The 57,671-nt window shown below is 70.0% G+C and carries 46 protein-coding genes and 1 tRNA gene (2 of these 47 running past the window's edge); 23 read left to right on the forward strand and 24 right to left on the reverse strand.

Going from position 1 to position 57,671, the window contains the following annotated elements:
- On the reverse strand, window positions 1–1,218 hold the 5' portion of the coding sequence (gene pdxR / locus NE236_RS17085; RefSeq protein ID WP_252842976.1) for a MocR-like pyridoxine biosynthesis transcription factor PdxR. The gene continues 183 nt to the left of window position 1, outside the view; 1,218 of the gene's 1,401 nt are visible here — the first part of the coding sequence; its start codon is at window positions 1,216–1,218; its stop codon lies off the left edge, out of view.
- Between the two features lie 47 nt (window positions 1,219–1,265).
- Here pdxR and NE236_RS17090 point away from each other — a divergent pair, with 47 nt between their 5' ends.
- Both NE236_RS17090 and NE236_RS17095 read left to right on the forward strand, forming a co-directional pair.
- The gene (locus tag NE236_RS17090) at window positions 1,266–2,459 is read left to right on the forward strand and encodes an MFS transporter (protein ID WP_252842978.1); all 1,194 of its coding nucleotides are present in this window, start codon (window positions 1,266–1,268) and stop codon (window positions 2,457–2,459) included.
- A gap of 254 nt (window positions 2,460–2,713) precedes the next feature.
- A complete protein-coding gene (locus tag NE236_RS17095) occupies window positions 2,714–3,289 on the forward strand; it encodes a hypothetical protein (RefSeq protein WP_252842979.1) in 576 nt (191 codons plus the stop codon).
- Here NE236_RS17095 and NE236_RS17100 read toward each other — a convergent pair.
- Entirely contained in the window at window positions 3,286–4,443 is a 1,158-nt protein-coding gene (locus tag NE236_RS17100; protein WP_252842980.1) for a cystathionine gamma-synthase, read from the reverse strand. The two genes, NE236_RS17095 and NE236_RS17100, sit on opposite strands and share 4 nt — an antisense overlap.
- A gap of 179 nt (window positions 4,444–4,622) precedes the next feature.
- Between NE236_RS17100 and NE236_RS17105 the strand changes: the two genes are divergently transcribed.
- Window positions 4,623–6,785: an MMPL family transporter gene (locus NE236_RS17105; RefSeq protein WP_252842981.1), complete on the forward strand. Its 2,163-nt coding sequence runs from the start codon at window positions 4,623–4,625 to the stop codon at window positions 6,783–6,785.
- Between the two features lie 417 nt (window positions 6,786–7,202).
- Window positions 7,203–8,501 (forward strand): HNH endonuclease signature motif containing protein, encoded by a 1,299-nt coding sequence (locus NE236_RS17110; protein ID WP_252842982.1) that lies wholly within the window; start codon window positions 7,203–7,205, stop codon window positions 8,499–8,501.
- Between the two features lie 172 nt (window positions 8,502–8,673).
- Here NE236_RS17110 and NE236_RS17115 read toward each other — a convergent pair whose 3' ends face one another.
- A complete protein-coding gene (locus NE236_RS17115) occupies window positions 8,674–10,044 on the reverse strand; it encodes a cystathionine beta-synthase (RefSeq protein ID WP_252842983.1) in 1,371 nt (456 codons plus the stop codon).
- A 227-nt stretch (window positions 10,045–10,271) separates the two neighbouring features.
- On the opposite strand from NE236_RS17115, the gene NE236_RS17120 reads away from it, so the two are divergent.
- The 4 genes from NE236_RS17120 (at window position 10,272) to NE236_RS17135 (ending at window position 14,108) form a co-directional block, all read left to right on the forward strand.
- On the forward strand, window positions 10,272–11,588 hold the full coding sequence (locus NE236_RS17120) for an outer membrane protein assembly factor BamB family protein (RefSeq protein WP_252842984.1): 1,317 nt from the start codon (window positions 10,272–10,274) through the stop codon (window positions 11,586–11,588).
- 338 nt (window positions 11,589–11,926) lie between these two features.
- Window positions 11,927–13,147, forward strand: a complete 1,221-nt coding sequence (locus NE236_RS17125; protein WP_252842985.1) for an acetyl-CoA C-acetyltransferase — start codon at window positions 11,927–11,929, stop codon at window positions 13,145–13,147.
- A gap of 316 nt (window positions 13,148–13,463) precedes the next feature.
- Window positions 13,464–13,691, forward strand: coding sequence for a DUF4287 domain-containing protein (locus tag NE236_RS17130; RefSeq protein ID WP_252777695.1), 228 nt, complete (start codon window positions 13,464–13,466; stop codon window positions 13,689–13,691).
- Window positions 13,692–13,697: 6 nt separating this feature from the next.
- Window positions 13,698–14,108, forward strand: a complete 411-nt coding sequence (locus tag NE236_RS17135) for a PPOX class F420-dependent oxidoreductase (protein ID WP_252842986.1) — start codon at window positions 13,698–13,700, stop codon at window positions 14,106–14,108.
- A gap of 109 nt (window positions 14,109–14,217) precedes the next feature.
- Here the strand turns inward: NE236_RS17135 and NE236_RS17140 are convergent, their stop codons facing one another.
- The 9 genes from NE236_RS17140 to eno form a co-directional block, all read right to left on the reverse strand.
- Window positions 14,218–15,003 (reverse strand): Bax inhibitor-1/YccA family protein, encoded by a 786-nt coding sequence (locus NE236_RS17140; RefSeq protein WP_252842987.1) that lies wholly within the window; start codon window positions 15,001–15,003, stop codon window positions 14,218–14,220.
- Between the two features lie 651 nt (window positions 15,004–15,654).
- A tRNA-Leu gene (locus tag NE236_RS17145) sits at window positions 15,655–15,729 on the reverse strand.
- Between the two features lie 99 nt (window positions 15,730–15,828).
- On the reverse strand, window positions 15,829–17,184 hold the full coding sequence (locus NE236_RS17150; protein WP_252842988.1) for an NAD(P)/FAD-dependent oxidoreductase: 1,356 nt from the start codon (window positions 17,182–17,184) through the stop codon (window positions 15,829–15,831).
- Between the two features lie 492 nt (window positions 17,185–17,676).
- The gene (locus NE236_RS17155) at window positions 17,677–18,489 is read right to left on the reverse strand and encodes a uracil-DNA glycosylase (protein WP_252842989.1); all 813 of its coding nucleotides are present in this window, start codon (window positions 18,487–18,489) and stop codon (window positions 17,677–17,679) included.
- 4 nt (window positions 18,490–18,493) lie between these two features.
- On the reverse strand, window positions 18,494–19,561 hold the full coding sequence (locus NE236_RS17160) for a Ppx/GppA phosphatase family protein (RefSeq protein WP_252842990.1): 1,068 nt from the start codon (window positions 19,559–19,561) through the stop codon (window positions 18,494–18,496).
- Window positions 19,558–19,686: a hypothetical protein gene (locus tag NE236_RS43590; RefSeq protein ID WP_289850504.1), complete on the reverse strand. Its 129-nt coding sequence runs from the start codon at window positions 19,684–19,686 to the stop codon at window positions 19,558–19,560. The genes NE236_RS17160 and NE236_RS43590 overlap by 4 nt, the downstream gene beginning before the upstream one ends.
- Window positions 19,683–20,240: a DUF501 domain-containing protein gene (locus NE236_RS17165; protein ID WP_252842991.1), complete on the reverse strand. Its 558-nt coding sequence runs from the start codon at window positions 20,238–20,240 to the stop codon at window positions 19,683–19,685. Before NE236_RS17165 ends, NE236_RS43590 begins: the two co-directional genes overlap by 4 nt.
- Window positions 20,241–20,422: 182 nt before the next feature.
- The gene (locus tag NE236_RS17170; RefSeq protein ID WP_252842993.1) at window positions 20,423–20,845 is read right to left on the reverse strand and encodes an FtsB family cell division protein; all 423 of its coding nucleotides are present in this window, start codon (window positions 20,843–20,845) and stop codon (window positions 20,423–20,425) included.
- Window positions 20,846–20,857: 12 nt separating this feature from the next.
- A complete protein-coding gene (gene eno, locus NE236_RS17175; protein ID WP_252842994.1) occupies window positions 20,858–22,138 on the reverse strand; it encodes a phosphopyruvate hydratase in 1,281 nt (426 codons plus the stop codon).
- Window positions 22,139–22,509: 371 nt separating this feature from the next.
- Between eno and NE236_RS17180 the strand changes: the two genes are divergently transcribed.
- The 4 genes from NE236_RS17180 (at window position 22,510) to NE236_RS44515 (ending at window position 27,184) form a co-directional block, all read left to right on the forward strand.
- Window positions 22,510–23,547 (forward strand): ABC transporter substrate-binding protein, encoded by a 1,038-nt coding sequence (locus NE236_RS17180; RefSeq protein ID WP_252842996.1) that lies wholly within the window; start codon window positions 22,510–22,512, stop codon window positions 23,545–23,547.
- Between the two features lie 26 nt (window positions 23,548–23,573).
- A complete protein-coding gene (locus NE236_RS17185; protein WP_252842997.1) occupies window positions 23,574–24,353 on the forward strand; it encodes an ABC transporter ATP-binding protein in 780 nt (259 codons plus the stop codon).
- On the forward strand, window positions 24,343–25,254 hold the full coding sequence (locus NE236_RS17190) for an ABC transporter permease (RefSeq protein WP_372494365.1): 912 nt from the start codon (window positions 24,343–24,345) through the stop codon (window positions 25,252–25,254). Before NE236_RS17185 ends, NE236_RS17190 begins: the two co-directional genes overlap by 11 nt.
- Before the next feature lie 196 nt (window positions 25,255–25,450).
- Entirely contained in the window at window positions 25,451–27,184 is a 1,734-nt protein-coding gene (locus NE236_RS44515) for an alpha/beta hydrolase-fold protein (protein WP_252842998.1), read from the forward strand.
- Window positions 27,185–27,265: 81 nt separating this feature from the next.
- Here NE236_RS44515 and NE236_RS17200 read toward each other — a convergent pair whose 3' ends face one another.
- The 6 genes from NE236_RS17200 to mfd all read right to left on the reverse strand — a co-directional run bounded on the left by NE236_RS17200 (window position 27,266) and on the right by mfd (window position 39,204).
- On the reverse strand, window positions 27,266–28,786 hold the full coding sequence (locus NE236_RS17200; protein ID WP_252842999.1) for an MFS transporter: 1,521 nt from the start codon (window positions 28,784–28,786) through the stop codon (window positions 27,266–27,268).
- A gap of 252 nt (window positions 28,787–29,038) precedes the next feature.
- Entirely contained in the window at window positions 29,039–31,438 is a 2,400-nt protein-coding gene (locus NE236_RS17205; protein ID WP_252843001.1) for a penicillin-binding protein, read from the reverse strand.
- Between the two features lie 209 nt (window positions 31,439–31,647).
- The gene (locus NE236_RS17210) at window positions 31,648–33,855 is read right to left on the reverse strand and encodes a transglycosylase domain-containing protein (RefSeq protein ID WP_252843002.1); all 2,208 of its coding nucleotides are present in this window, start codon (window positions 33,853–33,855) and stop codon (window positions 31,648–31,650) included.
- 81 nt (window positions 33,856–33,936) lie between these two features.
- Complete coding sequence (locus NE236_RS17215; RefSeq protein WP_252843003.1) at window positions 33,937–34,866, reverse strand: nucleoside triphosphate pyrophosphohydrolase; 930 nt, start codon at window positions 34,864–34,866, stop codon at window positions 33,937–33,939.
- Window positions 34,854–35,537, reverse strand: a complete 684-nt coding sequence (locus NE236_RS17220) for a hypothetical protein (protein WP_252843004.1) — start codon at window positions 35,535–35,537, stop codon at window positions 34,854–34,856. The genes NE236_RS17215 and NE236_RS17220 overlap by 13 nt, the downstream gene beginning before the upstream one ends.
- 79 nt (window positions 35,538–35,616) lie before the next feature.
- Window positions 35,617–39,204, reverse strand: coding sequence for a transcription-repair coupling factor (gene mfd, locus NE236_RS17225; RefSeq protein WP_252843005.1), 3,588 nt, complete (start codon window positions 39,202–39,204; stop codon window positions 35,617–35,619).
- Between the two features lie 236 nt (window positions 39,205–39,440).
- Here mfd and NE236_RS17230 point away from each other — a divergent pair, with 236 nt between their 5' ends.
- From NE236_RS17230 to NE236_RS17265, 8 genes are all read left to right on the forward strand, one after another.
- Window positions 39,441–40,145, forward strand: a complete 705-nt coding sequence (locus NE236_RS17230) for a class I SAM-dependent methyltransferase (protein WP_252843006.1) — start codon at window positions 39,441–39,443, stop codon at window positions 40,143–40,145.
- Window positions 40,146–40,206: 61 nt separating this feature from the next.
- Window positions 40,207–41,763: an adenylyl-sulfate kinase gene (gene cysC / locus NE236_RS44520; protein WP_252843007.1), complete on the forward strand. Its 1,557-nt coding sequence runs from the start codon at window positions 40,207–40,209 to the stop codon at window positions 41,761–41,763.
- A gap of 104 nt (window positions 41,764–41,867) precedes the next feature.
- Window positions 41,868–42,863, forward strand: a complete 996-nt coding sequence (locus NE236_RS17240; protein ID WP_252843008.1) for a sulfite exporter TauE/SafE family protein — start codon at window positions 41,868–41,870, stop codon at window positions 42,861–42,863.
- Window positions 42,864–43,078: 215 nt separating this feature from the next.
- A complete protein-coding gene (locus NE236_RS17245; protein WP_252843009.1) occupies window positions 43,079–44,290 on the forward strand; it encodes a sensor histidine kinase in 1,212 nt (403 codons plus the stop codon).
- Window positions 44,287–44,970 (forward strand): response regulator transcription factor, encoded by a 684-nt coding sequence (locus tag NE236_RS17250; protein WP_252843010.1) that lies wholly within the window; start codon window positions 44,287–44,289, stop codon window positions 44,968–44,970. The genes NE236_RS17245 and NE236_RS17250 overlap by 4 nt, the downstream gene beginning before the upstream one ends.
- Before the next feature lie 205 nt (window positions 44,971–45,175).
- Entirely contained in the window at window positions 45,176–45,760 is a 585-nt protein-coding gene (locus NE236_RS17255) for a hypothetical protein (protein WP_252843011.1), read from the forward strand.
- Between the two features lie 129 nt (window positions 45,761–45,889).
- Window positions 45,890–46,432 (forward strand): hypothetical protein, encoded by a 543-nt coding sequence (locus NE236_RS17260; protein WP_252843013.1) that lies wholly within the window; start codon window positions 45,890–45,892, stop codon window positions 46,430–46,432.
- A gap of 197 nt (window positions 46,433–46,629) precedes the next feature.
- On the forward strand, window positions 46,630–46,950 hold the full coding sequence (locus tag NE236_RS17265; protein WP_252843014.1) for a hypothetical protein: 321 nt from the start codon (window positions 46,630–46,632) through the stop codon (window positions 46,948–46,950).
- A gap of 39 nt (window positions 46,951–46,989) precedes the next feature.
- On the opposite strand, the gene NE236_RS17270 is transcribed toward NE236_RS17265, so the two are convergent.
- Complete coding sequence (locus tag NE236_RS17270; RefSeq protein WP_252843015.1) at window positions 46,990–47,856, reverse strand: beta-1,6-N-acetylglucosaminyltransferase; 867 nt, start codon at window positions 47,854–47,856, stop codon at window positions 46,990–46,992.
- A 175-nt stretch (window positions 47,857–48,031) separates the two neighbouring features.
- On the opposite strand from NE236_RS17270, the gene NE236_RS17275 reads away from it, so the two are divergent.
- The 3 genes from NE236_RS17275 to NE236_RS17285 are packed head-to-tail and all read left to right on the forward strand — an operon-like array spanning window position 48,032 to window position 50,237.
- Complete coding sequence (locus NE236_RS17275) at window positions 48,032–49,255, forward strand: hypothetical protein (protein WP_252843017.1); 1,224 nt, start codon at window positions 48,032–48,034, stop codon at window positions 49,253–49,255.
- Entirely contained in the window at window positions 49,252–49,701 is a 450-nt protein-coding gene (gene pssD, locus NE236_RS17280; RefSeq protein WP_252843018.1) for a PssD/Cps14F family polysaccharide biosynthesis glycosyltransferase, read from the forward strand. The genes NE236_RS17275 and pssD overlap by 4 nt, the downstream gene beginning before the upstream one ends.
- On the forward strand, window positions 49,698–50,237 hold the full coding sequence (locus NE236_RS17285; RefSeq protein ID WP_252843019.1) for a glycosyltransferase: 540 nt from the start codon (window positions 49,698–49,700) through the stop codon (window positions 50,235–50,237). The genes pssD and NE236_RS17285 overlap by 4 nt, the downstream gene beginning before the upstream one ends.
- Before the next feature lie 281 nt (window positions 50,238–50,518).
- Here NE236_RS17285 and NE236_RS17290 read toward each other — a convergent pair whose 3' ends face one another.
- The 5 genes from NE236_RS17290 to NE236_RS17310 all read right to left on the reverse strand — a co-directional run.
- Window positions 50,519–51,622 carry a glycoside hydrolase family 26 protein gene (locus NE236_RS17290; RefSeq protein WP_252843020.1) on the reverse strand — a complete coding sequence of 368 codons (1,104 nt, stop codon included), beginning with the start codon at window positions 51,620–51,622 and terminating at the stop codon, window positions 50,519–50,521.
- Window positions 51,623–51,733: 111 nt separating this feature from the next.
- Window positions 51,734–53,794, reverse strand: a complete 2,061-nt coding sequence (locus NE236_RS17295) for a fibrinogen-like YCDxxxxGGGW domain-containing protein (protein WP_252843021.1) — start codon at window positions 53,792–53,794, stop codon at window positions 51,734–51,736.
- Window positions 53,795–54,017: 223 nt separating this feature from the next.
- Window positions 54,018–54,920 (reverse strand): sulfotransferase, encoded by a 903-nt coding sequence (locus tag NE236_RS17300; RefSeq protein ID WP_252843023.1) that lies wholly within the window; start codon window positions 54,918–54,920, stop codon window positions 54,018–54,020.
- A 1-nt stretch (window position 54,921) separates the two neighbouring features.
- Window positions 54,922–56,643 carry a lipopolysaccharide biosynthesis protein gene (locus tag NE236_RS17305; protein WP_252843024.1) on the reverse strand — a complete coding sequence of 574 codons (1,722 nt, stop codon included), beginning with the start codon at window positions 56,641–56,643 and terminating at the stop codon, window positions 54,922–54,924.
- Window positions 56,640–57,671 carry the 3' portion of an O-antigen ligase family protein gene (locus NE236_RS17310; protein WP_252843025.1) on the reverse strand. It continues 420 nt past the right edge of the window, so the window shows 1,032 of its 1,452 coding nt (coding positions 421–1,452); its start codon lies off the right edge, out of view — the gene reads right to left on this strand; it ends in the stop codon at window positions 56,640–56,642. The genes NE236_RS17305 and NE236_RS17310 overlap by 4 nt, the downstream gene beginning before the upstream one ends.

Raw genomic sequence — 57,671 nt, forward strand, 5'->3', positions numbered from 1 at the left:
GTCGAGGTGCGCCACCGCGTGGAAACCGGCGGCGAGCCCGGTCACCCGGACACTCGGAGCATGCTCGGCGAGCGCCTCCACCAGCGCCGTCCGTCGTGCCGCGTAGACGGCGCGCATCCGGCGCAGATGCCGGTCATAGCGGCCCGACTCGATCATCCGCGCGAGAGCGTACTGATCGAGCGTGGGAGATCCCCGGTCGTCCAGGTTCTTGTCCTCCGCCATCCGCCGGGCGAGCGCGGGTGGGCAGAGCAGCCAGCCGATCCGCAACGCCGGCACGAGCGATTTGCTGACGGTGCCGATGGCGATCACCCGGTCGGTAGCGAGCCCCTGCAACGCGCCGACCGGCTCCCGGTCGTAGCGGAACTCCGCGTCGTAGTCGTCCTCGATGACGACGGCGTCGCGGCGCACCGCCCACTCGATCAACGCCAACCGCCGCTCGGGCGCGAGGACGACCCCGGTCGGCCACTGGTGCGCGGGCGTGACGACGACCGCACGAGCCTCGGTCGCGGCGAGCGCTGCGACGTCGAGCCCCTGCTCGTCGACCGGCACGGGTATCGCCGACAGGCCAGCACGGGCCGCGGCGGAGGTCACCGTTTCGGGCGAGCCGGGGTCCTCGTACGCGACGGCACGGACGCCTGCGCGGGCCAGCGCGCGCAAGGCGATGTTGAGCCCCTGCGCGTAGCCGGAGCAGATCACGATGCTCTCCGGGTCCGCCGACGCGGCGCGTACCCGCCGTACGTAACCGGCCAGGACCTCACGGAACACCGCACTGCCGCGGGGGTCACCGTAGTCGAGCGCTGATCTCGGCAGTGTCCGTACGGCCTCGCGCATCGCCCACGACCAGTCGGAGCGCGGAAAGCCGCCGAGGTCGGGCACCGCCCACCGGAAGTCCGCCAGCAGGCGCGGACGCCGATCAGGCGGCGGCGCGGGCGCCGACACGGCGCACGCACCCGCCGCGACCCGGGTGGCGGAACCGATGCGCGCCACCAGATACCCCTCGGCCTGAAGCTGGGCGTAGCACTCCTGTACCAGCCCCCGGGAGAGCCCGAGGCCGGAGGCGAGCGCCCGGGACGACGGCAGTCGTTCGCCGACCCGCACCCGTCCTGATCGGATCGCGTCGCGGATCCGGCGTTCCAGTTGGCACCGGAGGGGTTCTCCGCTGTCCCGATTGACGGCGAACAGCAGATCGGGCGACGAACCGGACCATTCAAAAGGCATGAAAGTGGAACTTATCGGTGGTCCGCCTTCCCCCTACCGTCGCACTCATGAGCTCGTCGACGATCCCGCGCACCACTCCCGCCGAGGCACGACGTCCTCTCCTGACAAAGGCGCTGGCCCTGCGTTTCGTCACCGTGATCGGCGCTTCGGCGAGTTTCTTCCTCCTGCTGTCGGTCGTTCCCCTCTACGCCACCGCGTCATCCGGCGGAGGCGGTGACGCCGCCGGCCTGGCGACGAGCGCGCTCATGCTGGCCACGGTCGTCGGAGATGTGCTGGCGGCCCCACGGCTCGTCGTTCGGTACGGTCACCGCGGCGTGCTGGCGGGTGGGCTGGTCCTCCTCGGTGCTCCCGCGCTCGTCCTGACCGCCTCGGGGAGCCTGGCGTGGATCGTTGTGATCTGCCTCGTACGCGGTCTGGGCTTCGCGTTCACGATCGTCGCGGGCGCGGCACTGACGGTGTCGTTGATCCCCCCGGAGCGGCGCGGTGAGGGTCTCGCCCTGGCCGGCGTCGTGTCCGGGGTACCGTCACTGGTGGCCCTCCCCCTGGGGGTCTGGCTCGCCGGACACGTGGGGTTCACGCCGGTCTGCGTCGCCGCCGCCGTCGTGGCGCTGACCTCGCTCATCGCCGTTCCGGGCCTTCCCGGCCGGGAACCTCGTTCCGAACGTCCCATCGGGGTCATCGCCGGTCTCCGTACGGCCGCCCTCGCCCGGCCCACGCTCGTCTTCGGGACCACCGCGCTCGGCGCCGGGATCGTCGTGACGTTCCTGCCGCTCGCCGTCCCGTCGCGGCTCACGGGCCTCGTCGCCGTCGCGCTTTTCGTCCAGCCCGCGGCGTCCACCGCGGCGCGCTGGTTCGCGGGCCGGTACGGCGATCGGCGCGGGGCCGCCGGACTGGTCGTCCCCGGCCTGCTGGCCTCGACCGCCGGAATGCTCGTCACGGCGGAGACGCGGAACCCTGTCACCGTCATCGCCGGCGTGGCCCTGTTCGGCATCGGCTTCGGTGTCGCCCAGAACGCCACCCTGACGCTGATGTACGCGCGCGTGGGCCCTTCGGGTTACGGTGCCGTCAGCGCGCTGTGGAACTTCGCCTACGACGCCGGCATGGGCGTCGGCGCCGCAGGGTTCGGAGTGCTCGCCGGGCGGACCGGTTACCCGTGGGCGTTCGTCCTCACCGCCGCCCTGATGACCGTCGCGCTCGTCCCCGCCTGGCGCGACCTGCGCGCCGACGGCGCCGCTCGGTGAGACGCATCCGCGGACCGTGATCCCGGCTCGGTAGACCGCGGCCTGGCTCGGAGGCCGGGGCCTGGCTCGGAGGCCGGGGCCTGGCTCGGAGGCCGGGGCCTGGCTCGGAGGCCGGGGCCTGGCTCGGAGGCCGGGGCCTGGCTCGGAGGCCGGGGTCAGGGCGGAGGCCGGGGTCAGGGCGGAGGCCGGGGTCAGGGCGGAGATAGAGTGAGTCTCACTGGGAGTATCGGCTTGTTCGGGCTAGGGTCGGCACCATGTCGAGCGCTGATCGCCTGCTACTGATCCTGCATATCGGCTTCGCGATCTTCACTCTGGGGCCGCTGACCGCGGCGACCATGGCGACGCCTCGCTATATCCGCCGAGGCGAGCCGGGCACCCTGCGCTACCTGAATCGCGCCACCCGCGTCTACGGCCTGCTCACACTGGGCATCTTCCTGTTCGGCGCGATCCTCGCGCACGGACAGTTCAGCAAGGTGTGGCTCTCCGCGTCGATGACGCTGTTCATCGTCGCCTTGGTGCTGCTCGTCATCGTGGAGCGTGACCAGCGCAAGGCTCTGCACAAACTCCAACTCGCCGACGCCGAGCGGCGCCCCGCCTCGGCGAGCACCGCGCCGCCCGCGGAGGCCGCCCCGGCCGAGACCGTGGCCGCTCCCGGCGAAGGCCCGGCGACCGAGGCGGCGGACGCGGGCACCGGAACGCCGGGGCCCGCGCCCGAACGGGCTCCGCTCGGCGAGCTCGCCAAGGTGGAGACCGGCCGAATCGCCACGATCTCGGGCGTCGTCGCGCTGATCTGGATCGTGGTGCTCATCCTGATGGTCTGGAACGCCTAGCCCTCCAGCGCCTGCTCCAGATCGGCGAGGAGGTCGTCGACGTCCTCGATTCCGACCGACAGGCGAACGAGCTCTCCCGGCACCTCCAGCGGCGACCCGGCAGCGGATGCGTGGGTCATGCGCCCCGGGTGCTCGATCAGTGACTCGACGCCGCCGAGCGACTCTCCGAGCGTGAACACCTTGGTCCGCTCACAGACCCGTACGGCAGCCTCCTCACCGGCGGCGTGCCTGAACGACACCATGCCGCCGAAAGCCCGCATCTGCTTGGCCGCCACCTCGTGGCCCGGGTCCTCGGGAAGGCCCGGATAGTGCACGGCGCCGACCCGGGGGTGCCGGGTGAGGAACTCGGCGATCCGGGTGGCGTTGGCGCAGTGCCGGTCCATGCGGACGCCCAGCGTCTTGACGCCGCGCAGGGTGAGCCACGCGTCGAACGGACCGGCGACCGCTCCCATGGCGTTCTGATGGAAGACCAGCTCCTGCGCGAGCTCGACGTCGGCGGCCACGAGTGCACCGCCCACCACGTCGGAGTGACCGCCGATGTACTTGGTGGTGGAGTGGACCACCACGTCGGCACCCAAGGCGAGCGGACGCTGCAGGTAGGGCGAAGCGAACGTGTTGTCCACGACCAGGCGGACACCCGTCTCACGGGCCACGTGCGACAGTGCTGCGATGTCGGCCACGCCCAGCAGCGGGTTCGTGGGGGTCTCCACCCAGATGATCTTCGTCTCCGGACGTACGGCGGCGCGCACGGCCTGGACGTCCGTCAGCGGCACGGGGTCGTACGTCACCCCCCACCGGGAGAAGACCTTCGACATCAGCCGATAGGTGCCGCCGTAGGCGTCATCCGGAATCAGCACATGGTCACCCGGCTTGCAGATCGTACGCAGCAGGGTGTCCTCGGCGGCCATGCCCGAGGCGAACGCCAACCCGCGCACGCCGCCTTCGAGCGCGGCGAGGCACTCCTCCAGCGCCGTACGGGTCGGGTTGGCGGACCGGCTGTACTCGTATCCACCGCGCAGGCCGCCAACGCCGTCCTGCTTGTACGTGGACACCTGATATATCGGCGGTACGACCGCCCCTGTCGCGGGGTCGGCCTCTTGACCTGCGTGGATTGCGAGGGTCTCGAAGCCGGCCTCGTGGTTGAAACCGTCCATGCACGCGAGGTTAGTGCCTCACAAGGGGCAGAAGTGCAGCGCGCCGTCCATACCGAGGGATGAGTCGCCTCCACCGTAGGGACTAGTACGGAAATCGACTGGCAAGGGGAGGTAAAGAGGGTTTTGCCTACCTAGTCTCGGTTGGTACTCAAGAACAACTCTACGAAGGGGAGCCACCCGTGTTCGGATGGCTGGGGCGTGGTGTCGTACGGCATCCATGGTGGACGATCGTCGCGTGGCTCGTCGCGGCGGCCGCCCTGGTGGTGTTCGCCCCCAAGATGACCACCAAATCTGACCAGCAGGCCTTCCTGCCGAAGAAGTACGAGTCGGTCGCGGCGGCCAACCTGGCCGAGAAGGCGTTCCCGAGCGGAGACCAGAAGGTCAGCCGGGAGATGGTCGTGGTCAAGCGGAGCGACGGGGGCTCGCTGACCAGCACTGACCAGCAGAAGATCGGGGAGACCGCCAAGGCGATCCAGGCCAAGGCGATCCCGAACGTCCAGCAGGTCGTCACCGATCCGAAGCAGACGCTGTCGCAGAACCACAAGGTGCAGCTCATCGTCGTGGGACTGCCCAACGGCTTCGACAGCAAGACACAGAAGAAGAACCAGGACGCCGTCAAACAGGTTCGCACCGTGACCGCCGATCAGCTCAAGGGCAGCGGACTGGCGTACGGTGTGGCCGGCAACTTCGCGTCCAGCCTGGACAATGAGAAGTCCAGCCAGCAGACCATGGCGTTGATCGGGATCGCCACGATCCTGCTGATCATCACGCTGATCATGATCATTTTCCGCAGTCCCATCGCGGCGCTGCTGCCGATCGTCATCATCATCCTGGTGTCCCAGGTGGCGAATGCCGTCACGGCATTCATTGGGAAGGCCTTCAACCTCAGCTTCGACCAGGGCTTCTCGGTGATCATCCTGGTCGTGCTGTACGGCATCGGCACCGACTACATCCTGTTCCTCCTCTTCAGGTACCGAGAGCGCCTCCGTGCGGGCGAGGACAAGAAGACCGCGATGATCACCAGCGTCGAGCGGGTGGGCGAGGCCATCGCCTCGGCCGCCGGCGCCGTCATCGCCGCCTTCATCGTCCTGGTTCTGGCCTCGTTCAAGGCCTTCGGTGCCCTGGGTCCGCAGCTCGCGATCGCGGTCGGCGTCATGTTCGTCACGTCGCTGACGCTCGTCCCCGCGGTCGTCTCCCTGCTCGGCCGCTTCGTGTTCTGGCCGTCGAAGACATGGAACAGGGAGCCGAAGCCGGGCCTGTGGGTACGCGTCGGCAACGGCGTCGGACGCCGCCCGGCCGTGGCCGCGCTCGCCTCCGGCCTCGTGCTCGTGGCCCTGGCCGCCGGGACGCTCGCTTTCAAGGCGGACTATGACTTCCAGGCCGCCGCGCCCCAGAACACCGAGTCGGCCAAGGCCATGAAGGACCTGCGGGCGAGCCTGCCGCAGGGTCTCACAGCGCCCACCGAGGTATACGTCCAGGGCAGCGGCCCGCTCGACAGGGGCGCGGTCCAGAAGTTCCAGCAGACGCTGACGAGCGCCAAGGGCGTCGGCCAGGTGGCACCCCCGCAGTTCAGCCAGGACCAGTCCGTCGCCAAGATAACCGTCATCCTCAAGTTGAACCCCAACTCGAATGAGGCGATCAGCCTGGTCAAGGGCCCGTTCCGGGACGTCGCCCACCAGAACGCGCCGCCCGGGACCAAGGTGCTGGTGGGTGGCACGACCGCGGCGTTCGCCGACATCAACACGATCAACAACCGCGACCTGTCGGTCATCCTGCCGGTGGCGGTCCTGCTGATCGGTCTGATCCTGGCGCTGCTGCTGCGGGCGCTGGTCGCTCCCGTCTACCTCGTGATCGCGGTACTGCTCGGATTCGCGGCCACGCTCGGCGCGACCGTCGGGCTCTTCCAGGGCATCGAGGGCAAGGACGGGCTGATGTTCCAGCTTCCGATCATCCTGTACCTCTTCGTCCTGGCGATCGGCACGGACTACAACATCCTGATGATCGCCCGGTTGCGTGAGGAGGCCCAGGAAGGCCACGACCCGCGGCGTGCCGCCGCGCTCGGCATCCAGCACGCCGGGCCGACCGTCGCGGCGGCCGGTGTGATCCTGGCCGGCACGTTCGGCGTGCTCACCCTCTCGCCCGACTCCATGTCGGCGGAGATCGGATTCGGCGTCGCCATCGGCATCCTCCTGTCCGCCTTCGTCATGTCGGCGTTCTTCGTGCCGTCCATCACGGCGTTGATGGGCCACAAGGCATGGTGGCCCGGGCACGGTGACGCCGTTCGCCGGACGACCGAGCCGGCTGCGGCGGAGCCGTACGACCTGCTCGATCGTCGGAGCTGACACCCGTTCGCTCCTCGACGCCCCGGCAGCGCGGTCGCGCCGCCGGGGCGTCGCTCGTTCGCCGGCCCGCGCACGAGGGCGCGGAGTTGGGCGGGGACGGTGAACGGCTCCGCGGAGGGTGCCGTACAGGGTGATTCTCCCGGGGCGAGGCACGCCTCCGGGTATGACGGCGGCGCGGTGCCGGGTCGGGATGCGCGCCCGCTGGGGGATGGCGGCCGGCTCCTCGAGTGATCGAGCGGGCAATTCCTCGACGCCCGTGGAGCATCGGTGCCGCGGTCGTGGCGCAGAACCCCGGAGCGGGCCGCATCACGCGGCGAGTCCGGTCACGGGCGGTGGGTCCCGTCCGAGCGCGCGGGTTTTCCACAGGGGGTGTGAGGGGGCTGCCGGCGGGGTTCGTACGGAAGATAGAACAGGGGGGTGGGGGCGGGTGGGGTGGCGTCGGCGGCTCAGGCTCTGGAAACGATCCGGGCCGGGCTGGCGATGTTGGCCGCCTGCGACATCGACACATCCGGGGCGGCGGACCTGGGTGACGAGTGCACACAGATCATGCGAGCGACCGGATGTCTGCAGTTGGAGGCGGCACGTCGGCTCCGCCGATTCGACGCGGTGGGTGGCCCGGCTGCCGATGACTGCCCGTCCCTCGCGGCATGGCTGGGCCGGCGGTGCCGACTACGGCCGTGGGAGGCCAGGCAACTCGCCGTACTCTCGGGTCGCAGCCACCTGCTGACCGACACGCTCGCCGCCTTCGCCGACCGTGAGATCGAGTTCGGGGATGTCTCCACGATCGCGGAGGGGATCGACCGGGCCGCTGACACGATGACCGACTCATGGCCTCCTGAGCGCGTCGCACAGGCCGCGCAGCCGGCGTTGCTAGAGGCCGCCACCACGGTCACGCCAGGACAGCTGCGCAAGGCCGCGACCCGGATCGCGCTCACGCTCGACGGTGAAACCGCCGAACGGCGCCGGCATCAGATCGACCGGCAGGCGTTCCTCAATCTCGGGCAGGGCATCGACGGGATCGGGGTCCTCAGCGCGGAGATGGGCGCCGATGATCTGGCCATCGTCGAGAAGGCGATCGACGCGTTCGCGCCGTCGCCGAACGCCGACCTACCGCGCTGGCAGAACCTCCCAGGTCATCGCCGTCTACGAGGGCTGGTCACCGCCTGCCAGATCGCGTTGAACGCGGCCGGGCGACACGGCTACCGGGAGCGTGGGGGCGCCCCGGTCCGGGTGCACGTGATCGCCTGCGCCGCCACAGTCGATCCCGAGGTGCCGGCCACCCAAGCACCCCCGGGCCGCACCGAGTACGGCACCATCGTGACCGCCGCGCAGGTACGGGAAATGATCCAGCGTCACGACGCCGGGATCCATGAGATTCTCATAGATCCCGACGGCTCGGTGGTCGACCGGTTCGCCGCCGACGGACAGCCGCTGAACTGGGGGCGTACCCGCCGCCTCTTCTCCAGCGCTCAGCGCGATGTCTACCTCGCGCTGTACGCGGGCTGTGCCGCAGAGGGCTGCGACCGCCCACCCGCCTGGGCCGACATCGACCACAAACAGCCCTGGGCTCAAGGCGGCCGGACCGACCTCGACAACGGCCAGCCGCTCTGCCGCTGGCACAACCTCCAGAAACAGAACCGTCAGGACCGCGCCGGCCCTTCTCACGAGAAACCGCCGGACAGACCCGGCGGAGACCACCCGGCCTCGGATGAGTGATCGTTCGCGGGTCGTCTGCCAGTGCGCTCTTCGTAGTCCTCGAGGTCGGACGGCGGATCCTGCAGGGTGATATCGGCAGGATCCGCTCAGCCGGTGGCCGGTGGCCGGAAGCGCACCACGCCCTGACCGACGATGCCGGGAACCGCTAAGCCGACCCGCTCAGCGGGTCCACTCAACCGGCGGCGAGGAAGCCCAACAGGTCCTGGCGGGTGATGAGTCCGGCGGGTTTACCGTCGACGAGGACGACGGCGGCACCGGCGTTCTCCAGGACGCTCACGGCCTTGCTCACGCCTTCTCCCGACCCCACCATGGGCAGCGGCGGCGCCATGTGGTCCGCCAAAGGATCGTCCAGGCCCGCCTTACCGCTCACCAGGGCCGCCAGAAGGTCACGCTCGCCCACCGAGCCGACCACCTCGGCGGCCATCACGGGCGGCTCCTCCTTCATGACGGGCAGTTGGGAAACGTCGTACTCGCGCAGGATGGACACGGCCGTACCGACCGACTCGTGCGGATGTACGTGCACGAACTCCGGCAGCCCCGAGCCCTTCCGGGCGAGCACATCGGCGATGCGCGGCTCCTCGGTCTCGGAGGTGAGGAAGCCGTAGTCGGCCATCCAGTCGTCGTTGAAGATCTTCGACAGGTAGCCGCGCCCGCCGTCGGGCAACAGAACGACCACCACGTCGTCGGGACCGGCCTCGGCCGCGACCCGCAGTGCAGCCACGACCGCCAGCCCGCAGGAGCCGCCGACCAGCAGGCCTTCCTCCCGGGCCAGCCGCCGCGTCATGGTGAACGAGTCCTTGTCGCTCACCGCGATGACCCGGTCACATATGTCGCGATCGTAGGTCTCCGGCCAGATGTCCTCGCCGACGCCTTCGACGAGGTACGGTCGGCCGGTGCCGCCGGAGTAGACGGACCCCTCCGGGTCCGCGCCGATGATCTGCACCCGTCCGCCCGAGACCTCCTTGAGGTACCGGCCCGTTCCAGTAATGGTGCCTCCGGTACCGATGCCGGCGACGAAGTGCGTGACCCTTCCCTCGGTCTGTGCCCAGATCTCCGGGCCCGTCGTCTCGTAGTGCGAGCGCGGGTTGTTCGGGTTGGTGTACTGGTCGGGCTTCCATGCACCCGGAATCTCTGCGGCGAGCCGGTCGGAGACCGAGTAATAGGAGTCCGGATGGTCAGGGGAGACCGCCGTCGGGCACACCACGACCTCGGCCCCGTATGCGCGAAGCACCGCGATCTTGTCGTTCGCCACCTTGTCCGGGCAGATGAACACGCACCGGTAACCCTTCTCCTGGGCCACGATGGCGAGCCCGACGCCGGTGTTACCCGAGGTCGGTTCGACGATCGTGCCACCCGGCCTGAGGGCTCCGGACTCCTCGGCGGCCTCGACCATCCGAACGGCGATGCGATCCTTCACCGACCCGCCCGGATTGAAATATTCGACCTTGGCCAGGACCTGAGCTCCAGCCTTGGTCGTGACATTGCGGAGGCGTACAAGGGGGGTGTCCCCGATGAGCTCCGTGAGCGAGTTGTGCACGTGCACCAGCGACGTCCCTGTCGTCGGCAATAGTTCTGATCAGAAGGTACCTCACCTACCATCATTACGGTCCGTCCTCCTATCGTCACGAGTTGCTGTTACCGTCGGTCGACGCATGGGTCCATCCCCGGGAGACGACCATGGCGACAGGTCAGCAACGGCGTGGCGCGTTCTCAGGAGGCGAGCGTTCATTCCCATGGCGACGTCGCGCGGCCGCCGCGCGGCGGCGCGTCATGGCGATCTTCGTACACCTCGCCCTCTTGGCACCCGTCCTCGGGTGTGAAGCCTCCGGCCAGGCTGATCGGACCTCGGCCAACGCCGGATGGCAGGACACGTCCGCCGGTGCGGTCGGCCGACCCGCGATCGGCGGAGGGGTCACGGCGGTCCCTGTCGTGGGCACCGACGGACGGCTTCGGATGACCGTCTTCGACCTCACAAGCGGCCGGCGGTTGTGGTCGCAGCCGACGGCGACGGCCGGCCGTCCGGCCGACCTGGGAATCGCGTCGGCGGCCGTGGCCCCATCGCTGGACCGTGCCGTCGTGGTGAGCGTCGAGCCGCGATCCTCCGCTGCCGCCGTGGTCGGCCGAAACGCCCGCGACGGGAGACAACTGTGGGCCCGCACGGTCGGAACGACGCTCGGACCGGCCCGCTGCGGCGATGCGGTTTGCGTGTCGGAGTCGATAGCGCGGAAGAACGCGAGGTTCGTGGTACTCAAGGCCGCCACCGGTGAGACGTCCTGGACGATGCCGGGCGTCGCCGAGGTCGAATGGGCCGACGACCGGCGCGTGGTGGTGTTCCGGATCGCCGAACATCCGGTGGTCGAGGCCCATGACCTCCGTAGTGGCCGGTTGCTCTGGTCGTTCGCGGTCGAGGACGCTCTCGGCCGCGCGGTCGACCTGTCCGGCGGCTGGTCCTTCGGGGCGGTCGACGACTGTTTGATCGGTTATCTCGCCCCCTATCGGGGGCGACAAGGTGCGCCGCTGTCGGCGTTCGGCTTCTTCTCCCTCCGGCTTGGCGACGGGGGCCTGCAGTGGGTCCACCGTCGGTCACTCAGGATCTACCCGAGCGCGAATCCCGCCGTGGCCCTGATCACGCGTGAGGTCGACCGCCGTGATCAATATGGCGGCTTCACTCAACTCGACCCGCGCACCGGCCGCACGGTGGCGGCGATACCGGTGACGCCGAACCCGGGCGGCGGCTGGTGGCCCGCGTTCCCCGCCGACCTGTCCGCTCTGGGCCTGCTCAACCCGAGCCACGCCGGGCGGGCATACGACCTGCGAACCGGACATCTCCTCGCCGGACACGTGCGGGCGTGGTCGTTGTGCACGGTGACATCGACGCCGTTGAAGATCAATGGAAACACCGGCTTCTTTCCGGCCCCGGCCCTATGCCCGTACGACCTGATGACCGGCCGAAGACTCGCCTCCGCCGACCCGCCCCCCGGCTGGTACACCGGCGCCGTCGACGGTTGGCGGGTGTGGCGCGACGACCGCGGTGGCCTGCACGGCCGGCATGACGCCGACGGCACCGTTCCCGGGATGCTCGGCTAGCCGTTCTGACCCGTGAGGTTGGGCACTCGGCCGGCGGGTGGTGGGCCATCGAGCGCGGCGTGGCCGCGATGGTGGTCATCGGTGTGCCATTCGCGATCTCCTTGGTTCGGTGAGCCTTCGCCCGTTGAGCCCTGCCGGCCACCGGGCGCCGGCCTGACCGCCCCCAACGCCCGCTCCCCGACCCTGCGGGGACGGATCCCTACACGGCCGACGTGTTGCCGATCAGGTGACGCTTCATTTGGCTACCCATGAGTAGGTTTGAGCTCCGACACGCAGTAGCCTGCGAGCGGGGCACGGGGCCACCGGTGCCCGGTCGGCCAAGGAGGAGGAGACCCATCATGCCCGAGGCTGTCATCGTCGCGACCGCCCGTTCCCCCATCGGGCGGGCGTTCAAGGGATCGCTGAAGGACCTGCGTCCCGACGATCTCACTGCCCGCATCGTGCGAACGGCACTCGACAAGGTCCCGCAGCTCGATCCGAACGACATCGACGACCTGCTGCTGGGATGCGGCCTGCCCGGGGGCGAGCAGGGTTACAACATGGCCCGCGTGGTGGCCATCCTCCTCGGATACGACAACATCCCCGGTGCCACGATCACCCGATACTGCTCGTCGTCTCTGCAGACCACGCGAATGGCCTTTCACGCCATCAAGTCCGGCGAGGCGGATGTGATCGTCTCGGCGGGAGTGGAGATGGTCAGCCGGTTCGCCAAGGGCAGTAGCGACGGTCTCCCCGACACCCAGAACCCGCTCTTCGGCGAGGCACAGGCCCGCACGGCCGAACGCGGAGAAGGAAGCGCCGGCACCTGGCGCGATCCGCGGGAAGACGGTGGGCTCCCCGATGTCTACATCGCGATGGGGCAGACCGCCGAGAACGTCGCCCAGCTGCGCAGCGTCAGCCGCGCCGAACAGGACGAGTTCGGAGTGCGCTCCCAGAACCTCGCCGAGGAGGCGATCAAGAACGGCTTCTTCGAGCGCGAGATCACACCGGTCGAGCTGCCGGACGGCACTGTTGTCGCCAAGGACGACGGCCCACGCGCCGGCACGACGCTTGAGAAGGTCTCCCAGCTCCAGCCGGTATTCCGTCCCGACGGCACCGTCACCGCCGGCAATTGCTGCCCGCTGAACGACGGCGCGGCTGCGGTGATCGTGATGAGCGACACCAAGGCCGCCGAACTCGGCATCACACCCCTGGCCCGCATCGTCTCGTCCGGAGTGTCGGCGCTGTCGCCCGAGATCATGGGCCTCGGGCCGGTCGAGGCGTCCCGGCGCGCCCTGAAGAAGGGCGGCCTGACGATCGACGACATCGATCTCGTCGAGATCAATGAGGCGTTCGCCGCACAGGTCATCCCGTCCTACCGGGACCTGGGTGTCGACATCGACAAGCTAAACGTCAACGGCGGAGCGATCGCGGTGGGCCATCCGTTCGGGATGACCGGCGCGCGGATCACCGGCACGCTGCTCAACGGGCTCCAGTGGCACGACAAGACCTTCGGCCTCGAGACGATGTGCGTCGGTGGAGGCCAGGGCATGGCAATGGTGTTCGAGCGCCTCGCCTGAGGTCGCCCAGGGACGCGGACGCTCGTGCGCGACGGCGACGCGCACATTCACCTCGCAAAGGATGCGCGGCGCGCGACGGCCTCGGAGGCCGAGTGTGGCACCGCGCTGGTTCGCCCATGCGGATGGTCGGTTCACGCAAAACTCCCCGGTGGGACATCGACGCCGGGGAGTTTCGTTAGCCGTTCGTAACTTATCAGGAACGGATCGTGACCAATGATCTACTTCCCGTGACAGAAAGCTCTCCCCCGGGGGGTTGTGTGATTGGCATCGCTGTTGCAGAGTCATCACAAGCAGCACGCCCAGCCAGGAGGTGCCTATGTCTTTGAACCACTCACCGGAGACGCACAAGAATCTCATCGCACGCATCCCGAAAGTCACAGGACGTGACCTCCCCGAGTGGTTCGAAGCCATCGACAACGGCCCTGCCTTCCTCCGATGCGACGAGCGGGTCAACTGGCTGGCGGACGAGCACGGGCTCTCTCACGGGTACGCGTCCGCACTCGTGCATGAACACGAGCTCCATCGGCGAGCCGTCCGGTTCTGACCTCGCGTGGATCGGCAGAGGGCGCTCGACTTCATCGCGAAGCACCATCGAGCGGTGATGGTGACGTTTCACGCCGACGGCCGCCCGCAGACGTCACCGGTTCTCTGCGCGGTCGATGACGCGGGCCGGGTCATCGTCAGCACCCGGGAGACGGCGGCTAAGACGCGCAATCTGATGCGCGACCCCCGTGTGACCTTCTGTGTCTTCACCGATGCGTTCTTCGGCGAATGGATCCAGGTCGACGGCGAGGCCGAGGTCGTCCGTCTGCCCCAGGCGATGGAACCGCTGATCGACTACTACCGGAAGATCTCTGGTGAGCACCCCGAGTGGGACGACTATCGCGCGGCGATGGAACGAGACCGCAGGGTCGTGGTCCGGGTGACGATCGCCCGCGCCGGTCCAGACCTCCACGGTTGAGACGGCTGCTGACGCCCCCACTCTCTTGGTGCGGGGCGTCAGCGCCGATTACTTCCATTCAGTACTCGGCGCTCCCCCGCCGTGTATCAGGGGCAGTCGCCGCTGTACGTCAGTCGCGACTGTAGAAGTACGACAGGAACCGGAGCAGTTCCAGATAGATCCATACCAGGCTCAGGGTCAGTCCGAACGCCGCGAGCCACGAGGCCTTCTCCGGGGCGCCTGAGCGGACTCCGTCCTCGATGGAGCTGAAGTCCAACAGCAGGTAGAAGCAGCCGACGAGGATCGCGGCGACGCTGAAGATGATGCCGAGCGGGCCGTTCTCCCTGATTCCGATCCCGCCGACATGGAAGATCGACACAAGGAGATTGAGCACCATCAGACCCACGAGTGCGAACCCGGCGGCTATGGCGAACCGCGCGAACTTCGGCGTCACGCGGACGATCCGCAGGGCGTAGACCGTGAGCATCGCGCCGAACGCCAGCGCGGTACCGACCACGGCCTGGAGTACGACACCGTTGTAGACGGAGTTATAAGCGTGGCTGATCACGCCGACCGCGACCCCGTACGAGGCCGCGAAGCCCAGAACCAGGGCGGGATTGACCCGGCGACCGAACGTGAGGATCGCCCAGAAGATCAGGCCGACCACCACGGCGGCGACCGCGACGGCGTTCGCGAGGCGCTCCGGCACGAGAATCCATGCGAGCGCGCCGGCCGCGACGAGCGTGCCGAGCGTCAGGAATGAACGTACGACGACGTCGTCGATCGTCATGCTCCGGGGCGGCGCGTACGCAGGCGCGTTGTACATCGCCTCAAGCTCGTACGCGCTCGGGGCCCGTCCCGATGCCTGCTGCCCGAAGGCGCCACGCCGGGAGAAGACCGGATTTCTGCTGTCCATGCAATACCCTCCCGACTCGTTGTCGCTCACGTTAACGATCGGCCGTGGTCACGGTGTTCCCCGTCATCACGGGGTATCCATCCCCCACCCTGACCAGGGAGAACCAAGGGGCGACCGATCGGCTCCACCATCGGCCTCCCCTGACGGATGTCCCAGCGTGGACGGTCCGGCACGGCGGTGCGCGTGGACGGTTGAGATTCCCCCCGTTGCACGGACACCTGCGGTGCGGGCGGCCCGGCGTGGGCGATCCTGTACGGGCGGCCCGGCGTGGGCGATCCTGTACGGGCGGCCCGGCGTGGGCGATCCTGTACGGGCGGTCCGGCGGGGACGGTCCGGTGCGGGTGGTGCAACGCGGATGGCCTGGCGCCGACGGCGTAGGTGGTCCGGCGCGGCTTACCGGATGTTCCCACGTTCGACCACGCTGGAGCTCGTCGGCTCTTCGCCGTCGGGCGAGTGCCATAACCCATCGGGAAGCGTCGTGCCACTCACCCTGGTACCGCAGGTCCATATCACGGATCGCGCTGATCGGGGCGGCCGGTACCGGTCGAGAAACGGCAGACCGATACCGACCAAACCGACAGACAGATAACCGGTCCGAGCGTCCCGGACCAAAGGTGTGGATTGGTCCGCACGATACCTGTCAAGGCAGAGTGCCCCCGGTCGGAGTCGAACCGACACAACCGACTCTTTTAGGGAGTCTGCCTCTGCCTGTTGGGCTACGGGGGCGGCGTAATCATACCGGGCATGAGCCAATAAGGGACCACCCAGTAAATGCGACAAATAACGCCTATTAGTGCCGCGCCCTAATCACAGGCCGAATACCGCTCAGTCTTTCCGTGCGGCGAGCTCGAACTCTTCGCGAGGTCGTTGGATGACACCCAGCGAGACGACCTCGCGCTTGAAGAAGAAGGCGAGGGTCCAGTCAGCGGTCACCCGCGCCTTGCGGTTGAAGGTCGGCACGCGGGACAGGTGGTAGGTCCGGTGCATGAACCACGCGAGCAGTCCGCGCATCTTCACGCCGTAGATCTGCGCGACGCCCTTGTGGAGGCCTAGGCTCGCGACGGACCCGGCATATGCGTGCTTGTAGGGCTCGAGCTGCTTGCCGCGGAGTGAGGCGACCACGTTGTCTCCCAGGGTCTTCGCCTGCCGAACCGCGTGCTGCGCGTTCGGCGCGGTGAAGTTGCCCGGGTTCGCCAGGTCGGGGACGGCAGCGGTGTCACCCGCGGTGAATGCGTCGGCCACACCCTCCACCGTCAACTCGGCGGTCGCCTTGACCCGGCTCTTCTCATCGATGGGAAGGTCGGTCTGCTTGACGACGGGATTGGGCTTCACGCCGGCCGTCCAAACGAGCGTTCCCGCGTCGAATTCCTCACCGTCGCTGAGCACGATGTGGTGCCCTTCAGCGGATTTCAGGAGCGTCTGCAGCTTGACCGCGATGCCGCGCTGGCGTAGCGCTTCGACCGTCCATCGGCCCATGTCCAAGCCGACTTCCGGCAGGATGTGATCGCTGGCCTCGATGAGATTCCAGCGCATGTCGGACGGCTCGATGTTGGGGTAGTACTCGCAGGCGTCCCGGGCCATGTCCTCCAGCTCGGCCAGCGCCTCGACACCCGCGAAGCCGCCACCGACGAAGACGAATGTCAGCGCACGCTTGCGTTTCTGCTCATCGGCGGTCGAGGCCGCGATGTCGAGCTGCGCGAGTACGTGGTTGCGCAGGTAGATGGCCTCTCCCACCGTCTTGAAACCGATGCCACACTCGGCCAGACCGGGGATCGGCAGAGTCCGAGAGATCGACCCCGGACAGAAGACGAGGACGTCGTAGGACAGCACGCGCGTCTCCGCTGTCCGGCCGGACTGTCCGCCGCCCACTCCCTCCGCGGAGGCGCCTCCCACCACCTCGACCCACGCCTGGCGATTCGCGTGCTCGATCCGGGTGATGCGGCCATTGAGGATCGTGGCCCGCGGGAGCACGCGCCGCAACGGCACGACGACGTGTCGTGGCTCGAGGTTGCCGGCTGCCGCCTCCGGCAGGAACGGCTGATAGGTCATGTACGACTGCGGATCCACGACCGTGATCTGGAGTTCGCCGCGCTTGAGCTCGCGGCGCAGCTTCTTGTGCAGACGGAGCGCGGTGTACATGCCGACGTAGCCGCCACCGACGATGAGCACGTGCTTTGCCATACGGGTTTCGGTACCCATGGGATCCTCCCGAAACTGGCGGTGAGATTGTGAAAGTTTTCACAATCTGCGCTTTTACGGTACTCCCCCGTGCCGACTGGCGGCAGGCCCCGTCTTGTGAATCGCGTCACGTACGAACCAGTCCGCGGGCAGCCGCGTCAAACAGGGAGAAAGAACCGTCCGGAGTGACGGGCGGGGCTACGGGGGCTGTCCAGTGGAAGCGGGGGCTCCACTGGACACCGCTCCGCTCGTCACCCGCCCGGTCCCTGTGCCGCGCCGCACCGCCGCCCCAGGGCTACCCTCCGACCCGGGCCGTACTCAGTCCTCGCCGACCGCGATGCCGGCCTGGCCCTCCCTCGATCTGCCGGGGCCGTCCAGCGCGCCCGACGCTCGATCAGCCCGCCGTTCGTCCCTCGCCACGGCCGTTCCGCACTCGGCGGATCACCCTCGTACGGTCAGGGCCCGCCGACCGCACGGTCGAGCCGGTTCCTGGGCTCAGCCGGGCAGGCCCGCGTACTCGCGCGCCCTCGTGAACACCGCATCGAGCATGCTCTCTGTCACTCGGCCGGTGAAAGTGTTCTGCTGGCTCGGGTGGTAGCAGCCGAGCAGCAACGTCGAGCCACCGTCCGGTGCGGTCAGCGCGACTTCGGCTCCATGACCGAACGCCGGACGCGGACTGGGCAGGACGTACCCGGCCTCCTTCAAGGCCGGCCACAACGCCTGCCAGCCGTACCCGCCCAGCACGACGATCGTCCGGACCGTACCGGCGACGAACCGCAGTTCCCGCGTTAGCCACGGGAAGCACGCGGAGCGTTCGGCCGGGGTGGGCTTGTTGGCGGGCGGGGCACAGCGCACCGAGGCGACGACGCGGGCGCCGAGCAGCCGCTGGCCGTCTCCGGCGTGCGTGCTGGTGGGGAGCACGGCCAGTCCGGTCCGATGCAGTGACGCGAAGAGCCAGTCTCCACTGCGGTCACCGGTGAAGATGCGTCCGGTACGGTTACCGCCGTGCGCCGCCGGTGCGAGACCGACGATGAGCACTCGCGGTTCGAGGTCGCCCCAGCCCGGTACCGGCCGCCCCCAGTACTCCTCCTCCGCGTACGCCCGGCGGCGTTCGACGGCGACCTGTTCGCGCCACGCGACGAGGCGGGGGCAGGCACGGCAGACCGACTGCCGGGCGACGAGTTCACCGAGTTTCGGGGCGGTGGCCGCGAGGACGCGCACGTCTTCGGGAGTCCGCGCGACGGGCGTGTCCGGGGTCGCGGGGTCTTCCGGGTGGCCGGCCCCCGGGGGGACGAACGGGGCGTTCATGCCGTCAGACCAGTGACCACGCGATGCCGTCGAGGATGTCCCGCTCACTCACGATGAGGTCGGCGAAGGCGTACTCCCGCATGATGCGGTCGAGGATGAGCGCCCCGGCGCCGATGACATCGACCCGTCCGGGGTGCATCACGCCGATCGAGCTGCGCTCGTCGTGCGTCGAGCGCAGCAGCGTCCGCGTCACGTCGTGTACCTGCCGTGCCTTGATCCGCGAGAGGTGAATGCTCTCCGGGTCGTAGGCCGACAGGCCCAGGGCGATGCCCGCCACGGTGGTCACCGAGCCGGCCAGCCCGACGAGGGTCCGCGCCTCGGAGACGGGAACGGCCGGGAGACCCTCGGCCGGGCGTGCCGGCGTGTCCTCGGCCGCACCGTGGACGATCGCCGCGGGATCGGCGCCCACCGGGCCGCGTCCGGGAGGTCCCGCGAGGCCCGCCGCCTGCGGTGCGGCCTCACCGTCACGCACACTGGCGAGCGCCGCGTCGATGTCCGCGACCGCGGCGGCCACCTGCTCCGGTGAGGGCGGGTCGGAGCGCAGGTGACGCTCGGTCAGCCGGACGCAGCCGATGTCGACCGAACGCGCCGCTTCGACCTCGGTGGTACCGAAGACGAACTCGGTGGAGCCGCCACCGATGTCGACGACGAGGTACGGACGCATGGGCCGTAGTGCCGCCAGGTCCTTCGTCGCGCCGATGAACGAAAGGCGGGCTTCTTCGTCGCCCGAGATCACTTCGGGCTCCACTCCGAAGATGTCGATGACGCCCCGAACGAAGTCATCACGGTTGGTCGCGTCGCGGGTGGCACTCGTGGCCACCACCCTCGTCTTGATCGGGCTGCCGGTGACGTCGTGCGCGGCGATCAGCTTCGCGTAGCCGCGCATGGCGGCGAACGTACGGTCGAGTGCCTCGGGAGCCAGGCGACCGGTCTCGTCGACGCCCTGCCCGAGACGCACGATCTCCATCCGGCGTTCGAGATCGGTCAACCGGCCGTCGACGATGTCGGCGATGAGCAGACGAACCGAGTTCGTACCGCAGTCGACCGCCGCGACACGCGTCGCTGTACTCACGATTCGTTCGCCTCCCGGCGCACCTCGTCGGCGCGGTGTTCCCGCGCCCCTCCACCTCCGACCGCGCCCAAGGGGCCCGGCTCACGCATGCCGCACATTCCGGCCACCGACTCAACGATGATCATGACAGGTCCTGACGGCCGCTGTCACCGATTACCGACGACTGTTCGACTTCGGGAACACACGCCGTCGCACACGCGCCGGCGCGCCACCAGTCCGCCAGCCGGGCCAAGGCCTCCCGGCCGAAGGGGTTGGCCCCCGGCACCGCGAGTTCGTGAGCGACCAGCGCGTGCAGGCACTTGACCCGAGTCGGCATGCCACCCGCGCTCTGCATATCCTCGGGCAGCCGTTCAAGGCCCTCTTCTTCTGCGGCGGCGTCGCGCCGGTCCAGGTAGTCCCGGTGCGCGGCCTCGTACGCTGCGGCCAACTGTGGATCGGTGGCCAGCCGGGCGGTCATCTCGCGCATCACCCCACTCGCCTCCAGTGTGCCGATCGCCGCCGCCGCCTTGGGGCAGGTCAGGTAGAACAACGTCGGAAACGGCGTGCCGTCGGGCAGCCGGGGTGCCGTCTCCACGACGTCGGGGAGCCCGCAGGGGCAGCGATGGGCGACCCCGCGCAGTCCACGCGGCTCACGACCCAGTTGTGCGGCCACCGCCGCGACGTCGCGTTCCTCGATCACCGGTAAGCCCTCCGGAGTCACCGGCAGACCCGCCTGCCGACCTGTGTCCGCATCACCGAATCCGATCGCGGATACGCGCCGAATCCGGATGCCGGCTGAAAGGGTATGCGGTCGACAAGGACGATTCGCCGGGCCCACCGTATGCGGTCGACCAGGCCCATCCGCCAGGCCACCGTATGCGGTCAACGACGACGGTTGGCCGCGTCCACCGACCGCCACAGCGTGACATACCAGGGCGGAGTCGGCGGTCGGCGCTGGTGGGCGGCGTCCTGGCCTCCGCTCTGCCCTTCGCCCAGCACCACATAGCACTTCGCGCCCGGATCGCACATGTGCAGCCGACGGCGTGCCTCGCGTTTGATGTAGGACTCGTCGCCGAGCCGCTGCTTCTGCTGGGACAGCTGCTCGACCTGAGCCTGCGCCACTCGCTGCTGCACGCGTAGCTGGGCGATCTCCCGACGCTGGGCGATGTACTCCCGGACGGGGTAGGCGAGGCTCAGGGCGATGGCGCATGCGACGACCGCCAGGATCGCGGCGCGGCTCGTCAGATGAGCCCGCCGCATCTCCTTGGCGTTCCGCTCAGGCGGTCGCCGCTTCTCCTCGGCCATCGGAGCGTTGTCTCACTCCCAGCGGAACCGGGGGAACGCCGCCGCTCCGGCGAACCGCGCGGCGTCGTCCAGGAGCTCCTCGATGCGCAGCAGCTGGTTGTACTTGGCCACCCGGTCGCTTCGCGCCGGGGCACCCGTCTTGATCTGGCCACATCCGGCGGCCACCGCGAGGTCCGCGATCGTGGTGTCCTCGGTCTCGCCGGAACGGTGGCTCATCATCGTGCGGAAGCCGTTCATGTGCGCGAGGGTCACCGCGTCGAGGGTCTCGGTCAGCGTGCCGATCTGGTTGACCTTGACGAGCAGTGCGTTGGCCGAGCCGGCGTCGATTCCGCGCTGCAGTCGCTCGGGGTTGGTGACGAACAGGTCGTCGCCGACGATCTGGACCCGGGACCCGACGGCGTCGGTGAGCGCCTTCCAGCCGGGCCAGTCCTCCTCGGACAGGGGGTCCTCGATGGAGACCAGCGGGTACGCGTCGAGCAGCTCGGCGTAGTAGGACGCCATTTCCTCGGCGGACCGCTTGGCTCCCTCGAACTCGTACGTGCCCTCGGAGTGGAACTCCGTCGCGGCCACGTCCAGGGCGAGCGCGATGTCGGCACCCGGCCGGAACCCGGCTCGCTGGACGGCCTCGAGAATCAGGTCGAGGGCGTCGCGGTTGCTCGGCAGCTCGGGCGCGAAGCCACCCTCGTCGCCGAGGCCGGTCGCCAGCCCGCGCCCCTTGAGCACGGACTTGAGCGCGTGGTACGTCTCCGCGCCCCAGCGGATCGCCTCGCTGAACGTCGACGCGCCGATCGGCGCGATCATGAACTCCTGGATGTCGACGTTGGTGTCGGCGTGGGCACCGCCGTTGAGGATGTTCATCATCGGCACCGGCAGCAGGTGGGCGTTGGGCCCGCCGACGTAGCGGAACAGCGGGAGGTTCGCCGCCTTCGCCGCCGCCTTGGCCACCGCCAGGCTGACGCCGAGGATGGCGTTCGCGCCGAGGCGGGACTTGTCCGGGGTGCCGTCGAGGTCGATGAGCGCCTGGTCGATGAGGCGCTGGTCGTCAGCGTCGTAACCGAGGAGTTCGGGGGCTATCTCATCGAGCACGCCGAGCACGGCCTTCTCGACGCCCTTGCCGTTGTACCGCTCGCCGCCGTCGCGTAGTTCCACCGCCTCGAACTGGCCGGTCGAGGCGCCGCTCGGTACGGCGGCGCGCGCTTCGCTGCCGTCGTCGAGCAGCACTTCAACCTCGACGGTGGGATTACCACGCGAGTCGAGGATCTCCCGAGCGTGTACGGCATCGATCGACGACACTTGAGCTCCTTGTGATCACTACCAAACGTTTCGACCCCTGAGCCTAGCCGCCCGGGGCGTGACGGCCGTGCAACGCCACCCCCCTTCCGCCTTTCTCGCCCGCCTGGCCGCCCACGGAGCCGTTCCGGCTCCGACCGACTTCTCCTCGGACACGCCCGACGCGAAGCCCGTTGAGGCCTCCTCCACCGGCCCTCCAGGTCCCTCTCCCAACCCCCGCCGACCGGATTGTTGGATCGCGCACCCATCTGCGGGATCTTCGCCCGGTAGTCGCACGGTTACACCCTTATGTCACCGACTTGACGCTCGCTTCGTCTGCCTTGTCTACTTAGGCAATCAAACACACCTGTTCGATCGACAATGTGGGAGTCGCAATGCAACCGCGGTTCGCTGCCTTCGGCCTTGCCATCCTCGCCGGCACCGGGCTGCTCACCGCGTGTGGCAGCGACAAGGGCAACGCATCCTCAAGCGACGACACCGTCGTCAGACTCGGCTTCTTCCCGAACATCACGCACGCCACGGCGCTCGTCGGCGTGCAAAAAGGGATCTTCGCCAAGCACCTCGGCAAGGCACCGAAGACACTCACCTTCAACGCCGGTCCGGCCGCCACCGAGGCGGTCTTCTCCGGGGCGGTGGACGCGACGTACGTCGGACCCAACCCGGCGATCAACGCCTTCGTGAAATCACACGGCCAGGCCATAAAGATCATTTCCGGAGCGGCCAGCGGCGGTGCCGCCCTGATCGTCAAGCCGTCCATCAAGTCCGCCGCCGATCTGCGCGGCAAGAAGATCGCAACGCCGCAGCTCGGCAACACCCAGGACGTGGCCCTGCGCTACTGGCTCAAACAGCAGGGCCTCAAGACGGACAAGGCCGGCGGCGGCGACGTCCATGTCGTCCCCCAGGACAACTCCCAGACTCTGCAGGCGTTCGCTCAGGGCCAGATCGACGGCGCGTGGGTGCCGGAGCCGTACGCCTCCCGGCTCGTCCTGGAGAGCAAGGGCAAGAAGCTGGTCGACGAGGCGTCGCTGTGGCCCGGCGGCAAGTTCGTGATCACCAACCTGATCGTTCGTACCGAGTTCCTGAAGAAGCACCCCGCCCTGGTGAAGAAGCTGCTCGAGGCACAGGTCGAGGCGACCGACTACATCAACTCCGACAAGGCCGGCGCGGAGCAGGCCGCCAACACCGAACTGGGCTCCCTGACCGGCAAGCCGCTCAAGCAGGCCGCCCTGGACGCGACGTTCAAGAATGTGACCTTCACCAGCGACCCCATCGCATCGTCGCTGAAGGCCAGCGCCCAGCACGCCGAGGCGGTCGGGCTCCTCGATCATGTCGATCTGAAGGGCATCTACGATCTCGGCCCGCTGAACGAGGTTCTGAAGGCCAAGGGCCGACCGGCGGTGAGCGAATCCTGACGGCACGCTCGTCTGAGGGAGAAGACATGGCTGTGACGACAAGGGATCCACAGCGTACGACCGCTCCTTCGGTGCGGATCGACGGTGTATCGAAGGCGTACGGCACCGGCGACGGCGCACTCCTGGCGCTCGACAAGGTGTCGCTGTCGGTGGCTCCGAAGGAGTTCGTCTGCATCCTGGGCGCGTCGGGGTGCGGTAAGAGCACGCTGCTGTCGGTGGTCGCCGGGCTGGATCGGCCGACGCTGGGCACGGTCGACGTCGGCGGTGCGCGGGTGGGCCTGATGTTCCAGGAGCCCGCCCTGTTCCCCTGGCTGACCGCCGCCGGCAACGTCGAGCTGGCCCTGCGCACACGGGGCGTGCCGAAGGCCGAACGCCGTCGGCGCGCGGCCGAACTGCTGGAGGCCGTGCACCTCGGGGACTTCGGCCGGAAACGGCCGCACGAGCTGTCCGGTGGCATGCGCCAGAGGGTGGCCATCGCCCGGGCGCTCGCCCAGGACAGTGACGTGCTTCTGATGGACGAGCCGTTCGGCGCGCTCGACGCGATGACGCGTGACCTGCTCCACGACGAGCTCGAACGCATCTGCTCCGAGCGCGCCCTGACCGTGCTGTTCGTGACGCACAACGTGCGCGAGGCGGTGCGTCTCGGCGATCGGGTCGTCCTGCTGTCCAGCCGTCCCGGCCGGGTCGTCGAGGAGTTCCCCGTGCTGCTGGACCGCCCGCGGCGAATCGATTCCGGGGACGTCGCGACGCTGGCCGGACAGATCACCGATCGGCTCCGTGAGGAGGTCGGCCGTCATGGATCGTGACATCGCCAACATCGTCGGATCGGTGGTGCCGGGTTCACCGCCCTCGGCCGTGACGAACGTGCTCGACCGTCAGATCGCGGGCCTGGACGCGCTGGAGATGGCGGCGCGCTCCCGGCCGGGCCCTCTGCGGCGGATATGGGCATCGGCGTGGCCGGTGCTCGCCGCGATCGCCATCGCGATCGGCGTCTGGGAGATCGTCGTGCTCAGCGGTTGGAAACCGACGTACGTCCTCCCGGGCCCGGCGCAGGTCTTCCCGCAGCTGGGCAAGGATCTGAGCGAGCCGGCCTTCTGGTCGGGGCTGGGCCTGACGATGCGCCGGGCCGTGATCGGCTTCGCGCTCGCGATCGTCGTCGGGGCGGCGATCGGCGCCGTGGTGTCGCGGGTGCGGTTCCTGCGGGTGGCGTTCGGATCGCTGATCACGGGGTTGCAGACGATGCCCTCGATCGCCTGGTTCCCGCTCGCCATCCTGCTCTTCCAGCTCAGCGAGAGCGCGATCATGTTCGTCATCGTGCTGGGCGCGGCGCCGTCGATCGCCAACGGGCTGATCGCCGGCGTCGACTACACCCCGCCGATCCTGCTGCGCGCGGGGAAGATCCTCGGGCTGCGCGGTTTCGCGCTGTACCGGCACCTGATCCTGCCCGCGTCGCTTCCGGCGTTCGTGACGGGACTCAAGCAGGGCTGGGCGTTCGCCTGGCGCAGCCTGATGGCGGGCGAGCTCCTTGTGATCATCGGCCACCACAGTTCGCTCGGCGTCCGCCTGGAGTACGCCCGGGAGAACATCGACGCCCCCGACATGATCGCAATCATGATCGTGATCCTGGTGATCGGGATCGTGATCGACCGGCTCTTCTCCGCCGCCGACCGCGCCCTGCGCGCCCGGCGCGGCCTTGACCCATCCTGAACCGTCCGAGTCCCGAGTCCGCACCCGTACCGAGCCGTCGGCGCGCGCAAGCAGAGGAAACGCCATAAACGACTGAACCGGCACCCGGCCTGTACCGGCCAAGTACCGGCAATGCACCGATCACTTATTCCGTAGCGGCCGTATTCGTGACATCGTCCACGCCGTAACCTCGAAGTTGATCAGAGGAGGCACGCCCGTGCGGGCTCGTGTCATCGGCGTGGTCGGCCTGATGCTGCTGGCGGGGACCGGAACGGCGGCCGCCGATGACGCGCATCCGTCACTGCGGTTCGCCGTGTCGTTTCCCTCGTCCCTCCGGCAGGCCGCCACGGACGGTCGCGTGTACGTCGTCGTCTCCCGCAAGGAGACCCCGGAGCCGCGTGAGCAGATCGACATCACCGGCGGCGTGCCCTTCTGGGGCCGGGACGTCGACGGCCTGCGGCCCGGCAGCACCGCGTACGTGGACGGGCGGGCCTACGGCTATCCGCTGGAACGGCTGCGCGACCTGCCGGCGGGGCGCTACACGGTGCAGGCGTTCTTCAACGTCTACACGACGTTCCGCCGCTCGGACGGCTCGACCGTGAAACTCCACATGCCGTGCGGCGACGGCCAGGACCTGTTCAACTCGCCCGGCAACATGTACGGCACGCCGAAGACGATCGACGTCGAGCCGAGGCGCTCGGGAACGATCCGGCTGGACCTGGACCACGTGATCGCACCGGCCCAGCCGGTGCCGGCCGGCGGCACCTGCCAGCAGGGCAACCCCGCGGACACGCCGCAGGTCAAACACGTCAAGATCCTCAGCCCGCGGCTGTCGAAGTTCTGGGGGCAGCCGATGTACGTCGGCGCGAACGTGCTGCTCCCCGCCGGCTACGACGCCTCCGGCGACACGCGTTACCCGGTCGAGTTCCACTTCGCGCACTTCACGACGAACGCACCGCACGGCTTCCGTGAGGACCAGGGCAACGCCTTCTCCAAGTGGTGGATGTCCGGCGCCGCACCGCGGTTCATCAGCGTGGAGGTACGCGAGGAGAACCCCTTCTACGACTCCTCGTACGTGGTGAACTCCGCGAACCTCGGCCCGTACGGCGACGCGACGACCAAGGAGCTGATCCCCGCCATCGATGCCCGTTTCCGCACGATCGCGGCACCGTGGGCGCGGATCACCGCGGGCGGTTCGACGGGCGGCTGGGAGGCGCTCGCGAGTCAGGTCTTCTACCCGGACGTTTACGGCGGAACGTTCGCCGGGTATCCGGATCCCGTCGACTTCCACCGCCACCAGATCGTCAACGTGTACGGCGACGCGAACGCCTACGACACGATTCGCGACTGGGACCACACGCCGCGCCCGGACAGCCGGAACGTCGCCGGGGACACCGATTACGTGATGGCGCAGGAGAACCTCTGGGAGCTGGCGCGCGGCGACCGCGACCGGTCCGGAGGCGCCTGGGCGATCTGGGAGGCGGTGTACGGCCCGCGTGGCGCGGACGGCTATCCGGCGCTCGCCTGGAACAAGCGGACGGGAGCGATCGATCCCACCGTCACCGCGCGGTGGAGGCCGATGGACCTGAGCGCCAAGCTCGCCGCCGAGTGGCCGGTGCTGGGGCCGAGGCTCCAGGGCAGGATCTACGTCTACGTCGGCGACACCGACACCTACTTCCTCAACGACGCCGTGCAGTTGCTGCAGCAGACCCTCGACGCGCGCACGGGGCCCACCGCGGACGCGACGTTCGTGTACGGCCGGGCGAAGCAGCACGGCTGGTCGCCCTACACCGCGCAGGAGTGGTTCACGGTGTACGCCGACTACATCGCCCGCCACGCCCCGCCCGGCACCGACCTCGGCGGCTGGCGCGGCCCGGCGGCCAAGGCCCGCCTGAACCCGTCGGGCGGCGTCATCGTGCCTCCGGAGAAGTCGGTCGGCCTCCCCCGCTGACCGCGCTGACCCCGCTGACCGCATCTCACGACCCGCGGTCCGGTCCCGCGCCGGAGTCCTCCGGTGCGGGACCGGACGCCGTCAGATCGCCGGGGCGGCCCCGGCGCCGGGCTCCAGGTCGTCCAGCTGCTCGGCGAGCTTTTCGGGTGCGTTGCGGATCGAGCTGAGCGGGGCGGCGATGTCCTCCAGGGAGGCGCCCTCGCACCGTACGCCGCAGATCGCCGCGACGACTCCCGCGACGGCCATGACGCCCGCCGCGATCAGGTAGGCGATGAACAGCTTGCCCCGGTCCGGGTGGTCCTGGTCCCCGATCAGGGCGCCGAAGATCACCGGTCCGAGCGCCCCGAAGAGCTGGGCGATGGCGAAGAACAGCGCGATCGCCTGGGACCGCAGCTCCATCGGGAAGATCTCGCTCACGGTGAGGTAGCCCGAACTGGCCGCCGCCGAGGCGATGAAGAAGATCACCGTCCAGAGCGCCGTCTGGGTGAACGCCGTCAGCGATCCGATCTTGAACAGGTAGCCGCTGACCGCCAGGAGCGCTCCGGACACGAGGTACGTCCCGGCGATCATCTGCTTGCGGCCGACCGTGTCGAACAGCCGTCCCATGAGCAGCGGGCCGAGGAGGTTACCGGCGGCGAACGCGAAGAAGTACTTCGCGACGGCGTGGTCGGAGACCCCGTAGAAGTGCTTGAGCACCAGACCGTACGTGAAGAAGATCGCGTTGTAGAGGAACGACTGGCTGATCATCAGCGTGGCCCCGAGCAGCGACCGCGACGGGTACTCCCGGAACAGCGTCCGCGCGACCTGGGTGAACGAGACCGGCTCCTGCGGGCGCACCTCGATGTACCGGTCCGGGTCGACCGGCTCGAGAGTGCGGCCTGAGGCCTCGATCTCGCGTTCGATCAGCGCGACGGTCTTCTCGGCCTCTTCCGCCTGCCCGTGGGCGAGCTGCCAGCGTGGGCTCTCGGGGAGGGTGCGCCGCAGGCCCCAGATCGCCAGCCCGAGCACCGGGCCGATGAAGAAGCCGACCCGCCAGCCGATGTTGTCGGGGAACAGACCGTGGTCGAGAAGGATGTACTCGCTCAGCGACCCGACGATCGCGCCGAACCAGTAGGTCCCGCTGACCGCCAGGTCGACCCGGCCGCGATAGCGCGCGGGGATCAGTTCGTCGATCGCGGAGTGGATCGCCGCGTACTCACCGCCGATGCCCATTCCGGCGATGAAGCGGAACCCGAGGAAGATCGCGTAGTTGAACGAGAAGGCGGTCAGCCCGTTGGCGACCAGGTAGAGCCCGAGGGTGGCGATGAACAGCCGGCGGCGTCCGAGCCGGTCGGACAGCCGGCCGAACACCAGCGCGCCGACCACCTCGCCGATCAGGTAGATGGTCGCCGAGAACCCGACCTCCTGGGAGCTGAGGTGCAGGGTACCGGCGTGTTGCAGCACCGGTCCGACGATGCTGGCGATCTGGATCTCCAGCCCGTCGAGCACCCAGGCCACGCCGAGGGCGGCAATCATGCGGGTGTGGAATCGGGACCAGGGCAGCCGATCGATCCGAGCGGGCACGAGGCTTCGCACGGTGGGCTGTAGCGGGGAAGCGCCCACGTCGTCTCCTTTGCCGTGTGGTTGCGTAGAGTCAGGAGTCGATCACGATAGAAAGCCGCCGCTGCGCCGTGAAGGGATTGCGGGGAGATCTGAGGTTCCCGAAGTGGTTCCTCGCTCTCTGGCCGCCCGACCCACCGGAAGCGGCATAACGCGCCGACTGCGAATAATGCAGCCAAGAAAAGCCACAAGCCCGGTATGTCCCTATGCGCTCACGGCGTCGCGGAATGCGCCCACCGCGGGACCCGCGGGGAATCAGACGTGGTCGGGAACCCGGCCCACGGGAGGAAGACCTGGAGGCGACGTCCCGCCGGTCGGGGGCGTCGGTTCCTGTCCTCCGGGCGGCGGCAGGTCGATCGGAGGCTTCGGTCCCTGCTTCGCGCCCTTGCTGACGTAGATGGTCACCGTGGTGCCCGGTTCCACCGAGGCGCCGGCGCCGGGTGACGTGCGCGCGACGGTGCCCTTGGCGTAGGTGTCGGAGGCGACGCGCGGGCCGAAGCTCACGTCGAAGCCCGCCGTGGTCAGCTGCGAGGCGGCCGCCGACGGGGTGAGCCCGAGGACGTCGGGGACGTGGACGCGGTCCTCCCCGGAGCCCTCGCTGTAGTAGTCGTCCGGCGGGCGGTGGAAGTCGTGCTCGGGCACGTCCTCCAGCGCGCCCAGCATCGTCTCCCGCCAGATGGGAGCGGGGATGTCCGCACCGAACACCTCGCCGAAGCAGCGGCCGCCCAGGCAGAGGTTGCGCAGCGGGTGGGCGTAGCCGCCGCGCGGGTCGCCGACCCACACCGCGCTCGCCAGGTCGGGGGTGTAACCGGCGAACCACGCGGAGGAGAAGCCGTCGACGGTGCCCGTCTTGCCCGCGGCGGGGCGGCCGATGCCCATGCCGGCGGCCGTACCGCGGGTCAGCACCCCGCGCAGCACGTGGTTGACCCCGTCGGCGACGCCCTTGTCGATCGCCTGATGGCAGTCGGCGCCCGGGACCTTGAGCTGGTGCCCGGCCATGTCGGTGACCTTCGTGAGGACGACCGGCTTGCAGTACTCGCCGCGCGCGGCGAACGCCGCGTACGCCGCCGCGAGGCGCACCGGCGAGACCGTGTTGAAGCCGAGTGTGAAGGAGGGGTACTGCTGCAGTGCCGACCCGTCGGCGCGGCGCATGCCGAGCTTCTCGGCCATCTTGACCGTGTCGCACAGGCCGACCTGCTTCTCCAACCGGAGGAAGAAGGTGTTGACCGAGTGCCAGGTGCCGGTGACGAGGCTGAACGTCCGGCCGCCCTCGCCGTCGGCGGCGTTGCCCAGCGACTCCGTGGAGCTCACCGGCTTGCCGTCGCAGTCGCGGAACCCGGTCGGCGTGTAGTGGTCGGGGGCCAACAGGCGGTGGCCGAAGGGCATGCCCTGGTCCAGGGCGGCCGCCAGCGTGAAGATCTTGAACGTGGAGCCGGCCTGCATGCCGATGCTGGTGCCGTGGTCGGAGTCGGCGGCGAAGTTGACCCAGGTCTTGCCCCGCTTCTCGGCGGGTCCCAGGTCACGGTCGACGACCATGGCCTTCACCTCGCCGGTGCCCGGCTCCACGAGCGCCTCGGCGGCCGCCTTGTGGCTGGAGTTCTTCGGCGGCACGTAATGGTCGACCGCGTGCTGCGCCGCCCGCTGCATACGGGGGTCCAGGGTCGTATGGATGGTCAGCCCGCCACGCTGGAGCAGTTGCCGTCGCGCCTTCACGGTGGCCCCGAAGACCGGGTCTCCCAGGATCTCCCGCTCCACGTAGTCGCAGAAGAACGGCGCCGAACTCTCCACGCAGCCGTTCGGCGTGGACGTGACGTCCAGGTCCAGGGCCGCTCGCTGGGCGGTCGACGCGGTCTCGGCCGGTATCCAGCCGAGCTCGTCCATGCGCTGCAGCACGGTGTTGCGCCGCTGCGTGGCCAGCTTCGGGTTGACGATCGGGTCGTAGGCGTACGGGTAGCGGACGATGCCGGCCAGGAGTGCCGCCTGGGGAAGGGACAGCCGGGCGGCGGGCTTGCCGAAGTAGTGCCGGGCCGCGGCCTCCACGCCGTACGCCCCGTCGCCGAAGTAGGCGATGTTGAGGTAACGCTCGAGGATCTGGTCCTTGGTCAGCTGCTTCTCGATCGCCACGGCGTACCGCAGTTCGCGGAGCTTGCGCGCGGGCGTCGTCTCCCGGGCCGATCGCCGTTCCGCGTCACTGTCGGCCGTCTCGACGAGGAGGTTCTTGATGTACTGCTGGGTGATGCCCGACCCGCCCTGCGTGACCTCACCGGAGGCGAGGTTGCTCGCCAGCGCGCGGACCGTGCCCTTGAAGTCCAGCCCGCCGTGCTGGTAGAAGCGGCTGTCCTCGATGGCGAGGATCGCCTTGCGCATGATCGGCGCCACTTTGGTCAGGGGCACGTCCAGGCGGTTCTCGTAGTAGAACGTCGCCAGCTTCGACCCGTCGGCGGCGAGGATCACGGAACGCTGCGCCACCGGCGGCGTCCGCAGATCGCCCGGGATGGCCTCGAACCAGTTGGCGCCGTTGCGCGCGCCGACGCCGGCCATTCCGACTGTGGAAAAGGCGATGAGCGCCGCCAGCACCCCGGCGACGACCCCGGTGCCCGCGAGACGCCCGATGATGTTCAGGGCGTTGCGTTGTGGGCTGACCCCAGATGACACTGGGTCAGCGTACGACGAACCGGCCTCGGACGGATCTCACTGGCCTAACAAAAAGCCGCCGAGCCCACCATTTAGGGCGAAGAAACCAGATTCCAGGACCGATCCGCCCGCTGAACCGCCCGCTGAACCGCCCGCTGAACCGCCCGCTGAACCGCCCGCTGAACCGCCCGCTGAACCGCCCGCTGAACCGGCGGCCTCCGGACGCCGTGTCAGTAGCCTCTCCACGGCCAGGCGAACGGCAGGTCGGTGATCCAGCGTTGCGATCTGCGACCATCAGGCTCGCGGGACTCCTTCTGATCGTCGCCCTTCTCTTTGTCCTTGTCCTTGTTTTTGTCCTTGTCCTTGTCCTCCTCCTCGCCGTCGCCCTCCCGGAAGTACTCGCCGGACGGGCCGTGGAAGTCGTGCTCCGGGACTCCCTTGAGCGCCGCCTCCATCGTCTCCCGCCAGATCGGCGCCGGCACGTCCGCGCCGTACACCTGGCCGTAACACCCCTCTCCCAGGCACACGTCGCGCAGCGGATGCTTGTATCCACCGCGTGGATCGCCGACCCAGACGGCGCTCGCCATGTCCGGGGTGTACCCGGCGAACCAGGCGGCCGAGAAGTTGTCGACCGTGCCGGTCTTGCCCGCCGCCGGACGCCCGATGTCGTTGCCCTTGGCGGTTCCCTTGGTCAGCACCCCCCGCAGCACATGGCTGACCGCGTCGGCGACGTCCTTGTCGATGGCCTGGTGGCACTTGGCGCGCGGTACCGGCAGGGACCCGGTCGGCCCCTCGATGCTCGTGATCGCGATCGGCCGGCAGTAGCGGCCACGCGCCGCGAACGCCGCGTACGCCGCCGCGAGTCGCAGCGGCGAGACGGTGTTGAACCCCAGGGTGAACGACGGATACTGCTCGAGCTTCTGCCCGGTGGCACGGCGCATGCCCAGGCGGGTGGCCATCTTGTACGTCGCGCACAGGCCGACCTTGCGCTCCAGCTCGAGGAAGAACGTGTTCACCGAGTGCCACGTGCCGGTCACCAGCGAGAACTTCTTTCCGCCCTCACCATCGCCCGCGTTGCCGAGGGAGACGCTCGGGTCGCCGACCCGCCGCCCGGCGCAGTCCCGGAAACCCGTCGGAACGAACGACTTCGGCGCGTCGAGCTGGTGACCGAACGCCATGCCCTTCTGCAGTGCCGCCGCCAGCGTGAACACCTTGAACGTCGAGCCGGCCTGCATGCCCAGACTGGATCCGTGGTCGGAGTCGGCGGCGAGGTTCACCCACAGGGTGCCGCGCCTCGTGCTGTCGCCCATCCTGCGGTCGATGGCCATCGCCGTGATCTCGCCCGTCCCCGGCCGTACGAGGACCTCGGCGGCGGCCTTACCCGACTTGTTGTCGGGCGGCACATAGCGGTTCAGGACGCGCTGCGCGGCCTTCTGCATCCGAGGTTGGAGCGTGGTATGGATCCGCAGGCCGCCTCGCTGCAGCAGGAACCGGCGTTCCTGGGCCGTCTTCCCGAAGGCCCGGTTGGCGAGGATCTCCCGCTGGACGTAGTCGCAGAAGAAGGGCGCCGAGCTCTCCACGCAGCCGTTCGGCGTGCCGGTGATCCGCAGCCCGAGCGGCCGGGCCCTGGCGTCGGCGGCCTGCGCCGGCGTGATCACTTTCAGCTCCGCCATGCGCTCGAGGACCGTGTCGCGGCGCTCCCGGCCCCGCATCGGGTGCAGGTTCGGATCGTACGTCTGCGGCGCCCGCACGATCCCCGCGAGCGTCGCGGCCTGTTCGAGGGACAGGTCGGCGGCGTGCACCCGGAAGTAGTGGCGGGCCGCCTCCTCCACGCCGTACGCGCCGTCGCCGAAGTAGGCGATGTTGAGATAGCGCTCCAGGATCTGGTCCTTGGTGAAACGCTTCTCCAGCCCGATGGCGAACCGCAGCTCACGGAGTTTGCGGGCCGCGGTGGGTTCGAGCGCCTCACGGCGTCCCGCGGCGGTGGTCGCCGTCTCGGCGAGGGCGTTCTTGACGTACTGCTGGCTGAGCGTGGACCCGCCCTGAATGACGGTCCCGGCGCTGAGGTTGGCGACCAGCGCCCGCACGATGCCCTTGGCGTCGAGCGCGCCGTGCTGGTAGAAGCGGCTGTCCTCGATCGCGATGATCGCCTGACGCATGATCGGAGCCACATTGGCGAGCGGCACCTCGACCCGGTTCTCGTAGTAGAACGTCGCGAGCTTCGACCCGTCGGCGGCCAGGATGACCGAACGCTGCGGAAGCACCGGCGCGACCAGCGCGCCGGGCAGCGTCTCGAAGGAGTGCTTGGCGGCTTTGACGCCGAGGCCGGCGGGCAGCACGACCGGCAGCGTGAGACAGGCCGACAGCACTCCCGCGGCGACCCCGGCGAGCACCAGGTCCGTCAGCCTCGCCGAACGCCTCCCTGATTCCTTCCCCACAATTCGCGGTCATCCCCATACAGACGGTGATCGGAAACCTGGGAAGAGCATGTCACAGGTGGGAGCGGCGGTCCGGCTTCGTCACGGAGAGTCTTCTCGTTCCTGGACGCGGTCGCGGAAACGGCGGGCGGCGGCGCGGAGCTCGGCCTCGGGGTCGCGGCCCTCCTCGCGGAGTCGGCGGACGAGCGCGAACAGGTCCGCGCCGACCTCCTCGTCGGCGAAAAGCTCCTCCGGCACACCGGCCTTGGCGGCGCGCCGCTGCAGCTGGTCGGCGAGTGAGAGCGCGGGCTGGGCCATCGGGACGCCGTGGAAGATCGACGCGTCCTCGCCGCGCTCGGCGGCCTTGATCTTGTCCCAGTTGGCGTTGACCTCGTCGGCGTCCGCGACCGTGACGTCGCCGAACACGTGGGGATGCCGGCGGACGAGCTTCTCGACGATGCCCTCGGCCACGTCGTCCACGGAGAAGTCCTGCGACACCTCCGCGTGGAACACCACCTGCATCAAGACGTCGCCGAGCTCCTCCCGCAGCGCTTCCAGGTCGCCGCCCTCGATCGTGTCGACGACCTCGTACGCCTCCTCGAGCAGGTACGGCGCGAGGGAGGCGTGCGTCTGCTTACGGTCCCAGGGGCACTCCCGGCGCAGCGTCTCCATGACGGCGACGAGGTCGAGGAACCGCGCGCCGGGCAGGTCGTACGCGCCCTGGACGACCTCGATCTGCGGCGGCTCGTCCAGCCCGATGAGGAGGGACCCGACCTGGCGCATCAGCGCCTCGTCACCGTCGGGGTCGGCCAGCCACACCACCGTGCCGGACGACGCCTCGCGGACCAGGGTGGCGGCGTCCGGTTCGACGACCTCCACCGTCACGCCGGCCTGGCGGGCGTACGGCAGCTGTGGATGCTCGGCCGAGCCGGCGAGCACCCGGTCGGCCGAGCGCAACGTCTCCCATGCGGACCAGGTCAGCTGTCCCGGCGCGACCCGCGGCGAGGAGGCGAGGAAGGTCAGCCCTGGCACGAGACTCCGCCGCTCGTGGTGGGCGTGCCGGAGTCCGGCTTGGACAGGGTGGGGCAGACCGGGCCGAGGGCCATGTGCTGGAAGTCGAAGGAGCCGTACCGCGGGTTGACATCGAGCTTGAGACGGCGCCCCGCCTGCTGGTAACTGCCGGCGACCTGCTGCAGCGCCCGCTGCTGCGACTGCTGGTCGGTCGCGGTGGAGACGCCGTACCGCTTCATGAGCTCCTGGCGGAGCAGGACCGACTTGGCGTAGTCGCGGCTGTACTTGGTCGGCAGGCCCTGGGCGAGCACGTTGGCGTCGAGGGTGGCCATCCCGCCGTTCTGCGCGATGAGCGCGTCCACCTGACCGCCGCCGGCGTTCACGCCGTCGTTGCGGGCGACCTCCTCCCAGACCTTGATGTCGACGAGCTGGTAGAGGGCGCTGCGCTGCGGCGAGGACGGGTCGAAGGGCACCTGCTGCCCCTGGGCCTGCGCCTGCTGGGCGATCTGCTGCGCGGCGGGGTACTTCGGCAGCTCCTTGGACCACTCGTCGACCGTCGCGTTGAGCTTCGCGATCGTGATGCGGTCGTTCCCGACCAGGGCCGCCGCTCCCGTCTTGATGGGACCGCAGGCGGTCAGCGCGGCACCGGCGAGCACCACGCCGATGGTGATCTTGAACGGCTTACGGAACACAGGCGTCCTTCTCATTCGTTGCCCACGGCTCGTCGGTCGCGGGCACCTCCGGCACCGGGGGTGGTCTCGCCCCGGCTCGTCATCTGGCGACGGGATCGGCGAGGAACAGCGCCTCCACCAGATCGGTACACCATTTCAGCAGCTCCTGATCGCGCAGCGGGCGCCCGCCGAGCGGAGCGGTCTTGGGCACCGGCACCAGCAGCGTATTGGTCGCCGCCTTCAGGATGCTCTTCGGGTACAGGCGCTGCAGCCGCACCGTGCGCGACTCGGGCAGGTCGACCGGGGAGAACCGGATGTGGTTGCCCTGAAGGGTGACGTCCCTCAGGCCGCCCCGGCGGGCCAGCGCCCGGAAGCGCGCCACCTCCAGGAGGTTCAGCACCGGCACCGGAAGCGGCCCGAAGCGGTCCACCAGTTCGTCGCGGACGGCGGCGATCTCGTCGTCGTTCTGGATCGCCGCGATCCGGCGGTACGCGTCCAGCCGCAGGCGCTCGCCGGGGACGAACTCGTGCGGGACGTGCGCGTCGACCGGCAGTTCCACCTTGACCTCGGGCGTCTCGGGGACGCCTTCGTCGCGCAGCTCCCGCACGGCCTCGCCGACCATGCGGACGTACAGGTCGAAACCGACCCCGGCGATGTGCCCGGACTGCTCGCCGCCCAGCACGTTGCCGGCGCCCCGGATCTCCAGGTCCTTCATGGCCACGAACATGCCCGCACCCATCTCGGTGTGCTGGGCGATCGTCGCGAGCCGCTCGTGCGCGGTCTCGGTCAGCGGCACCTCGGGCGGGTACAGGAAGTACGCGTAGGCGCGCTCCCGTCCCCGGCCGACGCGGCCGCGCAGCTGGTGCAGCTGCGAAAGGCCGTACATGTCGGCGCGGTCGACGATCAGGGTGTTGGCGTTCGGGATGTCGAGGCCGCTCTCCACGATCGTGGTCGCGACGAGGACGTCGTACTCCTTCTCCCAGAAGTCGACCATGATCTTCTCGAGCTGGTGCTCGTTCATCTGGCCGTGCGCGACGCCGACCCGCGCCTCCGGCACGAGCTCGGTGAGGTGCTTGGCGACCTTGTCGATCGAGCGCACACGGTTGTGCACGAAGAAGACCTGGCCCTCGCGGAGCAGCTCCCGGCGGATGGCCGCGGCGATCTGCTTGTCGTCGTACGGCCCGACGAACGTGAGGACGGGGTGCCGCTCCTCCGGCGGAGTGAGGATCGTCGACATCTCCCGGATGCCGGTGAGCCCCATCTCCAGGGTGCGCGGGATCGGTGTGGCCGACATGGCCAGCACGTCGACCTGGGTGCGCATCTCCTTCATGCGTTCCTTGTGCTCGACGCCGAAGCGCTGTTCCTCGTCGATGATGATCAGCCCGACGTCCTTGAACCGGGTCTCCGGCGACAGCAGACGGTGAGTGCCGATGACGAGGTCGACGGTGCCGTCGGTCACGCCGCGCAGCGTCTCGGCGACCTCCTTGTCGCTCTGGAACCGGCTGATCGGCTTGATGACGACGGGGAAGGCCGCGAACCGCTCCGCGAAGGTGGACAGGTGCTGCTGGACGAGCAGCGTCGTCGGCACGAGCACGGCGACCTGCTTGCCGTCCTGCACCGCCTTGAACGCCGCCCGCACCGCGATCTCGGTCTTGCCGTAGCCGACGTCGCCGCAGATCAGGCGGTCCATCGGGACCGGCTTCTCCATGTCGCCCTTGACCTCGTCGATGGCGGCGAGCTGGTCGGGCGTCTCGACGTACGGGAAGGCGTCCTCCAGCTCCCGCTGCCACGGTGTGTCCGAGGCGAAGGGGTGCCCCGGCGACGCCTGCCGGGCGGAGTAGAGGCGGATCAGCTCGCCCGCGATCTGGCGGACGGCCTTGCGCGCCCGCCCCTTCTGCTTCTGCCACTCGGCCCCGCCGAGCCGGTGCAGGCTCGGCGCCTCCCCGCCGACGTAGCGGGTGACCTCGTCGAGCTGGTCGGTCGGCACGAAGAGCCGGTCGCCCTTGGCGTACTCGATGATGAGGTACTCGCGGGTGGCGCCCTGCACCGTGCGGCTGGCCATCTCGACGTACCGCCCGACGCCGTGCTGCTCGTGGACGATGTAGTCGCCCGGGGTGAGCCGCAGCGGGTCGACCCCGCCACGCCGGCGCGACGGCATCCGCCGCATGTCCTTGGTCGAGGACTTCTGCCCCGAAAGGTCGGTCTCGGTGAGCACGACGAGCTTGACGGCGTCCCAGACGAAGCCGTGTTCGAGGAGGCCGCAGGAGACGTTGACGATCGCCGGCTCCGGCGGCTCGGCCAGCTCGGTGATCTTCGCGCCGAGGCCCTCCTCGCGGACGACCTCCGCCAGCCGCTCGGCCGGCCCGTGGCCCTCGGTGACGAGCACGACCCGCCACTCTTCGTGGATCCAGCCCTTGACGTCGGCCATCACCCGCTGGGTGTCGCCCCGGTAGGACTCCGCCGCGCGCGCCCCGATCCGGAGCATGCCGCCGTCGCCGTCGACGTCATCGACGTCATCGGCGGCGACCTCGGTGAGCTCCCCGGTGGCCGCGGAGTACTCGCGGCGGGTCCGGCCGGTGCCCGCCGAGTCCGAGCTCGCGAACGGCGTGATCGTCCACCACGCGAGGTCGAGCTCGGCCCCGTGGTCACGAACCTCGTCGAGCGTCTTGTACGCGGCGGCGCCGAGGTCGATGGGGGCCTCTCCGCCCGCGGCGGCGTTGACCCACGACGCCTCCAGGAACTCCTGGCTCGTGCTGACCAGTTCCGCGGCGCGGGTACGGATGCGCTCGGGGTCGCAGACGACCACGGAGGCCCCGTCCGGCAGCACGTCGAGCAGGAGCTCCATGTCGTCGGCGAGGACCGGCGCGAACGCCTCCATGCCCTCGACGGCCGCGCCGTCGGCGATCTGCTCGAGGACGTCGGCGAGCGCCGGATGCCGGCGGCCGAGCTCACGGGCGCGCTCGCGGACGGACGCGGTCAGCGGCAGCTCCCGGCACGGCGGCGCCCACAGCCCTTCCTGGGCGATCTCCAGCGAACGCTGGTCGGCCGCCTTGAAGTAGCGGATCTCCTCGACCTGGTCGCCCCAGAACTCCACCCGCAGCGGATGCTCCTCGGTGGGCGGGAACACGTCGAGGATGCCGCCGCGCACGGCGATCTCGCCGCGCTTCTCCACCAGGTCGACGCGGTCGTACCCGGCGTCGACCAAACGGCGCACGGCGTCGTCCAACTCGACCTCGTCACCGGGCCGCAGGCGCACGGGCTCCAGGTCGCCGAGGCCGGCGACGATCGGCTGCAGCACGGCCCGGACCGGGGCGACGACGACCTGCAGCGGGCCGGCCGCCGGGTCGTCCGGGTCGCCGTGGGCCAGCCGCCGCAGGACGGCGAGGCGCTGGCCGACCGTGTCCGAACGTGGTGACAGGCGCTCGTGCGGCAGCGTCTCCCAGGCGGGGAACTGCGCGACCCCCGCCGGATCGAGCAGACTCGTCAGGGCCGCGGTGAGATCCTCGGCCTCCCGGCCGGTCGCGGTGACCATCAGGACGGTGCGCCCGCGCTCGCGAGCGAGCGCCGCACCGAGGACCGGGCGCAGCGCGGGCGGCGCGACGAGGTCCAGGTGGGCGTCGGCGCTCTTGAGGGCGCGGACAAGAGCGGGATCGGCGATGGCGACGTCGAGCAGTCCGGAAAGCGTCATGGGCTCATCAAGGGTGAGGCAGCGTGAAGACCCCGAGAGTGATCTCACCCCGGGGTCCCCAGCCTACGCGTCGCGCCTACCACACGCCGCAGTGCCCCGGTGGAGCGGGGAGACGGGATGCGCCTTACGGAGCGGCCGGGCCGCACCTGCGTCGACCGCGGGCCACCGGCCGACACGCACCACGCACAATGGCGAATGCGAGCACGCGGCGCGACCGGGCGGCTACGCTCCGGGGCGTGACCGAGCTGCGAACGCCGCCGACCTACGACGGTGACCTCTTCCACGAACGCGTTCGCGAGTACGCCGACGAGAGGCCCTTCGAGCGACTACGCGTCCTCGACGCCGGGTGCGGCCGGAACGCCCCGCTCGACCTGGACGCCGCCGACTGCCACGTCACCGGGGTCGACGTCGACCTGCCCGACGTCCGCGCGGGCGTCCGTGTCCGCCGCGACCTCGACGCCTGGCATCTGGGCGACCTGCGTACGGTGCCGATGCCGCCGCGCGTCTACGACGTCGTGCACGCCCCGTACCTGATCGAGCGGATCCCGCACGCGGAGCTGGTCCTCGACCGGTTCGTCGCCGCGCTGAGGCCGGGCGGGCTGATGCTCGTGCGGTTCCGTGACCGCGACAGCGCGTTCGGCCGCCTCGACCGGGTCGCTCCGCGGTGGCTGCGGGCCATCCTGTGGCAGCGCGCCACGCCGCCGCAGGCGGTGTACGAACGGGTGACGTCACTGGCCGGGATGCGGGCGTACTGCCTGATGCGGGGCCTGGTCATCACCGAGGAGCACACGTCCGCCGAGACGGTGACCCGGTCGGGGCCGCTCGCGCGGATGCTGTGCCGGGCGGTGTCCACCTTGTCCCAGAATCGGCTGACCTCGTCGTACAGCGAGGTCTCCATGGTGATCCGCAAGCCGGAGAATCGCTACGCCCGCATCATCTGAGGTGAGGCCGACAGAGCGTAGAGTTCAATGGTCAACGGTCGAGACACGATCGGAGCCTGCGTTGACGACGGAAGCCGGCGACCTACGCGACCTGCCGAGCCTGACGCCCGGCCCGGCCGAGCTTGCCGATCTCGAACTGCTGCTGAACGGCGCGTTCCATCCGCTGACCGGTTTCCTCGGTGCGGTGGACGCGGCGACCGTGACCGCCGCCGGGCGGCTGGCCGACGGCACGCCGTGGCCGGCGCCGGTGACGCTCGCCGTGCCGGAGGACCTCACCAAGGAGGAACGGCTGATCCTGGCCGACCCGGAGGGGGTGCCGCTGGCGGTCCTGCACGTCAGCGAGACGTGGCGGGACAACACGTCTCCGCCCGGGTTCCCCGAGGGCGACCCGCTCCGGGCGTCGGCGACGACGTCGTGGCGGGCGGCCGGCCGGGTCGAGGCGCTGGGCGCTCCGGAGCACGGGCCGTTCCGGCGGCTTCGCCGCTCGCCGGGCGAGGTGCGCGCGGAGCTGGGCGGGGCGACGACGCTGGCGATCGCGACCCGCACCCCGCTGCACCGGCGGCACCTGGGCCAGTTGCGTCAGCTCGCCGAGAAGCTCGACGCGCGGCTGCTGCTGCTCCCGTTGATCGGTGAGGGGCACGACGACGCGCTCGTCCGCGCTCTGCTGGCCGTACGCCGCGAGCTGCCCGTCGGCTCGCTGGTCGTTCCGGTGCCGCTGATCGAGCGGCCGGGCCGCGACCTGGCCCTCGCGACCCACGTCGCCACCGCCTACGGCGCCACCCACTTCTTCGTTGAGGCCGCGGCCGGCGTCGACGAGGCCTCACGTGCCGGTGCTCCCCTGCTTCCGGTCACGACCGGGGACCTGCGGATCGAGCCGGTCACGCCGGAGCCGTGGGCGTTCGACGAGAGCGTCGAGGTGTGGCGTCCGGTCTCCAAGATCGAGGCCGACCACATCCGGCCAGAGCCGACCGAGGCCGAGCTCGCCGCGATCCTGGATCGCGGTGAGGAGATCCCGGAGTGGTTCACACCGCCGGCGGTGGCGGAGGAGTTGCGCCGCGCCAATCCGCCACGCCATGGGCGGGGTCTCACCGTGTTCTTCACCGGCCTGTCGGGTTCGGGCAAGTCGACGATCGCGCGCGGGCTGGCCGACGCGCTCGTCGAGCGGGGCGGCCGGACGGTCACCCTCCTCGACGGTGACGTCGTGCGCCGGCTGCTGTCGGCCGGCCTGACGTTCTCCAGGGACGACCGCGACCTGAACATCCGCCGCATCGGGTACGTCGCCGCCGAGATCACCCGGCACGGCGGGGTGGCGATCTGCGCGCCGATCGCGCCGTACGCCGCGACGCGCGCGGAGGTGCGCCGCATGGTGAACGCCGCGGGCGATTTCATCCTCGTCCACGTGGCCACGCCGTTGGAGGAGTGCGAGCGCCGCGACCGCAAGGGCCTGTACGCCAAGGCGCGGGCCGGTCTCATCCCCGAGTTCACCGGGATCTCCGATCCGTACGAAGCGCCCGGCGACGCCGAGCTGACCGTCGACACCTCGGAGCTGACCCCCGAGGCCGCGGTGGACCGGGTCCTCGACCTGCTCGTCACCGGCGGCTGGGTGCGCTCCGAGTAAGGGTCGCGTCACCGAGCGCACACGGGGACCTGTCTGGCGAATCCCTGGCGTCACCACATAATCTGAGTGTCCGACTTTCCCGATTTAACGGGTAGGGCATACGGATGCACTTCGATTACCAGATGGCCACGGGATCGTTCCTGGTGGCGATCGTCGTGGGCCTCACGGGTATGGGCGGCGGCGCCCTGATGACACCGATGTTGACCGTGTTCTTCGGAGTTCCGCCGCTCACGGCGGTCTCGAGCGACCTCGTCGCCGCGGCCGTCATGAAGCCGGTGGGCAGCCTCGTGCACCTGCGCCGCGGGACCATCAACCTGCGTCTCGTCGCCTGGTTGTGCGCGGGCTCGGTGCCGACCGCCTTCTGCGGCGTGCTCCTCGCGCGGGCCCTCGGACGCGGCAACAACGTGCAGAACGTCATCGAGATCGGCCTCGGCGTGGCCCTGCTCATCGCCGCCGCCGGCCTCACCGTGCGCAGCTACCTCACGATGGCCGACCGCGCCCCTCGCCGGGCGGCCCGTCGCCCCTCCCCCGACGAGCACCCCGCGGAGGGAACGCCGCGGATCTCCGTGCGCCCGATCCCGACCATCATGGTCGGAGCGGTGGGCGGACTCGTGGTCGGGATGACCTCGGTCGGCTCCGGGTCGCTGATCATCGTCGCCCTGCTCGCGCTCTATCCGGCGCTCACCGCGAACCGGCTCGTCGGCACCGACCTGCTCCAGGCCGTGCCGCTGGTGTGGGCGGCGGCGCTCGGTCACATCCTGTTCGGCGACTTCAGGCTGGAGGTCACCCTCGCGCTGCTGGCCGGCTCGATCCCCGGTGTCCTCCTCGGCTCCCTGGCGTCGTCTCGCGCGCCTGGTGGCCTCATCCGATGGGCGCTGGCCTTCGTCCTGCTGGCGTCTGCGCTGAAGATGTTCGGGGTCGGAACCACGCCGATGGCCTGGGCACTGATCGCCGTGGTGGTCGGCGGCACGGCGGTCTGGGCGCTGCTGCGCGCCTGGAACGGACTGCGGCCGCTGCCGCTCCCCCGTGACGGCGCGCCGCCCGCACGGACCGTCCCGGCCGATCGCCGCGAACCGGACACGTCCGTCGTCACCCGGTGACGCCCTCCGGCCGCGGGGCGAGGCGACCGGAACCGGCCACGGCCAGGGTCACGACCCGCCACCCCGGCGCCGGCCGGTGCCCGCCGTCCTGACGCCCATCAGCGACGCCGTCGACGGGCCCGGCCCGCGGGCGGTGGCCCCTCCCCTCACCGCCTGTCCGCCCGCCGGCGCGCCGGGCCGACGCCCTCGCGGTTGATCGTCCGTACGGTGGGGGCGTGAACCTGTCGCAGGCGCGCCGCCGGCTCGCCGCCGTTCCGCCGTGGACGAGGGACCTGTCCCTGTGCGCGGCCGCCGCGGCGGCGACCGCCTACCGCATCGACACGGCGACGCTGGACGCCGGTGACCGGAGTCCCGACGCGGGGGCGTACGGCCTCGGGTTCGCGATGGCGGTGACGCTGCTGATCCGTCGGCGCCGGCCGGCCGTGGCGCTCGGCGTCATCTCCCTGCTGTGGCTGATCTACCACGTCGCCGACTACCCGGGCGGCGCACCGGCCGTGCCGGTCTGGATCGCGCTCTACGCCGCGGCCGCCGCCCCGCGCCGATGGGCGGGGCTCTTCTTCGCGGGCTGGCTGATCGTGTCCGACGCGCTGGCCCGCACGAAGCACACCGGAGCCGGTCTGTTCGACGCCGCGCTCGACGGGTCGACGGTCGTGTTCGTCGCCGCGCTGCTCCTGGGCGACGCCGTGCGCAGCCGCCGCGCCCGGCGGGCCGAGTTCGAGGCCCGGCTGGCGCTTCTCGCCGCGCACCGGGACCAGGTCGCCGCCCAGCGCCTCACCGAGGAGCGGATCCGCATCGCCCGCGAGCTCCACGACGTGTCCGCTCACACGATCGCCGTGATCAACGTGCAGGCGAGCGTGGCCGCCGAACTGCTGACCGAGGCCCCCGACCAGGCCAGGGAGGCGCTCGAGGCCGTCCGGCGTGCCGGCGGCGAGGCGTTGGCCGAGATGCGGGCGACCGTCGGCGTCCTGCGGGGCCATGACGACCGGGAAGGCGACGTGGCGCCCCCCGCTCCCGGCATCGACCGGATCGAGGACCTGGCGCGGGCGTGTTCCGCGGGCGGCCCGCGCGTCGACGTGCGGATCGAGGGCGAGCGCCGCCCGCTGTCCAGGCTGGTGGAGTTCACGGCCTACCGGATCGCGCAGGAGTCGCTCACGAACGCGTTGCGCCATTCCGATGCCGATCTGGTGGAGATCCTGGTGCGCTACGACGAGGAGGGTCTCACCGTGCGGATCCGCGACGACGGCGGCGGGGGCCACGACCGCGCCGACGGTCCCCGGCGGATGGAGCAGGGCAACGGCCTGCGGGGCATGGCCGAACGGGCCGCCGGTCTGGGCGGCCGGTTCACCGCCGGCCCGTTCGAGTGGCCGGGCGACGGAGGACGGGGGTTCCAGGTGCGCGCCTGGCTGCCGGGCGAGGAGACGACGTGACGATCCGCGTGCTGTTGGCCGACGACCAGACGCTGGTCCGGGCGGGGTTCCACGTTCTCCTGGAGCGCGCGGAGGACATCGAGGTGGTCGGGGAGGCCGCCGACGGCGAGGAGGCGGTGGCGCTGACCCGGGCGCGCCGCCCCGACGTCGTCCTCATGGACGTGCGGATGCCCGGCACCGACGGACTGACCGCGACCAGGAGGATCCTGGCCGACGAGCGGATGGCGGAGGTGAAGGTCATCGTCCTGACCACCTTCGACCTGGACCAGTACGTCTTCGCCGCGCTGCACGCGGGTGCCAGCGGATTCCTCCTCAAGGACATCGAGCCCGACACGCTGCGGCAGGCGGTGCGCACCGTGTTCGCCGGTGACGCCCTGCTCGCGCCGCAGGTGACCCGCCGGTTGATCTCGGCGTTCGTGGGACGGCCGGGACAGCCGGCGTTCGACCCGGACCTGCCTGGCGCCCTCACCGACCGGGAACGCCAGGTGGTGTCGCTCGTGGCCGAGGGCCTGTCCAACCAGGAGATCGGCCGGCGGCTGGCGATGAGCCCCGCGACCGCCAAGACCCACGTCAACCGGGCCATGACGAAGGTGGGCGCGCGCGATCGGGCCCAGCTCGTGGTTTTCGCCTACCGGTCGGGGCTGGCGGGCGCACCACCCGGTGTACCTCCCCAGAGGTAGTCCCCGTACGACGACGGCCGTATCGGATCGCGCCACGGAGCCGATGGAATTCCCGGCGCCGCTCCCTAACGTTTCCTTCGCGGTCATCGATATTCGAGACCGGACCGCGATATCCCGCGCAACGGGCGTGCGGCGCCATGCGTGAAACCCCGGTGTTTCCGAGGTCTTGCGGGTCGCCGTCCGAGCGCCAGGTAACGGAGGAACAATGCACGCGGTTCACAGGACGGTCGCCGGTGCCTGTCTCATCATGGGCCCGGCGATCCAGGGGCTCTCCACCTTTTACTGGAGCGACCGGCACCAGGGCATCACGGCCGGAGCGCTCATCGTCGTCGCGACCATCTGCTGGATCGTCGGGCTGGTCGCGGTCTACCGTCTCATCGAGCAGCGGGTGCCGCGTTACGCGGCGCTCGCGCTGCCCGTGGCGGTCTACGGATGTGTCGGCGGAGCGTCGTTCGGCCTGCAGGGCATGCACGAAGAGCTGTTCAACGTCTCGCACGCCCAGGCCGTGCGCCTGCTCCACGAGCATCCGGCGGCGGCCTATGTGGCGTTCTGGTTCGCCGGCACCGCCTTCCCGATCAGCGTTTTCGTCCTCGGCGTCGTACTCACGTGGATCCGGGCCGTTCCGGTGCCGATCAGCGTTCTGATCGCCGTCAGCGCGATCGCCTTTCCACTCAGTCGAATACCTCGCGAGATCGCGATAGCCCATATCGCGGACCTCGCCCTTCTCGTACCCTTCGCTTATCTCGGGGCCCGGATGGCAATGGGGGGGCTTCGTCCGATTGGCCGGTGAACCAGCGACAATGAGCGCGTAATGATTCACCCGCCCGTCCTCCGCGGCGTGATCGGAATGGCGATTCAGGGTAGGCCCGCCGAACGGACTGTTCATGTCTGGAATCACCGACTCATCAAAGGTGGGAGAATGACCCGACAGGGCATCCCGGGCGTACCGACCGCCGAAAAGGCCGCGATCTACCTGAAGGCCGGCGCCTGCGCCTCGGTGGCCGGCGTGCTCGGCCTCATCTGGCTCCCCTCCGACGCCGAGGCCGCGCGGACGCCCAGAGGCGCGTGGTCACGTCTGGTCGCCGACCACAACCACGACGGGAACGGCCACCACAACGCCACCGCCCTATCGGTGCGAAGCCCTGTCCGCAACCGCGGCTACCAGCACACGACCAACCGGAACGCAGGCGGGGTGAACGACGCCCAGAACGCGTTGTGCCGCAACGTCCGGGTCTGCAACGTGACGCAGAAGGTCACGGTGGTCTCCCCCGAGAGGACCACCACGTCGGCGGCGGACGCCACCGCACCGCCGCACACCCCCGTCGCGCCCTCTGGTCCCCTGGTGTACATGGGCCCGTACGGGCTGATGCTGGCCGGTGGCGACCCGGCCGGCCCGGCCTCCTGCGGAGGCACGCGGGGGCAGTCGGAGTGGTTCGAATGTCCGGCCAACTTCTTGTCGTGATTCCTCCAGCACCGGCTCGTGCGATCGACGGCCCGGCAAACCGGGGTAATCATCCGGGCCGGGAACCCCTGGAACCACTATCTGCGGACGCCCCTCGGGTAGGGATGTCGACACACCGGACGCCTCGGGGCGCAGAGCGTCTCCCGTGGCTGTTCGGACCGTGTACGGCGATGGCTCGCCCGTGAAAGGAAGCTCTGATGAGAGGAATCACCGGCGGTCGCCTCGTGGCTGTCTCCGGTCTCGCGCTCGCTGCCGCCCTCGGCACGTCCATGAACCTCGACGCACAGGCAGCGGCGCTTCCCCAGCGGGCACTGGCAACACCGGCCGGTGATCACAACAGCACCGGGAACGGCCGCGGCAACGCCAACTCGGTCTCGGTCCGCGATATCACCACCCTCAAGGGGATCCAGCACGTCGCCGACGGGAACGCCGTCGCGCTGGTCAACACGAACAACGCCCTGTGCAAGAAGCGCCGGTACTGCCGGATCCGCCAGCGGGCCATCAATATCGTGCGCTGAACAGCGGGATCGCGGAAGGGTTCTCCGGCCGGTCTCCGGTCAGGAAGCCGATCCGTGGTCGGCGGCGATCTGGTCGAGCAGGTCCGGGATCTGGGGATTCGCGGACACGTCGATCTTGCGGGCGAAGAACGCGTCGCTGTCCCGGAGCTCGTCCAGGTGGGCGGCGGTGATCACTTCCGGATGGCTCGCACCGGCGCCCCACCGGATGAAACGCCTGCTGTCGTTGGCGACGGAGCGGGCCGGGCGCGCGTTGAGGGCCATGGAGCAGACGAAGGTCTCATCGGGGATCGGCGCGTACCGCAGATAGCGCAGCAGGCGGTCGGCCAGCGGGTCGGCCAGCATGCCGTGGACGGTCGCGGCGGAGAGGTTGAACCACATGTCGCCGACGTACAGGCCCACGCCGTCCCGGTAGGGGTGCCTCCGCGCGAACGGCAACGGCACCGATCGATGGGTGCCGGGCAGCCGCCGCTTGCGCACGTAGCGTCTGCGGGTGACCGCCTGCCAGGGATCGGTGTCCGCCCCCGGATCGGAGGTCACGGCGAAGTGCCGAAGATACGCGTCGTACGGCGAGGCGGCGAGTTCCTGCTCGATCGCGGTGATGGGCCGGATCGGATAGTCCTGGCCGGAGATCAGGAGGGCCCAGGAGAACTCGGGGATGTTGGCCGCCACCCAGCGCAGCGACCGCCACTGCGCCTCGACGAGGGAGAGCCGTCCCCACTGGCAGGGCCGGGCGTCGGGGATCAGGGCGACATCTGAGGCGGGGCGCAGCGTCAGCGGCTCGCCGCTCGGGTCGTGGTGCACGACCGCGACCGTGTCGGCTCCGGAGCGGATCCGGTTCACGAGGCGGGTGACCTGCCCGGGGTGCCGGTGCGACAGCACGATCACGACCAGCGGTCCGCCGCCCATGGTATCCCGCGCCCTTCGCCGTGAATTCCGCTGCCGTTCCGTGACAGAGGGTACTGCCGTTCCGGAAATGCAGTGACGCGTCCCTTGATGAAACACCGATTACGGTAAAGTGCCGAGAAAGTTGAGGTCGGCTACCGGGACAGATCCGGGCTGATCAAGGGCACCAGGGGGCGCAGTGCTCCGCGCACTTGTCGAACGGCTGTGGCTGCCCGAGCCGGAGTCCTCCGGGTGGCCGGTCCGTGTCACGTCGGGCGACGTCCCGCCGGGTCATCGCGTGGTCGAGCGTTACGCCGTCGTCCCGTCACCGGAGCGGCCGCGTTTCCTCGTACCGCTCGACGGCCGGGCCGTGGCGGCCGGCAGCCTGACCCGCTACAACGGGCTCCGCTGGGCCCGCCTGCGCGTCCCCCGGACCGTGCTGGGCGCCGGTTTCCGTACCGGGATCGCCCCGCTCCTGCTGCGGCACCGGCTGCTCGTGTGCGTGCCCGAGGATCTCCCGCCCGCCGAGCTCGGCGACTACCTGCTGAGCGCCCACCTGCGGGGGGTGCTCGGCCTGCCGCGACTGGCCCTGGGCGTCGGCGTCCGGCCGCCCGATCCCAACCTGAAGCCGACGCTCCAGCTCTTCGGCCCGGACGGCGCGCCGGTGGGGTACGCCAAGGTCGGCTGGAACCCCGCCACCCGGGAGATGACGCGCCGGGAGGCGGCCGCCATCGCCGCGGTCACCGAAGAGGCCGCGCCGGCGGCCGGCCGCATCCGCGTGCCGCGGTTGCTGCACCACGGCTCCTGGCGCGACTACGACCTCACCGTCACGGCGCCGCTGCCGCCGAAGATCCGCCGCTACCGCGAGACGGAGCGGCCGCCCGCCGTCTCATGCGACGACGGTCCCTTCGCCGCCCGGACGACGAAGCTGGCCGACACGGGCTTCTGGCGGGCGCTGCGGACGGAGGCAGCCGTGCTGTCCGCCGACGACGAGGAACGACGGCTCGCGGCGCTGATCACCGCCCACTGCGACGAGCTCGAACGCGAGCACGGTGGCACTCCCCTGCGCGTCGGCCGGTGGCACGGCGACTGGGTGCCCTGGAACATGGGCCGGTACGCCGGTGACCTGTACGTCTGGGACTGGGAGCACAGCGCCGAGGAGACCCCGGTCGGCTTCGACCTGCTGCACTGGAGGTTCCAGGACGCCCTCGTGCTGCGCGGTCGGCCGTTGACCGAGGCGGTCGCCGCCGTACGGGCCGCCGCCGACGACGAGCTCACCGCGCTTCCCCCCGACCACCGCCGGCTGCTCGGACGGCTCTACCTGCTGGAGATGTTCATGCGGACCTACCACCTCAAGCGGCTGGGCGGCGGCTGGAACCCCGCCCTCCATCCGGCCATGCTCGAGGTCCTGGAGGAGCGATGAGAGTCCTCCTGGTCTGCTCGACCGGCGGCCACCTGACCCAGCTCTACCGGCTGCGGCCCTGGTGGTCCGAGCACGAGCGGATGTGGGTGACGTTCGAGAAGGCCGACGCCAGTTCCCTCCTCGCGGACGAGCAGGTGACCTGGGCCTATCATCCGACGACGCGGAACGTCCCCAACCTGCTGCGCAACCTGTGGCTCGCCCTCCGGCTGGTCCCGCGCTACCGGCCCGACGTGATCGTGAGCTCCGGGGCGGGCGTCGCCGTGCCCTTCTTCGTCCTGGGCCGGCTGCTGCGCAGGCGCACCGTCTACCTCGAGGTGTACGACCGCATCGACTCCGGCACGCTCACCGGCCGTCTCTGCTACCCGATCGCCGACCTGTTCCTGCTGCAGTGGGAGGAGCAGCGGGCACGTTATCCGAAGGGGACCGTCGTGGGGCAGCTGCTGTGACCGGCTGGGACAAGCCGCTGGTCTTCGTGACCGTGGGCACCGACCATCACCGGTTCGACCGGTTGATGGGCTGGATGGAGCAGTGGCTCTCCGCCAACGGCCACGCCCGCTGCGTGGTGCAGCACGGCCCGGCCGACCCTCCGGCGGGCGCCGAGTGCCACGCGTTCCTGCCTCACGCCGACGTGCAGGCGCTGTTCCGGGAGGCGACCGTCGTCGTCTGTCAGGGCGGCCCCGGCTCGATCACGGAGAGCCGGCAGGCGGGCAGGCTGCCGGTCGTCGTGCCTCGGATCGCGCGGCTGGACGAGGTCGTCGACGACCACCAGGTGCGGTTCTCCCGGCATGTGGCGGCCTTCGGCAAGGTGGCCCTGGCCGAGACCGCCGAGAGCCTGCACGCCCACCTGGACCGCGCCCTGGCCGACCCCGACGAGTACGCCGTGCAGGATGAGGCCGACGAGACCGCGCCCGCCGTCGCGCGGTTCGGCCGGCTGGTGGACGAGCTCGTCGCCACACCCCGGCGCCGCCGACGGCGGACTTAGAGCCCACGCGAAATGGACTGCCGGGCTCACGGCGCCCATTCCGCGCGGGCTCTCAGGGCCTGTCTCAAAGTCCCCGTCCGTAGCGAGCGGTGTCCAGGTGGTGCCTCGTAAGGCGGAGGAGGGAGTCAGCCTGGTGTTGGCTGGCGACTCCTCCCGGGGCCCCCGCGGAAACGCGCCGGGTCGGCGAAGCCGTCCCTCGCGTCTTCGTGGGGTGGGGCGACAACGCGGCGAGGCGCCGCCTGGGCGCCGCGCAGTAGGACAGTGGGGCTTTGAGACAGGCCCTAGCCGCCGGACGGGTTGAGGTAGGAGTCCCGGCCCGCCGCGGCGTACGAGGTGAGCATGCCCGGGCCGTTGTCGACCTTGAGGTTGCAGCCCGGTCCCGCGTCGAAGCGGATCAGCCCGGCGATGTTGGGGTACTTGCTCCGCAGCACGCCGGGGATCTCTCGGTACCACTGAAGGGAGCGCTTCGGGTCGGCCGGGTCGTACTGCGTGCCGTACTCCGGGAGGATGAACGGCTTCTTGGCGAACCCGTTCTTTTGCAGGAAGCGGTACGTCTGCCCGACCTTCTCGTCGAACGAGTGCCACTGCGTACCGTGGCACTTGTAGAAGTTGTACGGGTCCCAGCCCACCCAGTCGACGTACGCGTCGCCGGGATAGGAGTTGAGCATTCGCTGCGGGTTCTCGTTGCTCATCGTCCCGGTGGTGGTCCAGACCCAGACGACGTTCGTGGCGCCGGCCTTCGCGAAGACGTCGTGGACGTGCCGGGCGGCGGCGACGTACTCCGCCTCGGTGCCCTTGAGCTCGCCCTTGGTGATGTGCCGGTCCATCTCCGGGTCGAAGGACATGAAGACCTTCTGCCCGTAGGCGCGGATCCGGCGGGCGACGGGCTGGATGACGGACCGGTCGTAGGCGCCCGCGGCGATGTCACGCCACTTGTAGCTCTGTTGCCCCGCGTAGAGCTTGCTCTCCCAGGCGAAGAACAGCAGCCGGGAACGGCCGAGCGCGCGCTCGGCGGCGTCCGGGAAGACGCCCGGACCCGGCTTGTTCGAGAAGTCATGGAAGCGCAGGACGATGTCGAAACGCCGGCCGACCTTGCCTTCGATGTCGGTGACGGCCGAGGTGAGCGACGCGCCCTGCACGGAGTAGATGCCCCAGTAGGCGCCGCACTTCGGCATCAGCTTGGCGTCGGCCCCGCAGCGCCCCCTCGCGTCCCGGGACCTGCCCATCGTGAGGGTGGCGGATCCCTTGCCGGACCCCTTACCGGATCCGCCGCCGGAACCGTCGTTGCCCGACGCGGAGCCGCAGGCCGACAGGACGGTGCCCGCTCCGATCAGCGTCACCGCCGACAGCGCGGCGACGCGCCCGCGTCCTCTGGCGATCCTCATACGTCCAAGCCTCCCGTTCCGGCCGGCCCCTGGGTGTGATCAGGGAATCACCCGATGGGTGATTCCCTGATCACGACGCGGAAGCGACCGAGCCCGGCCCGAATGATCGGGTCAGGGGCAGAATCGGCCGAACCCGCCGAGCCACTGGTAGGCGGAGCCGGTCCAGGAGCCGCTCTTCAGGTCACCGCCGGCCCACATGCACCCATTGTTGTCCTTCACGAGCGCCCAGACGCCGTTTCCGGCCCGCGACGCGAAGACGGGGTTCCAGTTGGGCAGGTACTTGCCGCTCTGGGCGTTCCAGGCGCCGACCATGTTGAGGCGGTGCACGTTGGAGTAGCCGCCAGTCTTCGGGTCCGGATACGTCCAGCCGTCGGTGTAGTCGAAGTCGAAGCCGTGCGACCCGGCGTACAGGACACCGTTGATCTCGACGGACGTCTGGAAGTCACCGCCCGAGCGGGCGAGGTTCCCACTGATCTTGTTCTGGAAGTCCCGGTCGTAGACCTGCAGGTCGTGCTCTGACCCGCCCATCCAGACGCGGTCCCCGACCTCGAGGATCGTGTTGCGGTAGGGCTTCTCCGGGTCGGAGGTGCTGGGGATCCACTTCGTGTCGCCGAGCCCGGAGATATGGCCGCCGGGCGCCGCCGCGCTGACGATGGCGAAGTCGTTGACCGACGTCTCCTTCTGCTTGCCCATGTGCTTCATGCGGCCGCCGAAGTAGACGCGGTCCCCCTTCGAGCTGGCGTCGAGCGAGTACACACCCGCGTCGAAGAACGGGTTCCAGGTGGTGTCCGGGGTGCCGTCCGTCACCTTGACACGCGCCGCGCCGCCGACCCAGAACGGCGACTTGGCGATGGTCGTGCCGCCCTTGACGTGGTCGAACGTGCCGCCGACGTAGAGCCAGCCGTCCTGGATGTCCATGGCCCGACCGCGCGGCGCTCCGCCGCTCCGGATCAGGCTGGCCTTCCAGGTGGACACCGGCGCACCGGTCTTGAGGTCGAGGGCGGCGACGCCCGCGGTGTTGGCGACGCCGTTCACGTTGGTGAAGTCGCCGGAGACGAACACCTTGTCGCCGGAACCCTTGATCGCCCAGACCTCACCGTCGAGCTTGGGCCGGAACCCGGACTTCCACTCGCCGGTGGCGGTGTCGAACGCCGCGAGGTAGGACTGCTCGACCTTCTGGCCGGCCGCCGGGCTGGCGCCCTTCTGCACGTACTGGAACTTGCCCCCGACGTACAGGGTGCTGCCGACGACGCCGAGGGCGTGCACCTCGATGTTGTTCTCGCCGGTGCCGCCGCCGACGACACCCGTGACGCCCCAGGAGCTGGACGAGGTCTTGCCGCTGAGCAGCTTCGGCGTGGCCGGGGCCGCTCCGCCCTCCGCGGTCGTGATCTTGGGCCGCACCCAGACCTGTGTGAACGGGATGGGCAGGCCGTCGGAGGTGGCCTTGTACAGGTAGCTGCTCGCGCTGGTCGACGCCCCGCGGACGTTGGGGCCGTACGCGAAGCCCTTCTTGTACGCGTTGTTCTTGTCCTTGACGGTGGACAGGTAGTTGTACGGGTGCAGCATGCTGTCGTACGCCGTGATGGTGTCGGTGTACCCGCCGCTGTAGGCCGCGCCGTCGAAGGAGACCGAGGTCAGCGGGAGCCCGCCGTCGAAGGTCCAGGACCAGTCCGCCAGGTCCTTGTACTTCAGCTGCACGTCCTGCCAGGCGGTGCCGCCGGTGTTCTCGGCGCGCCGCAGCCGGACCCCGTCGATGGAGCCGCCGTTGAACAGGCCGTTGATGGTGTCGCCGGGGACCGTGGCGGGCGCGAAGGCGGCGGTGCCGGTGGGCGTGTTGCGCACGTTCGACGTGCTGCTCTGGCCGGCGTAGTGGTAGTTCCAGCTCTCGCGGCCGCGGCCGACGAGGACCCAGCCTCCGCCGTCGGTGGTCATGTCGCAGTAGAACTGCTGGGCGCTGCCCATTCGGGGCGTCTTCAGCCAGTACAGGCCGGTCGCGCTCTTCGGGTAGGACTGCTTGATCGCCCAGCAGGACAGGGCGGCGGCGCTCGAGGACTTGCCGTCCGGCGGGCCCGCGCTGGCCCAGTCGGGAACGATCGCCACGCCGGCGGCCGCGACGAGGGCGGCGGCGCCGGCGAACAGGGACGCCTTGCGCGCAGGCAGACGAAATGCCATGGAATCTCCCGCGGTGTATGCGGCGAGCAGAAGGGCTCGGGGGATAACTAATCTGCAGCACAGAGGGGAGCTGGCGCAGGAACGTGGCAAAATTAGTGCAAGACGCACCCGCTGTCAACGAGCGTAATCAATTAGCTATTACCAGTAATTAGCCTGAGAAAGCTGGTACGACCGGTAAACCGGGGGCGGTGGACGAGCGTCCCTCCACCGCCCCATGGCCGCGTCAGGCCGGCCAGGAATACTCCTCACCGAGCAGGTCGTAGAGGGCCCGGTTGTGCGGGCGGTAGAAATCCGTGAGCCGCTCCTTGGTAACCGGATTCATCGGTGGCGCCGGCAGGTGGTTGTGCCTCTTGGCGATCTTCAGCGGATGTGGAGGAAATCCGAGGAATTCGGTGACCCGGTCCACGGCCGCCTGCTCGTTCCCGTACAGGTCCTCCGCCGGCAGGATGAGGAACTGCTCGCGCGGGAAGATTGAGAACCAGTTCTCCAGCTGCGGCCGGTAGATCCCGCGGTCGCGGTAGCTGTAGAAGTCGTGCGCCCGGCTGTAGTACATCGGGTCGGCCGCCATCTTCTCCCGCTCGCCGCGCAGCCGCTCCGCCTCGGCCTCCAGGGCCTCTTCGAAGCTCAGGTCCTCGACGCCGTCGCCGACCCGCTCCCAGTAGTGCGAGTAGGCGCGCCTCACCGGATCGCGCAACGTCACGATGATCTTCGCGTCCGGCGTGCGGGCGCGCACCCGCTCGGGAACCGGCGGATAGTACATGTAGTAGGGGCAGGCCTCTCCGGTGACGGGCCGGGGCCCGCCGAGGCGCTCCTGAACCCGGTCGAGCTCCCGCTCGGTGGCGAAGTGCGAGCGGTACCAGGCGTCGCCCCTACCGTAGTTGACGTAGTAGTAGCCGGGGCTCTTCACCCCGCGCGACGCCGGGTACATCGGCATGACCAGCGGATGCTGGATGAGGTAGTTCCACAGCGAGGTCGTGCCGCCGCGCTTGGTGCCGATGATGAGGAAGTCCGGCAGGTGACGCCGGTCTGCGGTCCGCACGGCGTACGCCCGCGTCGTGGCGTTGGCCGTGTCCTTCATCCAGCGTGGTGAGCGGTCCTTCGCCCATCCGGCGAGCCCGGTCGGCACGTCAGCCCTCCTCCTTCTCGTCGGCGCGCCCGCGCGACCGCAGGGCCTCGAACATCACATCGGCGTGCAGCACGTGCCGCAGCCGCCACAGCACGGCCCCGTAGCCGCAGGTGGCCAGGACGACGTACGCGGCGAACACGGGCAGGCCGGTTCCGAGGAGGGCCCGCAGCGCGACGCCGAGGGCGCCGAACCACACCAGGGCCCAGGCCCCGACGGGGGCGAGCGTCCGCGTCCGGAGCCGCAGGCCCATGAGGTAGCGGACCTGCACCACGGCCAGCAGGTTGTCCACGAGCATCGAGACCCCCCAGGCGACGGCGGCGCCGATGATGCCGAAGGGCGGCACGAGCAGCAGGTGGAGGACCACCATCACGACCACGACGACGGCCTTGTCGAGCAGGTTCCACGAGCTCTTGCCGCCCATGAGCAGCACCGTCTGCACGTTTCCGGTCGCCAGCACCAGCGCCATGGCCGAGGCGAGGATCGCCATCGCCCCGGCGCCCCCGCGGAAGTCGGTGCCGAAGAGCGTGAGGACGAACGGCCCGAACACCGCCAGGGCGAGGTAGAGGGGCCAGGAGGCGGCGACGATCCAGCCGGTCGCGACGGCGTTGAGGTCCTCGGCCTGCCGGGTCTCCCCCCGGGCGAGCAGACCGGCGATCTGCGGTGCCACGGCGAGCCGCGTGGCCGCCAGCACGAGGGTTCCGGTGGTGATGAACCGTCCGGCGGTGGCGTAGATGCCCGCGTCGTGGCTGGACACCATCGCGCTGACCAGAGGCACCCCGAGCCAGACCACGACGATCTCCAGCATCGCCGCCACGCCGCGCAGGCCCGAGAAGGTCCAGAACTCCCGCACCGCCGACGGGTCCTCCGGGCCCGGGAGAACGGGCACCCCGCCCGTGGCCCCCGGCTCGGCGGGAGACACCGGCGCGCGGGTCTCCGCTCCCGCCGCCCGCGACGCGTCGAGACCTGCCGGCGCGCGGGTCTCGTCGCCCGAGGCCCGCGACGCGGCGGAGCGTACCGGCGCCGCCGCGTACTCCTCCGCCTCCGTCCGGCGGACGAGGCGCCAGAGGATCACGACCGCCGCCACGAAGGTGAGCGCGATCGGCAGGGACCACGCGACCATGACCCCGCCGGCGCCGTAGCCGAGGGCGGCGACGGTGATGACCAGCACCGGCCGGCTGAGCGGAGTGATCACATTCGCCTGGACGGTGAAGGCGGCGAGGCTGCCCATGCCGCGGGTGCCCGACAGGGCGACGTTGCGGGCGGCCGACACGGCCAGCACGGGTCCGCAGACCCGCAGCAGGAACACCGCGTCGTCGCGGTGGGCGGCGTCGACGAGGAGCCCGGCCAGCCAGGGAGCCAGCGCGAACACCGCCAGCCCCGTGACGGTGCCGACGGCCAGGACCGGAACGAGCGCCGCGACGACCACCCGGCGGAGGTCGCCGACCCGGCCGAGCGCGCGCAGCCGCGCCGTGCTGCGCACCAGGCCGGTGTCGGCGCCCAGCTCGGTGATCTCCGTAAGGATCATGAACAGCGCGACCACCGTGAAGAACACGCCCGTCTGCGCCGGGCCGAGCACCCGCGCGACGACGACGGTCAGCAGGAAGCCCGCCAGGGCCGCCACGGCGGAGCCGACCAGCCCGATGGCCCCGCCGCGCGCGAGTTCGCGGAAGTGCGAGCGCCGGGTCCGGTCGGCCCGCTCGGCCTCCTCGGTCTGTGCGGTCACTCGTCCTCCTCCCCCTGGCTCCACGTCGGCCCCGGCGCGTATCGGACCCAGCCCGACAGGCCGCGGGCGTCCGGCCGGCCCGGGGCCGAGCCGGTCCGGGCGAGGCCGGTGGTGCGCGACCGGCCGGGCGGAGCGGGCGGTGGCGCCTCCGGACCTGCCGCCGCCTCGCGGAGCACGAGTGCCGCGGCCACGAAGATCACTACGAGCTGGGAGCCGTCCAGCCCGTAGTAGAAGATCATGAAGGAGGCCATGACGGTGACGACGTGCAGCCACAGCAGCGCGCCCGGCGCGGCACGCGTGCGCAGGGGCAGCGACCACAGCCAGCCGCAGAACAGGATCAGCGCCACGAAGCCGAACGAGAACATGATGTTCCAGATCTGGCCCTGGGTGCCGACCGAGATGTTGAGGACGCGGGAAGGGCGCGGCGCGCCGAAACCGATGAACGGCGACTCCAGCGTGCGCTCGAACGCCTCGCGATAGATCGTCTCCCGGCCGGCGTTCGTGGAGCTGTACTGGGTGCGGCTGCCGATGCTCTGCCCCACCCCGAGGGCCGAGGCCGTCGCCAGGCCGATGCCCAGCAGGACGAGTACGGCCGCGAGCCACTTGACCTGGCCGCGGAAACCGAACCGGACGGCCGCGTACACGACGCCGACGCCGACCGCGAGGAACATGCCGCGGTTCAGAGTGCTGAAGGCCGGGACGAGCGACACGACGAGCAGGATGGTGACGGCCTGCCGCCGCCACCGGACCGCCGCCGTGCGCATGTACAGGATCGCGAACGGGACCAGCAGCGCGAAGTGGCTGCCCCACGTGTTGGTGTACGCGAACGGGGCGCTCGGCCGCACGTACGCCCGCGGCGCTCCCCACGGCCGCTGGACCTCGGCGAACTTCGGGTGGACCAGCTCCTTCACGTAGTCGTTGCCGACGATCGACCCGGGCAGCAGGCTCTGCATGGGCGTGCTGATCGACCTGTTGGGCAGCAGCACGCCGAGGTAGCCGCCGGCCACGACCCAGATCCAGAAGAGGAC

Origin of the sequence: Actinoallomurus purpureus (assembly GCF_024055795.1) — a bacterium.
Taxonomy (GTDB): Bacteria; Actinomycetota; Actinomycetes; order Streptosporangiales; family Streptosporangiaceae; genus Actinoallomurus; species Actinoallomurus purpureus.

Bases quoted from the DNA above. Each gene is read 5' to 3' on its own strand.
- NE236_RS17095 (WP_252842979.1), top strand. From the start codon at position 2,714: ATGTCGAGCGCTGATCGCCTGCTACTGATCCTGCATATCGGCTTCGCG.
- NE236_RS17255 (WP_252843011.1), top strand. From the start codon at position 45,176: ATGCACGCGGTTCACAGGACGGTCGCCGGTGCCTGTCTCATCATGGGC.
- pssD (WP_252843018.1), top strand. From the start codon at position 49,252: ATGAGAGTCCTCCTGGTCTGCTCGACCGGCGGCCACCTGACCCAGCTC.
- NE236_RS17270 (WP_252843015.1), bottom strand. From the start codon at position 47,856: ATGGGCGGCGGACCGCTGGTCGTGATCGTGCTGTCGCACCGGCACCCC.
- NE236_RS17130 (WP_252777695.1), top strand. From the start codon at position 13,464: ATGTCTTTGAACCACTCACCGGAGACGCACAAGAATCTCATCGCACGC.
- NE236_RS17125 (WP_252842985.1), top strand. From the start codon at position 11,927: ATGCCCGAGGCTGTCATCGTCGCGACCGCCCGTTCCCCCATCGGGCGG.
- NE236_RS17100 (WP_252842980.1), bottom strand. From the start codon at position 4,443: ATGGACGGTTTCAACCACGAGGCCGGCTTCGAGACCCTCGCAATCCAC.
- mfd (WP_252843005.1), bottom strand. From the start codon at position 39,204: ATGACGCTTTCCGGACTGCTCGACGTCGCCATCGCCGATCCCGCTCTT.
- NE236_RS17155 (WP_252842989.1), bottom strand. From the start codon at position 18,489: ATGAACGCCCCGTTCGTCCCCCCGGGGGCCGGCCACCCGGAAGACCCC.
- NE236_RS17090 (WP_252842978.1), top strand. From the start codon at position 1,266: ATGAGCTCGTCGACGATCCCGCGCACCACTCCCGCCGAGGCACGACGT.
- NE236_RS17120 (WP_252842984.1), top strand. From the start codon at position 10,272: ATGGCGATCTTCGTACACCTCGCCCTCTTGGCACCCGTCCTCGGGTGT.
- NE236_RS17290 (WP_252843020.1), bottom strand. From the start codon at position 51,622: ATGAGGATCGCCAGAGGACGCGGGCGCGTCGCCGCGCTGTCGGCGGTG.
- NE236_RS17185 (WP_252842997.1), top strand. From the start codon at position 23,574: ATGGCTGTGACGACAAGGGATCCACAGCGTACGACCGCTCCTTCGGTG.
- NE236_RS17260 (WP_252843013.1), top strand. From the start codon at position 45,890: ATGACCCGACAGGGCATCCCGGGCGTACCGACCGCCGAAAAGGCCGCG.
- NE236_RS17190 (WP_372494365.1), top strand. From the start codon at position 24,343: ATGGATCGTGACATCGCCAACATCGTCGGATCGGTGGTGCCGGGTTCA.
- NE236_RS17170 (WP_252842993.1), bottom strand. From the start codon at position 20,845: ATGGCCGAGGAGAAGCGGCGACCGCCTGAGCGGAACGCCAAGGAGATG.
- NE236_RS17295 (WP_252843021.1), bottom strand. From the start codon at position 53,794: ATGGCATTTCGTCTGCCTGCGCGCAAGGCGTCCCTGTTCGCCGGCGCC.
- NE236_RS17140 (WP_252842987.1), bottom strand. From the start codon at position 15,003: ATGGACAGCAGAAATCCGGTCTTCTCCCGGCGTGGCGCCTTCGGGCAG.
- NE236_RS17265 (WP_252843014.1), top strand. From the start codon at position 46,630: ATGAGAGGAATCACCGGCGGTCGCCTCGTGGCTGTCTCCGGTCTCGCG.
- NE236_RS17240 (WP_252843008.1), top strand. From the start codon at position 41,868: ATGCACTTCGATTACCAGATGGCCACGGGATCGTTCCTGGTGGCGATC.
- NE236_RS43590 (WP_289850504.1), bottom strand. From the start codon at position 19,686: ATGATCATCGTTGAGTCGGTGGCCGGAATGTGCGGCATGCGTGAGCCG.
- NE236_RS17180 (WP_252842996.1), top strand. From the start codon at position 22,510: ATGCAACCGCGGTTCGCTGCCTTCGGCCTTGCCATCCTCGCCGGCACC.
- NE236_RS17150 (WP_252842988.1), bottom strand. From the start codon at position 17,184: ATGGCAAAGCACGTGCTCATCGTCGGTGGCGGCTACGTCGGCATGTAC.